38 protein-coding genes and 4 pseudogenes are annotated in these 44,616 nt (G+C 53.7%); 19 read left to right on the forward strand and 23 right to left on the reverse strand.

The genetic code is table 11. The features are described from left to right. From BLX41_RS36335 to BLX41_RS26395, 3 genes are all read right to left on the reverse strand, one after another. On the reverse strand, positions 1-896 hold an 896-nt coding region (locus BLX41_RS36335; RefSeq protein ID WP_259745222.1), incomplete at its 3' end, for an efflux RND transporter permease subunit. Positions 897-911: 15 nt separating this feature from the next. Beyond that, positions 912-2,159: a multidrug efflux RND transporter periplasmic adaptor subunit MexE gene (gene mexE / locus BLX41_RS26390; protein WP_123727264.1), complete on the reverse strand. Its 1,248-nt coding sequence runs from the start codon at positions 2,157-2,159 to the stop codon at positions 912-914. A 283-nt stretch (positions 2,160-2,442) separates the two neighbouring features. After that, the gene (locus tag BLX41_RS26395) at positions 2,443-2,832 is read right to left on the reverse strand and encodes a MerR family transcriptional regulator (protein ID WP_123727265.1); all 390 of its coding nucleotides are present in this window, start codon (positions 2,830-2,832) and stop codon (positions 2,443-2,445) included. Positions 2,833-2,905: 73 nt separating this feature from the next. Here BLX41_RS26395 and BLX41_RS26400 point away from each other — a divergent pair, with 73 nt between their 5' ends. Beyond that, positions 2,906-3,976, forward strand: coding sequence for an SDR family oxidoreductase (locus BLX41_RS26400; RefSeq protein ID WP_123727266.1), 1,071 nt, complete (start codon positions 2,906-2,908; stop codon positions 3,974-3,976). A gap of 655 nt (positions 3,977-4,631) precedes the next feature. Here the strand turns inward: BLX41_RS26400 and BLX41_RS26405 are convergent. The 7 genes from BLX41_RS26405 to BLX41_RS26435 form a co-directional block, all read right to left on the reverse strand. Then, on the reverse strand, positions 4,632-5,858 hold the full coding sequence (locus BLX41_RS26405) for an MFS transporter (RefSeq protein WP_123727267.1): 1,227 nt from the start codon (positions 5,856-5,858) through the stop codon (positions 4,632-4,634). Positions 5,859-6,215: 357 nt separating this feature from the next. Beyond that, positions 6,216-6,737 (reverse strand): acyloxyacyl hydrolase, encoded by a 522-nt coding sequence (locus tag BLX41_RS26410; RefSeq protein WP_123727268.1) that lies wholly within the window; start codon positions 6,735-6,737, stop codon positions 6,216-6,218. A gap of 761 nt (positions 6,738-7,498) precedes the next feature. Further along, on the reverse strand, positions 7,499-8,257 hold the full coding sequence (locus BLX41_RS26415; RefSeq protein WP_123727269.1) for an amino acid ABC transporter ATP-binding protein: 759 nt from the start codon (positions 8,255-8,257) through the stop codon (positions 7,499-7,501). Positions 8,258-8,278: 21 nt separating this feature from the next. Then, complete coding sequence (locus tag BLX41_RS26420) at positions 8,279-9,040, reverse strand: amino acid ABC transporter permease (protein WP_123727270.1); 762 nt, start codon at positions 9,038-9,040, stop codon at positions 8,279-8,281. A gap of 123 nt (positions 9,041-9,163) precedes the next feature. Further along, a complete protein-coding gene (locus BLX41_RS26425; protein WP_123727271.1) occupies positions 9,164-9,970 on the reverse strand; it encodes a transporter substrate-binding domain-containing protein in 807 nt (268 codons plus the stop codon). A gap of 18 nt (positions 9,971-9,988) precedes the next feature. Further along, a complete protein-coding gene (locus BLX41_RS26430; protein ID WP_123727272.1) occupies positions 9,989-10,288 on the reverse strand; it encodes a GYD domain-containing protein in 300 nt (99 codons plus the stop codon). 14 nt (positions 10,289-10,302) lie between these two features. Next, a complete protein-coding gene (locus BLX41_RS26435; protein WP_123727273.1) occupies positions 10,303-10,980 on the reverse strand; it encodes a cysteine hydrolase family protein in 678 nt (225 codons plus the stop codon). Positions 10,981-11,087: 107 nt separating this feature from the next. Here BLX41_RS26435 and BLX41_RS26440 point away from each other — a divergent pair, with 107 nt between their 5' ends. Next, on the forward strand, positions 11,088-11,996 hold the full coding sequence (locus BLX41_RS26440; RefSeq protein WP_123727274.1) for a LysR substrate-binding domain-containing protein: 909 nt from the start codon (positions 11,088-11,090) through the stop codon (positions 11,994-11,996). A gap of 18 nt (positions 11,997-12,014) precedes the next feature. On the opposite strand, the pseudogene BLX41_RS36340 reads toward BLX41_RS26440, so the two are convergent. From BLX41_RS36340 to BLX41_RS26470, 6 genes and pseudogenes are all read right to left on the reverse strand, one after another. Beyond that, positions 12,015-12,961, reverse strand: a pseudogene (locus tag BLX41_RS36340) (SDR family oxidoreductase); the annotation flags it as partial. Between the two features lie 385 nt (positions 12,962-13,346). Further along, entirely contained in the window at positions 13,347-14,216 is an 870-nt protein-coding gene (locus BLX41_RS26450) for a DMT family transporter (RefSeq protein WP_221179225.1), read from the reverse strand. Between the two features lie 148 nt (positions 14,217-14,364). Continuing rightward, positions 14,365-15,102, reverse strand: a complete 738-nt coding sequence (locus BLX41_RS26455; RefSeq protein WP_221179226.1) for a class I SAM-dependent methyltransferase — start codon at positions 15,100-15,102, stop codon at positions 14,365-14,367. Positions 15,103-15,310: 208 nt separating this feature from the next. Continuing rightward, entirely contained in the window at positions 15,311-17,353 is a 2,043-nt protein-coding gene (locus BLX41_RS26460; protein WP_123727276.1) for an LTA synthase family protein, read from the reverse strand. Positions 17,354-17,396: 43 nt separating this feature from the next. Continuing rightward, positions 17,397-17,999: a hypothetical protein gene (locus BLX41_RS26465; protein ID WP_123727277.1), complete on the reverse strand. Its 603-nt coding sequence runs from the start codon at positions 17,997-17,999 to the stop codon at positions 17,397-17,399. Next, on the reverse strand, positions 17,999-19,294 hold the full coding sequence (locus BLX41_RS26470) for a sialidase family protein (protein WP_123727278.1): 1,296 nt from the start codon (positions 19,292-19,294) through the stop codon (positions 17,999-18,001). The genes BLX41_RS26465 and BLX41_RS26470 overlap by 1 nt, the downstream gene beginning before the upstream one ends. Positions 19,295-20,435: 1,141 nt before the next feature. Between BLX41_RS26470 and BLX41_RS37465 the strand changes: the two genes are divergently transcribed. Continuing rightward, positions 20,436-20,720 carry an arginase family protein gene (locus BLX41_RS37465; RefSeq protein ID WP_123727279.1) on the forward strand — a complete coding sequence of 95 codons (285 nt, stop codon included), beginning with the start codon at positions 20,436-20,438 and terminating at the stop codon, positions 20,718-20,720. 63 nt (positions 20,721-20,783) lie between these two features. On the opposite strand, the gene BLX41_RS36345 is transcribed toward BLX41_RS37465, so the two are convergent. Further along, on the reverse strand, positions 20,784-20,957 hold the full coding sequence (locus BLX41_RS36345; RefSeq protein ID WP_311197595.1) for a conjugal transfer nickase/helicase domain-containing protein: 174 nt from the start codon (positions 20,955-20,957) through the stop codon (positions 20,784-20,786). A 405-nt stretch (positions 20,958-21,362) separates the two neighbouring features. On the opposite strand from BLX41_RS36345, the gene BLX41_RS26485 reads away from it, so the two are divergent. From BLX41_RS26485 to BLX41_RS26505, 5 genes and pseudogenes are all read left to right on the forward strand, one after another. Continuing rightward, positions 21,363-21,821: a GNAT family N-acetyltransferase gene (locus BLX41_RS26485; protein ID WP_123727280.1), complete on the forward strand. Its 459-nt coding sequence runs from the start codon at positions 21,363-21,365 to the stop codon at positions 21,819-21,821. 187 nt (positions 21,822-22,008) lie between these two features. Continuing rightward, positions 22,009-22,540 (forward strand): annotated as a pseudogene (locus BLX41_RS26490) (IS66 family transposase); the annotation flags it as partial. A gap of 247 nt (positions 22,541-22,787) precedes the next feature. Then, positions 22,788-22,931 (forward strand): annotated as a pseudogene (locus BLX41_RS36350) (GNAT family N-acetyltransferase); the annotation flags it as partial. Beyond that, positions 22,919-23,197, forward strand: a pseudogene (locus tag BLX41_RS26500) (IS3 family transposase); the annotation flags it as partial. The pseudogenes BLX41_RS36350 and BLX41_RS26500, both read left to right, overlap by 13 nt. A 518-nt stretch (positions 23,198-23,715) precedes the next feature. After that, positions 23,716-24,549, forward strand: coding sequence for an alpha/beta hydrolase family protein (locus BLX41_RS26505; RefSeq protein WP_123727359.1), 834 nt, complete (start codon positions 23,716-23,718; stop codon positions 24,547-24,549). 180 nt (positions 24,550-24,729) lie between these two features. Here BLX41_RS26505 and BLX41_RS26510 read toward each other — a convergent pair whose 3' ends face one another. The 3 genes from BLX41_RS26510 to BLX41_RS26520 form a co-directional block, all read right to left on the reverse strand. Further along, complete coding sequence (locus tag BLX41_RS26510) at positions 24,730-25,371, reverse strand: TetR/AcrR family transcriptional regulator C-terminal domain-containing protein (protein WP_123727281.1); 642 nt, start codon at positions 25,369-25,371, stop codon at positions 24,730-24,732. 706 nt (positions 25,372-26,077) lie between these two features. After that, positions 26,078-26,593 (reverse strand): GNAT family N-acetyltransferase, encoded by a 516-nt coding sequence (locus tag BLX41_RS26515; protein WP_123727282.1) that lies wholly within the window; start codon positions 26,591-26,593, stop codon positions 26,078-26,080. Between the two features lie 472 nt (positions 26,594-27,065). Continuing rightward, entirely contained in the window at positions 27,066-27,971 is a 906-nt protein-coding gene (locus BLX41_RS26520; protein ID WP_123727283.1) for a LysR family transcriptional regulator, read from the reverse strand. 113 nt (positions 27,972-28,084) lie between these two features. On the opposite strand from BLX41_RS26520, the gene speB reads away from it, so the two are divergent. The 6 genes from speB to BLX41_RS37475 all read left to right on the forward strand — a co-directional run bounded on the left by speB (position 28,085) and on the right by BLX41_RS37475 (position 34,334). Continuing rightward, positions 28,085-29,035 carry an agmatinase gene (gene speB, locus BLX41_RS26525; RefSeq protein WP_123727284.1) on the forward strand — a complete coding sequence of 317 codons (951 nt, stop codon included), beginning with the start codon at positions 28,085-28,087 and terminating at the stop codon, positions 29,033-29,035. A gap of 409 nt (positions 29,036-29,444) precedes the next feature. Then, positions 29,445-31,286, forward strand: coding sequence for a right-handed parallel beta-helix repeat-containing protein (locus tag BLX41_RS26530; protein ID WP_123727285.1), 1,842 nt, complete (start codon positions 29,445-29,447; stop codon positions 31,284-31,286). Between the two features lie 138 nt (positions 31,287-31,424). Then, the gene (locus BLX41_RS37470; protein ID WP_123727286.1) at positions 31,425-31,841 is read left to right on the forward strand and encodes a DUF2000 domain-containing protein; all 417 of its coding nucleotides are present in this window, start codon (positions 31,425-31,427) and stop codon (positions 31,839-31,841) included. Positions 31,842-31,952: 111 nt separating this feature from the next. After that, a complete protein-coding gene (locus tag BLX41_RS26540; protein ID WP_123727287.1) occupies positions 31,953-32,888 on the forward strand; it encodes an alpha/beta hydrolase family protein in 936 nt (311 codons plus the stop codon). A gap of 411 nt (positions 32,889-33,299) precedes the next feature. Then, entirely contained in the window at positions 33,300-33,812 is a 513-nt protein-coding gene (locus BLX41_RS33425; RefSeq protein WP_148059778.1) for a hypothetical protein, read from the forward strand. A gap of 288 nt (positions 33,813-34,100) precedes the next feature. Then, the gene (locus BLX41_RS37475; protein ID WP_185073796.1) at positions 34,101-34,334 is read left to right on the forward strand and encodes a GNAT family N-acetyltransferase; all 234 of its coding nucleotides are present in this window, start codon (positions 34,101-34,103) and stop codon (positions 34,332-34,334) included. A gap of 409 nt (positions 34,335-34,743) precedes the next feature. Here the strand turns inward: BLX41_RS37475 and BLX41_RS26555 are convergent, their stop codons facing one another. Continuing rightward, entirely contained in the window at positions 34,744-35,658 is a 915-nt protein-coding gene (locus BLX41_RS26555; protein WP_060839124.1) for a LysR family transcriptional regulator, read from the reverse strand. A gap of 269 nt (positions 35,659-35,927) precedes the next feature. On the opposite strand from BLX41_RS26555, the gene BLX41_RS26560 reads away from it, so the two are divergent. Further along, a complete protein-coding gene (locus BLX41_RS26560; RefSeq protein WP_123727290.1) occupies positions 35,928-36,950 on the forward strand; it encodes a zinc-dependent alcohol dehydrogenase family protein in 1,023 nt (340 codons plus the stop codon). Between the two features lie 242 nt (positions 36,951-37,192). Continuing rightward, complete coding sequence (gene pgm / locus BLX41_RS26565) at positions 37,193-38,839, forward strand: phosphoglucomutase (alpha-D-glucose-1,6-bisphosphate-dependent) (RefSeq protein ID WP_123727291.1); 1,647 nt, start codon at positions 37,193-37,195, stop codon at positions 38,837-38,839. 179 nt (positions 38,840-39,018) lie between these two features. Here the strand turns inward: pgm and BLX41_RS26570 are convergent, their stop codons facing one another. Continuing rightward, positions 39,019-39,714, reverse strand: coding sequence for a pirin family protein (locus BLX41_RS26570; protein WP_123727292.1), 696 nt, complete (start codon positions 39,712-39,714; stop codon positions 39,019-39,021). Between the two features lie 275 nt (positions 39,715-39,989). Between BLX41_RS26570 and BLX41_RS26575 the strand changes: the two genes are divergently transcribed. Continuing rightward, positions 39,990-42,449, forward strand: a complete 2,460-nt coding sequence (locus BLX41_RS26575) for a UvrD-helicase domain-containing protein (protein ID WP_123727293.1) — start codon at positions 39,990-39,992, stop codon at positions 42,447-42,449. Positions 42,450-42,500: 51 nt separating this feature from the next. Here BLX41_RS26575 and BLX41_RS26580 read toward each other — a convergent pair whose 3' ends face one another. After that, positions 42,501-42,770 (reverse strand): DUF1652 domain-containing protein, encoded by a 270-nt coding sequence (locus BLX41_RS26580; RefSeq protein ID WP_102865161.1) that lies wholly within the window; start codon positions 42,768-42,770, stop codon positions 42,501-42,503. A 279-nt stretch (positions 42,771-43,049) separates the two neighbouring features. Here BLX41_RS26580 and BLX41_RS26585 point away from each other — a divergent pair, with 279 nt between their 5' ends. Continuing rightward, complete coding sequence (locus BLX41_RS26585) at positions 43,050-43,865, forward strand: helix-turn-helix domain-containing protein (protein ID WP_123727294.1); 816 nt, start codon at positions 43,050-43,052, stop codon at positions 43,863-43,865. Between the two features lie 51 nt (positions 43,866-43,916). Next, the coding region (locus tag BLX41_RS36355; protein WP_259745210.1) for an NAD(P)/FAD-dependent oxidoreductase at positions 43,917-44,616 on the forward strand (700 nt) is incomplete at its 3' end.

The following is a 44,616-nucleotide window of genomic DNA, read 5'->3' on the forward strand; positions in this document are numbered from 1 at the left end:
CCCGGACGCTGGAAGATCGGGATCGCCACCGCCGGCTGGTTGTTGAGCAGGGAACGCAAGGCGTACTGGCTCGACCCCAGCTCGATGCGGGCGATGTCCTTCAGGCGAGTGATCTCACCGTCCTCGCCGGAACGGATGATGATGTTCTCGAACTCTTCCTCGGTGACCAGGCGGCCCTGGGTGTTGACCGACAGCTGGAAGCTGGTGGCCGTGGGCGCAGGCGGCGCGCCCAGGGCACCGGCGGCGACCTGGCGGTTCTGCTCACGGATCGCGGTGACCACGTCGGTGGCGGTCAGGTTGCGCGAGGCGGTCTTGTTCGGATCGAGCCAGACCCGCAGCGAGTAGTCGCCCATGCCGAACAGCTGCACATCCCCCACGCCACCCAGGCGCGCCAGCTCATCCTTGATGTTGAGCAGGGCGTAGTTGGACAGGTAGAGCATGTCGTAGCGTTTGTCCGGCGAGGTCAGGTGGACCACCATGGTCAGGTCCGGAGAGGCCTTGTCCACGGTGATACCGATGCGCGTCACTTCTTCGGGCAGCTTGGGCTGGGTGCGGGTCACGCGGTTCTGGACCTGCACCTGGGCGTTGTCCAGGTCGGTGCCCAGGGCGAAGGTGATGGTCAGGGTGATCTTGCCGTCAGCGGTGGATTGCGAGGACATGTAGAGCATGTTCTCGACCCCGGTGATCGCCTGTTCCAGGGGCGCGGCCACGGTTTCGCCGATGACTTTCGGGTTGGCCCCGGGGAAGTTGGCGCGTACCACCACGGTGGGCGGCACCACTTCCGGGTATTCACTGATGGGCAACTGGAACAGCGAGATGGCGCCGGCGATCAGGATCAGCAGCGACAGCACCGCGGCGAAGATCGGCCTTGAAATGAAGAACTGGGAAAAATTCATCTTGAGAGTCGTCCCTTAACCGCGCGGTGTCGCGGCGGCGAGTTTCACAGCCGGAGCCGCCTTGGCAGGGGTGACCTGCGGCAGGTTGCTGGCTTCCAGTGCTTGGCGTTGTTGGGCCAGGGCGGCGAGGGTTTCCTTGCTGGCCATCGGGATCACTTCAGGCGTGACCGGCGCGCCGGGACGCGCCCGTTGCAAGCCCTTGACGATGATGGTGTCGTCCTTGCTCAGCCCGTTGCGCACGATGCGCAGGCCTTCGATCTTCGGCCCCAGTTCCACGGCGCGATAGGCCGGCTTGTTGTCGGCGTCCATCACCAGCACGAACTTCTTGCCCAGATCGGTGCCCACGGCTTCATCGCTGATCAGCATGGCCGAGTAGGTACCGCTGCCCACCAGTTTCAGGCGTGCGTAGAGGCCCGGGGTGTAGCTGCCGTCGTTGTTGTCGAACACCGCGCGGCCACGGATGGTGCCGGTCTTGGGGTTGACCTGGTTGTCGACGAAGTTCATCTGGCCCAGGTGCGGGTGGCCTTCTTCATTGGACAGGCCCAGGTACACCGGGGTGGTCTGGCCGCGCTGGCCCTGGCGGGCGAGCTGGGTGTACTTGAGGTACACACGCTCGTCGGCGTCGAAGTAGGCGTAGACCTTGTCGGTGGAGACCAGGCTGGTGAGCGGGGTGACATCGGCGGTCACCAGGTTGCCGGCGGTGATCTGCGCGCGGCTGACCCGGCCGCTGATGGGCGCCACGACCCGAGTGAAGCTCAGGTTGAGCTTGGCCACGTCCAGCTGGGCCTGGATCGCATCGACCCCGGCCCGGGCTTCCTGGGCGGCGCTGGTGCGGGTGTCGGCCAGCTCGGCGGAAATCGCGTTGCTGGTCAGCAGCCGCTGGCCGCGCTGGGCTTCGTTGGCACTGCGGGTGGCGGTGGCGCGGGCCTGTTGCAGCTGGGCTTCGAGGCGGCGTACTTCAGCCTGGAAGGGGCGCGGGTCGATCTGGAACAGCAGGTCGCCTTTCTTCACCAGGGCGCCTTCGGTGAAGGCCACCTGATCGATCTGGCCCGAGACCCGTGGCCGGATCTCCACGGTTTCCGGGGCTTCCAGGCGCCCGGTGAACTCATCCCATTCGTTGACCGGCTGTTCCAGCACCTTGGCCACGCTGACTTTGGCGGCGGGCGGGGCGGAGGCGGTTTCCGGGGCCTTGCCGCAGGCACTCATGACCAGTACGGCGAGGGCGGCTAAGGGGTAACGCAAGAGTTTGACTGACTGGTCCATGGTTCATCCGCCAAGGTAATTTGAGATGGGCGGATGATGCTCGGCAGGGTGGTATCTCACGAATCGAATGAAGCGAAGGTAACTATCATTCGGAATGATATAAGCCCCGGGCAAGCCCTCTAGCCTGCACCTTTCGTTAGGCTGCTATCAATTCCCTGGCGTGCAATTAGTTATTGCGGCTGACGCAACATTGGCTGTTGTCGCAGGAGCCAGCTTGCCGGCCATCGTAGCCCCGTGCGTCGAGGTCCATGGTCTGCCAGCTCAGTTCGTAGTGCATTTCCAATCAGATGGAAGAGCTGTTGAGTTGCTGAAGCTCAAGTTGCCTGGCGGCACTGGCTTCGAGGTTTGCACGCTCTTGATCCAGATACCGATAAATACTTTGGAGGTTGGCGATTTTCTGTTTGATCTCCGCCATCTTCTTTTCAATCAGCTTGGCGCCGTCAGCACAATCGATCAGCTTGTTGCGCTGCGCATCCAGAATCTCGCCTATTTCTCCCAGGGAAAACCCCATGCTTTGTGCGCGTTGGATAAAGTCCAGATCCTGCAGCGTTTGTGGCGTGTAAACGCGATAGTTGTTACTTCGCCGCTGCGGTGAGATCAGGCCGATTTGCTCGTAGTAACGCAGCGTATGGCGGCTGGCGCCGCTGCGGGCCTCGAGTTCGCCGATTTTCATGAAAACACCCCTTGACTGTAGAGTTTGGTCGATAGTTTACGCTTGATTTCTTACCTTAACTAGGAGCGGGGAAATGAGCGTGGAGTGCTTTGTCACAGGGGGGACCGGCTTCATCGGTCAACATTTGCTGGCGCACCTGAGTGCAAAAGGTCACACCGTTCGGGTGTTGATGCGTCGCCCAGAGCGACTCGCTGCGCTGCGGGAGCAAGTTGATAATTTGGGAGGGAGCGCAGCCCGGGTATTTGCCGTAGCTGGCGATCTTGAACGGGACAACCTCGGGCTGAGTCCTGCTGACCGAGAAGTGCTAAGGCACGCCAGAGTCGTATTCCACTTGGGCGCCCACTTCGCCTGGGGGCTTTCCTTGGAGCAGTCTCGTGCGGTGAACGTAGAAGGAGCAAAGCGGGTGGCGCTGTTGGCGGCTGAGCAAAACAGCCGCTTGGTGATGATCGGCGGCTACATGCTGAAAAATCATGTACATCTGCAACGCATCGGAATTGACCCTCGTTATCCGCAGCGGACGAATTGGCCAGCCGTCTACCGGCGTGTCGGTGGTTACGAGGCGAGCAAGCTGGAGGCGCATTTTGCGACCCTGGAGCTCATGTCCGCCAAGGGCGGGGAGATCACCGTTGTCCACCCCTCGACAGTGTGTGGCCACAGCCGCACGGGGCATATCCTTGACGGTCAGCCGCTGGTGGAACTGATACGCAACCTGGTGCAGGGAAAGCTGACTGCAGTGCCCGGTACCGCCAAGCACTGGCTGCCACTGGTCACCGTGGATTACCTGGTTGAGTTGGTGGCGGCTTGTGCTTTTGATCCCGCCATGGCGGGTGAGGAACTGCTGGCGCTGGATGAGCAGACTCCCAACTTGCGAGAACTCCTGGTTCAGGTGGCACAGCCTTTGGGCTTAAAGCCTCCCAGGCATCACATTTCCCTCAGATTGCTGAAGTGGCTGCTGAGCATTCCTCTCGTCGCGCGGTTCATGAATACAAAACCCGAAGCCCTGGACTTTATCCAGACCACTCGATTTGATACCGCGGCAGTCGAGAAATTTGCCAACAGGCATGGGCTAGCCAAGCCGGATATCCTTCAGTCCTTGCGGCACACGGCAACGTTCGTCAACTCATATTGCATAGCCAAGGGCTAGGCCCGCTGACTTCTCCCGTGGGGGCATCCCTTTCAAGCAGCCAGAGTTTGCCCCCACTTATGCCCCCGAATACTCCGCAAGCCAGCGGAACCTGACGGAAAGCCACGGACCGAATTAGTCGCTAAAGGACTCATTTCAGAAGAATCTATGGATGCCTGTGGAACTTGATCAAAGACTGTCTGGATCGCCAAAGAACATTTAAACTTGGCTCTAGCGCAGTATTTTTCGGTCGGAAAAACTAAAATATGCCCCCAGTTTTGCCCCAGAAGCGCGGATATGCGGGCGATCGAGATTGGCGATCTCTGAGGTGGAGTAGGGTGGTTGTCGATGGCTTTCAGTGTTCGTCAGGTTCGGCTTGCACGGGGAATGCCTGGATGATTGGTTGCCCAGGGTAGGGCATCAAGCGCCTGGTAGGACACCAAATCACATTCGGTGTCCGCTGTGTCATAGCTCAACACAGATATTACGGCTAGCTGCTTACGCTGCTAGCCGTAATATCTGTGTTGGGAGAAGTCTATTGATAAAGGAGCGTGCCTGCACTCGCCCCTATAGTTGAAGTTAATGCTACTCCCAGCCGAGACCAGGCGTGCGCCGCAACGAATGCTAGCGTCCGCCTCGTAGATCTAGGCGGTCTAGCTCCTCTTACATGGATCAGTTAGCAGGGTTGGGTCGTCAGGCTATTACTGACGTCACGCCCCAGCACAAGCACTGTGACAAAACCGCAGCCCACCAGGGCGGTGGCTAAACTCAATAGCACCGAGCTGCCCAACTGGTCGACAATCTGTCCGCCGAAGAACGAGCCTAAGGCAATAATCACCTGGAACATGGCGACGAACAGTGGCATGCCGCGCTCGACATCTTTGGGCGCCACCACGAACATCCAAATATTGGCGCAAGCCGGGAACGCGCCGAAGGCGAAGCCCCACAGCGCGATCAGCATCGCCGCGCCGATCATGCCGGTGGCGAAGTGGGGAAACAGGGCAGTGCTGACAGCGATCATCACCGTCACCAGCAGCAAGGTGTGGCGCACGCTTCGGTTAGCGGCGAAGCCCGCGAAAATGTTGCCCATGAACCCGGCCGCACCATAGAGCAGCAGTAGCGAGCCAATCGTCGGTCCATCGAAGCCGGCACTTTGTTTGAAGAACGGTGCGACATAGGTGTACGCGGCAAAATGTGCCAGGCCAATCAGCAGCACTGCGATCAATCCAATCCGAGCTTGTGGGTTGATGTACAAGGCCGGCAGGTCGCTGATGCGAATGGCCTTTTCCGGGAGCAGCCGCGGCAGTAGGAAGATCTGCGCCAGCAGCACTGGCACGCCTACCAGTGCGGTCACCAGGAAGGTCATGCGCCACCCCATCAGGCCACTCACCCAGGTACCTATGGGCACGCCGAGTACGGTGGCCAGGGTTACACCGGCCATGATGATCGAGTTGGCCTTGGCTACCCCCATGCCATCAGGTGCCAGGCGGCCGCTGAGAGCGATGGCAGTGGCCCAGAAACCGCCGATGCTGACGCCCAGCAGCACGCGTCCGAGCAGCAGCAGGCTGAAGTCGCTGGCGTAGGCGACCACTAAGTTGGCGATGATCATGATCAGCGTCAGGCCGATAAGCAGATAGCGACGATCCAAAGCGCCAATGCCCACAGACAGCAAGGGTGCGGCGAGGGCAGCCATGATGCCGGGCAGGGTAACCATCAGGCCGGCCTGGCCTACAGTGATGCCGAGGTCGCTGGCTACATCGTTGAGTACGCCCACAGGGAGAAACTCGCTGGTAACCAAGGCGAAGGCACCCACGGCGACCGAGAGAATCGCCAGCCACTGCTGTGTGACGCTCTGTTGACTATGTTCGGGCAGGCTGTGAGGGCCCTGACTGATGCTTGGCATGGTGCGGGTTTCCAAGGAACATGTCGCCTGAATCAGGCGGGGGTACGCGAAAATTTGGCAGCCATTCTATGAAAAGGTTTTAGCAACCAAACAGGTAGGCCTTTCGATAGTAATCATCAGCGTGTTCGATGTGCGTTTGATGAGATTGTCGTTCAGGAAGGGCCCGATCTACCTGACACAGGTAACTCGACAGACCGACTTAAGCCTTCCAGTACCCGGGTTGCTTTGGATCATGGCTTCACTGATACCTGACTCATCCACCAATTCCATGTCCTCGAACATCCGTTGTGCACATGGATGCACGCTGAAGACACTGCAAAAAATCGGACAGAGTGTTCGGCGCCCCGCCTGATTGCATTAGAAGCCTTTGCTGTAAAACAGCGAGTACGACTCGATGCCATCGTTTGGCTGCTTGATGCTGGCATTCGAGTAATGGATTGCGCGGATACCGACCTTCTGCTCACCCGGTAACTTCAGGCCAAACCCGATGCGGTCTTCGAAGTTGAACGAAGAGCCCAGATTCTTATCGCCAACACGGGTTTTGGAGAAAGCCGACACTCCGACACCCGCCTCGATGTACGGTGTGTAGGTGAAGCCCTTGAACTCGTAGACGAATACCGGGCTAAAGGATAGCGAGTGAGCACCGCTGACTTTGCCGCCTTCCCAGTAGGTGTAGGCCGCATCCCAGTAGCCGGTCAGGTGTCCGGTGTTGCTTTCCAGCCATTTCTTTTCCCAATCCCAGGTTAGGCCGGTACGGTATGTCATTTCATCTTGACCTGTGATACCAACGGCACCGGAGATTTGTGCAGCCTGGGCGAGATTGGCACTGGCGAACGCCAGACCGGTGGCTGCCAACGCGATGGCGAGACGGTTTTTCATCAGTGACTTTTCCTGAAGGCTAAGCGGATTTCGGCCTTGGACCCCCTCATCGTTTCGCTTGTAGACCTGATCACAGGTGCGATGTCTGTCGGTAATAGACTAGGCAAAAAGAAGCTGAGAATTGAATGCGATTGTTAGCTAAGGGAATCCAGAGAAATGAAAGACTAGCATTGTTAGTTTTTGTTTGAAACCCCGTTTAGACACTTGATCCCAAGCTCTAGCATTCTCTGTCGTATGCATATTTTTGGTGTCCTGTGAGCAACCTACGTTTCGATGCGGCACGAAGTACGGTGAGGTCGAAATGCCAGGTCAGGTGCGGTAAGCGCCTCTGCGTCACCCTCCGCCGATCGTAGTGTTCCTCGAGCAATCGCGCTCGCGCCGGAACTGCTGTTGTCTGCGCCTTGGCCTAAGAGCCCACTGCGAAGCAGTACAGTGCATCCCCTCTGACGCTGCGCGGCCTAACACCGTGCTGAATCGCGTTGAAGGAAGCTGATGCAATGATCAAGCTGCAGCCTCTGGCCGGTGTGTTGGGCAACATTTCCGTTGATGCAGTGGGAACCCCACTGCCGGGATGGTCGCACCGATTCCCAGCTCCGCAGCAATCAGGTATCAGCGGTTGGGGGCGAGGCTGTTGGAGTGACTTGGAAAGGCTAACGCCAGGGCTAGATGTAACGTCTGGAAACTGCTTGACATGCACAGAGCTTGAGCAAAAGAGGCTGGACTTCGGCCCCTTCTGTATCATCCCAAGCTAAAAAGAATACCTAATGAATAATTTTCCTTAGAAAATCCTGGGTTCTTGGGCTTTGGGGTGAGCTAAAAAAAGCATGGGGTTCGTTTTCCTCTACCACTTCTCCTGCGTCCATAAAAATGACTCTGTCTGCAACCTTGCGAGCGAATCCCATTTCATGGGTGACGCAGACCATCGTCATTCCATCATCAGCTAGCGCGATCATCGTCTCTAATACCTCATTAACCATTTCCGGGTCCAATGCTGAAGTGGGCTCGTCGAACAGCATGATTTTGGGTTCCATGCATAATGCTCGTGCGATAGCCACTCGTTGTTGTTGTCCGCCGGATAGTTGAGAAGGGTATTTGCTGGCATAAGCGCCGATTCTGACTTTTGCCAAGTAGTGGATGGCCAGTTCTGCGGCGTGCTTTTTTGAATATAGACCGGTGACAACGGGAGCAAGTGTGCAGTTTTCAAGGACAGTCAAGTGAGGGAATAAGTTAAAGTGCTGGAATACCATGCCAACTCCCTTGAGCGATCTGGTGTGTCGGCTTATATCAAGCCCATCAATAAGTATCTTTCCTTTCTGAATATTCTCAAGTCGGTTCATGCACCTGATCATCGTAGATTTTCCTGAACCCGAGGGGCCACAAACAACGACGCGCTCCTTCTTTTTTATTCTTAGATTGATGTTGTTAAGGGCTTGTCGTTCGCCGTACCACTTGCTAATGCTGTTCAGCTCTATAATCGACGCGCTGTCGGCAGAGGTATCGCTCTTTCGATTTGTGATCATAATTACACGAACTCCCAGGAATCAAGTAATATTGGATTGGGGTGGCAGTTTTTTGAAGTGTGAAAACCAGGGCCTGTTTTTTTGAATAACAGGTGAGCTACCCTCTGGGTATGCTTTTGACATGCGCTTCTCAACTACCGATTGAAGAATGGTTAGAATAGTGACCAGCACAAGATAATAAATTAGAGCTGCTAAGTACCACTCAGTAAATTTGAAGCTTGCTGAAATTGATAGTGTGGTAGTGGTCATCAGTTCTTTTAGTGAAATAGTGTAAGCTAAGGATGTAGATTTGAGGAGCGTGATGAATTCATTCATTAAAGAAGGTAGAGAAACTCGCATGGCTTGCGGTAGTATTACATGAAAAAAAGAACTGTATTTTCCGATGCCCAGAGCCGTCGAGGCTTCATGTTGCCCTCTATTGACAGAAGATAACCCAGCTCGAATTATTTCGGAATTGTAAGCAATGCCAATCATTGTCATGGCTAGAAAGGCGGCGAGGAATGGATTGAACCAATCGAGCCTCAGGACTGGGAACAGTTGTGGCAAGCCATTCCAGAAAAACAATAGCACCAGCAGAGTTGGAGCGCCCCTGAATAGCCAAACGTATATCTTCAGGGGCAGCCTGAGCCACGTGCGGTGTGAAAGTAATCCGACGGAAAATGGGAGGGATAGCAGCGTAGAGGTGAGCTGGACAGTAACCGACAGTGCGATTGTGATCATCGCGCCCACTAATAAGTCTCTGCTAAATAGAGCCTGGATAAAGTAATCAAAGTCGAAAAACATAATAAACCTCGTTGTCCGCGCACCGGGGCGTAGAATACCTGTATAAAAGATTTGGGCGCTTTTTAGGCCCGATGCGAGATCTCGGGTAGAATTTTCTTAGGGGCTCGAAAGCTACGGTGCGCTTTAAGGCTTCATATCGAAATCGGACTCAGATATGTTGTATTTTTTTGCGATCTGCCCCAGAAGTCCATCAGCTTTTATTTTTATCAAACTATCTTGAACTATTCGCTTATCCTCTGGGTTTATCTGGAAAAATATCCCATAGTATGCTTCAGAAGGGAATACGAAAGCGAGTTTGAGACTGCCATTGGATTGTTTGATCCGAACACCGGCTTCTGCGGTTTCTGTGATCGTCGCATTCACTCGGCCAGCCAGAACCTGCTGAGTGGCCAAGACTTGTGTAGGATAGGTTTTGATGGCCACGGCGGGCACGTCAGCGGCAACAAGCTTCTCGTTAAGATTAGTAAGTAGCTTAAGGTTGGATGACCCTGCTTCTACAGAAACAGATTTACCGCTCAGGTTTTCGGGCGCTTGAATCAAACTATCGGTATTAGCAATGACAATGGCAGGTGAGGTAATTAAGTACGGTACGGCACTGTAGTTTTTTTGACGTTCGTCATTAATATACATGCCGCTAATGACGAGTGAGCATTTTCCTGCCTGTAAAGAGGGCAGAATGCCTTCAAAGCTGCTTGTAAGAAATCTCACGTCAGCCCCCCAGTTTTTTGCCATTGCCTCAATAATGTCGATGTCAATTCCCTTAGGGCGTTGGTCTCCAGCGTTTTCTATGTATGTTAATGGTGGGAAGTCTCCAGTCGTGCATACGTTGAGACGCCCATCATGCACGAAAGAGGGCAGAGCTGGACCGGCGAAAACCGATCCAGAAAGCACCATTGCAGCGCAAAATGTTTTTGTTTTTATTATGTTCATGCATTGCCTCCTTTTATACTAAATGTTGGTGGCGTTATGGACGATAGCGTTCCACTCCGCACTGTCAAAAGCTCTAAGCACCAAAGGTTCTACGTGTCCGTCCTGCCGTGCAGTTAGCAAATACTCCATCATGAGAGTCTCGCTGGGCATTTCAAAGACTTGTATGAAATCATAAAGCCCCATGGTTGCGAAAAGCGCGTGACTAGTTCCACCAAGGCGTTCTACACGCTCTCGACTTATTTTTCCCCGCTCCGGCGAACTTTTTAGTTCTGCGAGACCTTTATCGGTCATGCGCATCAATGAAATAAATAGGGGCATAGTGAGCTCGCGGATTAGTTTTGGTTAAGTTCGAATTTCGATAAAGCTTTCAGCACATCCTGGCTTTTTGCAACGACTCCGAATATGCCATTTTCAACAGTAACCATATAGATTGCGGCGTCGTGCGCATACTGGTCGCCACTGGCGCACGCATCTTCAATTAGTAAGTTTTGATAGTTTCGATCTTGGGCTTCTCGCAAAGTGGTGCTAACACATACATCGGTTGTACATCCGCTGAACAGCAGGTGCGTAATTCCCTTGGCGCGTAAAACATGATCGAGCTCGGTGTAGGTAAAAGCTCCATTAGCCGTTTTATCAATAATGACGTCGTCAGGACTGACGTCGATTTCCGGGTCAATATTAAATCCTGGAGATGACCTAAGCAGAACATCGGTCTTATCCAACCCTGACCGTTTACGCCGCCATTTTTCATAGTCAGTCATATCAGCCATATCGGCGCGATAGCCTTGGCGAGTGTGTATGATTAGGCAGCCGGCTTTTCGGGCAGAAGCAATGATCGTGTTTACGACAGGGATAATTTTGCGAATAGATGCGGGATCGTATCCCATCTTCGCGAAATACCCTTCCTGGGAAATAAAATCGATTTGTAAGTCGATCACCAGCAGCGCTGTTTTTTGGGGTTCGAAAATGCCATTGTAGGGATAGTCAAATGGGCGGGCGGCGATTGTCATAAGGGGTCTTCTGGTGGTTGTTGTTGACCTGATTCTGGTTTTGTTGTTTTGACACGTATAGCGAAAAATAATAAATTATTTTTGTTTAGCAGAGCTTAACAGTTGCCATGAATACTCATCTGGGACTCAATTATTTCAAGGTCTTTGAATCGGTCGCCAGGTTAGGATTGGTAAGGGCGGCAGCATCAGAGCTCTATATCACCCCTGGTGCCGTAAGCCAGCAGCTTCGGAGTTTGCAAGAGTCTCTTGGCGTCGAGCTTTTCGTCAAAGAGGGCAGGCGCCTCAAGCTCACAGAGGCCGGAAAGCTGCTGCAGCGGTCAGTCGCATCGGCGTTTTTTGAGATTAATGGTTGTCTTGACCTGATTGCCGGTAGCAAGGAGCAAGAGCTCATAGGTGATTCGTTTCATGTCTCTATGCCTTTGGCTCTGGCTGTTTCATGGCTAGCACCGAACATCTTTGAGTTTGCCGAAGGGATGGGGCTTTCGGTGCTGGACATTCAATCATGTAATGATCCAACTCAAATTGACTGGCGTACCACCGATGTGGCAATTGTCTACGGTAACCCGCCGTGGGCAGGGCTCGCTTGGCGCCTTTTGGAAAACATTGATATTGCCCCAGTTTGCAGCCCCCGGCTGTTAAATGGTCCTGTACCTCTTCGAACTGTTGAAGGGTTAGCAGATTTCTGGATTCTGCATGAGGATGATGGCAGTGAATGGCGGCGTTGGCTGATGAAAACAAAGGTGAAAAATATACCTATCAAAACTGCTCGGTTCAGCTCTGTAGCGATGGCGCTTTCAGCAGCGCTAGAGGGGAGAGGAGTTGCGCTCGCTAGTCGCTGGTTGGTAAGGGATTACCTGCGGGACGGGCGTTTAGTGTTCCCCTTCGATATGACCATTGAGGCTTCGAAAAACTACTATTGCCTGTATCCCGAAACGCGTGCTGATGAACCGTTGATCGCCAGATTTATCGAATGGATAGAGGCGCAGAGTACGGAAGCCCCCGCAGGCAGTAAGTAGCAGATGCCTACACTGCATTGCGTCAATGCTCACTCCACTGGACGACTTAACGCAAACATCCAGGTAATCGGTGAACCTCGGCGGCACCGAAATGCCTTCTTCCAACAAACGGATGTTGTCAAATAGGTAGTTCAGATCGGCAAATCCGCTGTACAGACGCAGTGCCCGCAGCACCAGACGCGGGTTGGCCGGGCCTATACGGGCGTCAAAGCTGGCGGCCAGGGATTTGAGGTCATCTACATCGACTTTGCAATAACGCTCACCCACAGGTTCGACACAAGCCCATGCGGAACACCCAGAAGATGCTGCCCGGCGCCTGGCGGCCCAGGTTGCGATGACCTACTACGAGGGAGGGGCGTGCCACCACCAACGGCAGGCCTGGTAGGTTTTCATGCATGCGCCGTTCGATCTCCGCCTTGGAAGCGGTGTAGTCCACCAGTTGCTGGGCGGCCTCTGGAAATTCCCACGACTCGCTGATCGGTGACTCCCGTTGGGGGCCGCAGGACATTGCCGTACCAACGTGCAGGAAGCGTTTAAGGCGCGAGGAATGGCTCAATACCTGGGCGAAGGCATAGGTGCCTTCGACGTTGACCGGCCAGATATTCGGATTCTTCGAAAACGATGCCCCGGCGGCGCAGTTGATGACCCTGTCGAATTGCATCAGCCGTGATGTTTCGCGAGCTAGTCAGGCAGAGTCGAGAGAATCGCCGCAGATAATCTGCGCGTCGTTCAGTGCCTGACTTTCAATGGCGCTGACACCGTGCTGGCCCAAATTGTCGCGCAGTCGCTCCCAGACCCTGGCGAGGATCTTCGGCCCGGACCAGAAAGGCGAGGGCGGGGCCATGACCACTAGCAAGCAACATGGCTGCGACAGAACCTCCGAGAAAACCTGTGGCGCCAGTTAGGAGAATGCGCTCACACGATGAATTGAGGGTGATTTTCGCATCGGGGGTTGGGCTGTTCATATATTCTCGAAAATAAGTTGCCCATAACCCACAGCAAAGTTAGGGATAAATACGTATGGATACATGAGCGAGCGGTTAAGAAATTAGTTTCCGCCTGTGAGTAGGGCCAAGCGCGGGGGAACTAATGTTGACGAAAAGATAAAAACGGTTCTTGGGCTTACTGTGCGCGAAAAAGGAAGGACTTGTGATTCAGTTCTCCGCGCGCATGTGTGTAATTTCAATCAATAGATATGAATGTTATGAGTGTCCTTAGTGGAAAAAGTGCTAATAAGTGCGAGCGGTTTGCTGGTTTTCTAAAAATCATAAGTCATATTACATTCACCTAGTTTCAGATTTTGTCATTAAGCTCAGAGCATTGGGAAGATTTGACATGCGCTCACCCGGCTCAACGATTGGATGCTACGGGTAGTTTGAAAACTAATATCAACCCGGCCAGGATGGATGTCATGCCGACAACGGCTAGTGCAGGCATGGCGTTATCCAAGATCAGGTAGTCGAGAACCACTGTAACTACCGGCACCAAATAGAAAAGGCTAGTGACGTTAACAAGATTGCTGCTGCGGATCAGCCAATACAACAGCAATTGCGCTCCCACAGAAATTACGAGTCCCAACCACAACAGTGGCACCAGGAAATCCAAGTTCGGTTCAAACTGGAATGGCTGGAACGGCACGAAACACAGACATAACAGCAACGTTACTAAGTATTGCAGCGGTAACACTGCGGTAGGTGCTTGATGAATACGCTTTTGCAGTATCGAACCGAAGGTCATGCACATAAGCGCACCAAAGGCAAAACTCATCCCGAGTCCAGATAACCTAGTCAACATCAAGCTTTGGTAGACCACCAATGAAAGGCCTGCCAAGGCCATGAGTAAACCTACTAGTCGCCATAGCGAGAAGCGCCGTTCGGTCAGCAACAGCGTCAGGATTGGTTGCACACCAAGCAACGTAGCTAACAGTCCCGGCGTGATGCCATGCGCCATGGCCTGGAAGTAGCAGACAGAATAGCAACCGATGAGTAACAGTCCCGTTCCTGCAACCTGCCAGCGTGTATCTCGCTTGGGCAGCCAACGTCGACCCGGCAAGCCGATCAGAAGCAAGACGCCTAAAGCCAGGGCAAAACGTAGTACCAGAAGCGCAAATACGGAGCCATGGTCGAGTCCCCAGCGAGTGAATATGGCTGCACTGCCCCATAGCAATACAAAGGTGGACATAGCAGCGAAAGCCGCCCATTGGAAAGGTCTGGAATTCATAAGTTTACTTGCCTGCCGAATAACGAAAACCGTTGGCGCAATTTCCTGTGGGGAACCGTAATGCATTAGGAACGTGGCCCCAAGGGAGATGTACTGAAGCGATGCATAGTGCATTAAATGCATCGAAGTTAAATTTCGTTATACGAAATTATTGTAAGGGCTTTTCTACTGCCAGCAAAAGTACGGCAGGTCGACGTAAATGCTCCTGCAGTTCAGGTTTGCTTGCTAAGTATTCTGCATTGGGGACAGGCTCACCCAAATGCAATATTTGAAAGCCGGTTTTCAGCAAGGCATTGACATACGTCTCCACCGTCCTGTGGTACTTTCGAACGTCGTCGACAAACCAGCGATTAGCACGTATTGATTCATCACTATAGGAATCGACCGGCCAATGGCCTAAGTCTCCAGTCTCATCCGCGACCCATCCGACTACGGTGGACGTGCAGATAGGGTGTTCAACTGAGAAGACAAAGCGAGCGCCTGGCTTAAGGGTTCGATAAACCCAATTGACAACCTGAGGGTAATCCGCGACGTAATGCAATGTCATTGAAGATACAACGAGGTCAAAAGAACACTCGCTCGAAGCAGAGTCTTCAAACGCAGTTTCATGGAATGTGATGCATGGATCATCCGCCAACTCTTGTGCCCCTTCGATCATGCGTTCAGAGATGTCAATGCCCGTTACGGCCGCCGTTCCACAACTGCGAGCCAAACGCGTGAAATCACCAAAACCACATCCCAAATCCAAGACGCGCAAGCCTTCAAGTGGCGGTAGTTGAGCTCGCAATGCGGGTATCTCCATTGCGTTCTTGAGACCAGCACCGTTTTGCCGGAGCAATTTGTATCGTCTGAAGAAAATTTCGTTATCGTAGATGTTCTGTTTCAAATTCTTCATCCTGTTTTCTTATAGTACTGGGTGCTAAATCTCTTTAGCCTAACCGACGCCAAGTAGTCTATGGCGATGTATTGGTTTTCTTGGCTCGGTTAGCTGAAGTCGTGCGTATATCTTTGTGCTCAACAGGAAGCGCGAAGATGTGCACCCTCACTTATCTGAACACACGCTATGCGCCAGACTCAGGAACTGGAGTTCTGATTCAGTCTTTTCTGACGTTCTGATAAAGCATAAATCTTGAGGTCTCATGTAGCCCACGGGTTAACTCACGCAAGCGCTGAAACTCCTCGGGGTGTTGTTCTGCAACATTTTCCAAAGGAGTGGGTGAAGCTAGGTCATGCAATGTTGGCTGGTTGCCGTCATGCTCCATCTGCAGCAGAAAGTCTTTGGTTACACCGCCAATCAGCGGGAAGGTTCCCTCTCTAAGTACAAGCGGCACTACGCGCTCACCTTCAACCGCTGGCTGTTGGATATCCCGGCCCATTGCGCTATTGCGAAACTCCATGCCTGCCATGCCCAATACGGTGGGCATTAAGTCAACCAATCCTACCGCCTCAGCAACAACGCGTGGTTTCAGGAGCTTAGGGGCATGGATCAGCAAGGGCACATTGTTACTTTCCAAACCGAGCTTTTCGAATGCAGGGGGCATATGAGGAATCTGACTGATTCGCGTGTTATGGTCGCCAAACATGACGAAAATAGTATTGTCGTACCATCCGCCCTCCTGCGCGATCTCCATCAAGCGCCCAATGTTGAAGTCCAGCAGGCGTACTGCATTGTATTGGGCCAACGTACGCGAGCCTGCGTTCTGGACGGTCTTGAGGGGAAGGTAAAGCGTCTTGAACCCATCATTTTCCTTTGGAATGGTAAAGGGCCGGTGGTTACCGGATGTCTGTATGAAGGCAAAGAAGGGCCTTCCTGGAGCTTGCTGTTGAAAAATTTTGTTGCTTTCCTTGAACAGATCGAGGTCCGAAATACCCCAGACATCGACCAAGGGGGACTTCCAATAGCTCTCTTCGAAAATCCGAACGTTGTCGATGCTCTGGTGAATCAGGGCATTCATGTTGGCCCAGCCCGAATTGCCATTGATCATGTAATACTTGTCATACCCATCTAGCGCATTGACCAAGCTGTTCTGTCGAGTGATTAGAGGATTACGCGTGGCTGTCTCTTGACGAGAGACGTCAGGTACCCCTGAAATACTTGCCCAGACGGTTTTTGCTGTTCCTGTCACCGGCACGTAGAAATTCTTGAAAAACCAGCTTTGGTTGGCTAACCGGTCAATATTTGGCGTTGGTTGCAGTGGGTTACCGTAGGCCCCGACTGCACTTGTTCCCAAAGATTCAAGCATTACGAAAACAATATTGGGGCGTTGACTGCCAGCAATTGCATAAGGTTGTGGCCCCTGAACTCGGCTGAAGTCAAGGTTTGCAGCATCCGGTTGGGAGACCCCTAGATACCGGCTGACAACTTCGTAGTGAGCCTTTACTTGCGTCTGGTCATAGGGGGTATGAGGAACCCTCAAGGTGTCGTAAAGGAAAATTACCGGGTTCAAGCCTAGCGCCGACACTTGAGTGTCGCCCGAAAAAAAGGCGTCACTCCAGCGAAGCGGCACAGGGTTTTCAAGATTGATGTTCTCGACACGACCGAGTATGCCAAGGAGCACAAGCACGATCATAAACGCGCTACCCCACGCTACTGAAAGGCTGCTAAGGGGTTTTGCAAAACGGTCCAGAGTCACCCGTTCGAGGCGCAGGAGCAACCAGCAGATCACCGCTGTCGTGGCCAACCATCCGAGTGTGATCCATACCACCGGATAGGACTGCCACACCATGCCGCTCGAGATTTGGGCGTCGTCGAGAAAGCGCAAAACAGTCGCGTTAATACGAACGCCGAGATAGGCATAGTGACCAAAGTCAATAATATAGACTAACAAGGTAGCACTGATAGCCAGCGCAAGGTACAAGCGCGCTAGCACACGCACAACAGGTGAGCGAACAAGATTCCAGCGAGGAAACCATGCCAGTACAGCAACAGGTATCATCAGAAATATTGCTAAGCGAAGATCAAACCTCAGCCCAACCCATAGCGTATCCGGTATTGCTTCGACGGTGCTTAGCGCACGAACTTCAAATCCTGAGAAGCCAATAAAAAATAATCCACGTAATGCGCAAAAGCATAGGAACAAAATCATGATCGCACCAGACCAGTAGTGCAATCGCCGCGAGTGAAGCCAATCGGTCATGTTAAATTTCCGTCTAGTGAGATACCAATCCGTTAAAGCTGAATCAAGATTGTATTTTTTGCCGTGCGGTTGCACGGCTCCAAAATTTTTTGGCGAAGTACCAGGCCAGTGTTCCTACGCAATACAAAGCGATGAAGGGATCAACTAGATAATCCCAGTAATTGTGAGAAGGCTTAACGTCTAAGCAATATGCCAGTGTCACAATGCCGAGTAGACCAGCACCCCAAAAATTCTGCAAAGCCAGGAATACCAAGGTAATCAATCCGATTATCAGGATCAGCAGTCGAGGCTGAAATCCCAGTCGGTAAGGGTCCGCTTGGGACAACCCCATGGTGGCGGGATAAAGGAAAAGCGCAAGTCCTGCCAGTACGATCAATACTTGCAAGCGAGCAGTACTATTCGGTTTTATGGGTACCCCCCCTTTTAAGAGGACGGCGAAGGTGAGCACTACCAGTGAGGTGACAGATAAGCTTCCGGTGAAGCTGCCAATGTAAGCTGCTAGTGAGAGGCCTTCAATCTGGATCAAACTGATCCCCACTAGACCGATTAGTCGAACTAGTTGTGCTCCGAGACTAAGGCCGGTTCCCGGGATCGCGACGTACGCGAGGAGTAAAAAAGCGAGATGCGCGTGCCAAAGTTCGGTCATCAGATTTGTTCCTTAAGCCACGCCTCATTGAAGCTGACATGTTTGATGAAGGTGTTATTCCATGAGTAGGTCAGGTGGTAAAGGCCGTCTGCGCTTTTGATAAAATACGGGTATTCATACTCGAAGTTACAGCCGTCACCCTTACAAACACGCTGATCCAGGCTTGCCAGGAATTCATCTACCAGCGGTTGTCTTCGTGGGCCGCTGGAAAGGCGGAACTCATCTCCAATGATCTCTCTATACACTTCTGGGTTGAATGGATTGCCCTCGGGATCGGGGGATTTATCAAGATCAATCACGGGTCTCCAAAAGTCGAAACGGTCATTAGTGCTCATTAGGCGTAGTCGGAAGCGTCCTTTCTCAAGATCATTCAGGGCTACCAGTAGGCCATGGTTAAAAGAGGCTACCGCGGCGAGCGAAGAGTTGGGGTTGGCGAGATCGATAGGAGCGGGTTCGCTCCAGGTCTGGCCGGCGTCCGCTGTGCGACTGGTGAGCACCCTTCGGTTACTACTCGCATCCCGCAACATCGCAACCGCATTGCGTTCATCGAGAGGCACCACCGTCGGTTGCAGGGAGTGTTTGCCGTTGCTGATTCGGCTTTTATCAAGCACTTCTCCGTCCGGGCTGATGAACAGATATTCGGCAAATTTGCCCAAGAATTCGTGGTATACCGGTAAACCTAAGGTTCCGTCACGATGAAACACCGGTGCTGTACGAACGAGGGTGCTGATGTTTAAGAAAGGAGTTGTGACGAGTCGTTTCGGTGTCGACCAACTTTCGCCAAAATCATCTGAGCACATGGCATTGATTGCGCTGCCTGCCCAACCACCGAAAGAAACAGAGACGTAAAACAACCAAAGCCTGTTATCTGGGGCAAGTGCGATGACCGGGTTTCCCAGTTTGCGGATATACTTTTTCGTAGCCTTTTGGGTTGATTGGCGAGTAGCCAGAATCTGCTCTTTTCCCCACTCGGCTTCATCCGCGTCGTAGCGAGCGGCCCGAATCTGCACATCTGCAGCGCCCTCGCGAGAGCCAGCAAACCAGACAGCAATAAGACCACCACCCGGCAGTGTAGTCACCGAGGAGGCATGCACAAAATTTCTTAGATCCGAAGAGGCGAAGCGGCTGCTGTAATAAGGGAGCTGAGTACTATCGACCTGAGTGTCGGGCGCCGTGGAGACGGCAAAACCAGAACCCGTACGGTCAGGATTAATCCGCCAAGCAAAAGCAAAGACCGTAGCTAGTGCGATGAAAGTTGTGAAAGTAAGTAAAAATCTACAGTGTTGAGCACGCATTGGATTAACCATAGTTAAACAAGCGCATGGCGCTTCATGAGATTGAATTGAATGCTAATGCACCAGACTTTTGTTGCTATGTCGTGGTGCCTAACCGATTTCTACAGGCGTCACTCGACAATAGTTAGGCGGTCAGTAGCCGAAAAATAACGTTCGGACTGTTGAAGGGTGTGGACTAAATTTAAGGCACTCAGATACTCGAGACGCTAGTCCCAAACCGTAGGAAACAATTCGTTGCCTGCCGTGCAACTCGAAATAATTAAGATGGGTGCCGAGCTGGTTTTTAGGGGTGGCCCCATCTTGACAATGCTTGTCGCGGAAATGGTTTGTATATTTCTATGCTTTTACGGTGAATATGCTTATACGGTTAGCTCGGTTCTCATGGTGCTTGATAAAAAATTATCTACACCTACAGGCCGCCGCAGTTGATACATTCGTAATTCCCATTTGCGTCATCTACTGCTGGGTAAATGGTTCTTAGTGGTGCTGGCACGAATTTCGGCCGGTTCATTTTGCCTGAAGTTTTGGCTGGGCGAATAGTGATGTCTCATACTCCCTTACCTTTCAGTTGGATGTAGTCAGAATGCGATAGGCGAGAAGATTAAAACTAACACTGTTAGTCTGTCAAGAGCCTTACGTCATGCAAAGGAGTGCTACGGGGCCATCGATGCTGAGGCGCTTTAGTCGGCACCTGAGCGGGGCATCTGATTGATCAGCTCAAGGAAGGGCCGGGCTGGATAGGCCGGAAAGATTACAAAAGCTCACAATTGTTCACGCATAAAAATATGTCGAGGCTCATCAACATTGACAATATCCAAGTACATTACACATCGCTTGAGGCTAGGAGTGGATGCAGGGACTGGAAATACCCATCTGGAGCTCTCCTAAAATGATGTGCGATACGTCTTGATCATTGCACACATCGCCTTTTGTTAATGTTGGTATAGATTGGTTTGTATTTTACGCTTGTGGAAGCGCTAGATAATGAAGCGTGCCTCAATTCTCGATACTGCAGGAGCACCAAAAATGAGTCGAATGATCTAGCGTTTAGCAGAGCAAGCCTGACGGGAACTAGGTAGAGTCCTCTTTTGCCAGACTGAAGAGCTTCATGTGTTGACGCTACAGTCGCGATCTTTTCGGCGTGGAGTTAGTAATAATTCGGCTGCCTTGCTATACCGCTACAACGCATCGTCCAGGCGCACGACTCGTACCGAGGGGGGCGAATCGCCTTTATCGGAATCGAGACATTGGCCCTAAGTTCGATCCGTTTGATGAGTTAGCAGTGGTTGACTATGGCGACTGCGAGTTCGATTTGGGAGTGCCGGAATCTGTACCAGCATCGATTGGGCGGCACGCCGATGAGATACTCAAGCAGGGGGGGGGCGGTTTGCTAACACTGGATGGTGATCACTTCATCAACTTTTAGGTGGACAGCGATGAGGTAAGCGACCTGATGACGTTCGAGTCAAGCTAGCGACGCCTCATGGTCTTACGAGCTCAACGTAAGGAAGGGGTTGTCCGCAGGAAGATGAGACGAAATTATCTTAGCTTCGCGTAAAAGATAGCCATTTAGGGAGCTTGTTCTGTGGGGCCCCTTCACCTTGCAGGTCCGGATGTTCTGGCCGTTGGGTCGTTTGAGATGGATATCGAGCCGCTCAAACAGGCGCTGATGTTATCGCCAGGCATCGAACGCAACATTGCTGGTAGTAGGGTGGGGGCATTCGGCTGCGTAGCGCTGGAAGATTCCGGGGGGGGCACTAAGTAGTACATTCCGCCGACCTTGTAAACCTTGGCCTTGCTATCGTTGATGAGCAGCTTGTGGCTTCGGACACCCTCTCGCGGCTATAGACTAACACTGTTAGCTTGTCTTTGAACAGACTATAAATTCCCTTCATTACCCGACAGAATGTGAGCCGACCGGCAGCCGATTCCAGTGGGTTATCGAGGCACGAACAGTTCCCGGTTAAGACCAGCTAGGCAGCTTCCAAGATTTCAGATTGCTTTGAATCACGGGCTTTCCATATATAGCTGGATTTTTTTAAAAAGCGGTTTTAAAGGAAATCGACTTATGGCCAACAAACTAACCTTCCGCCGAGCTGTGCCTGATGATGCTTCGCGCTGCATCGAAATTCGGGGATTAACAAGGGAGAATGCATTTTCAGAAGAGGACTTACGCGATGTAGGAGTAACCATCGGATCATGGAGCGCGGGCATTCTCGACGAGAGTGCGCCCGGTATCATTGCCTGCATTGACGACGAGATGATTGGTTACTGCTTTGGTGATCGGGATACCGGTGAGATCACTGTTCTCGCTCTTCTTCCTGCATATGAGGGAAGAGGAATCGGCAAATCATTGCTAGAAAAGATGATCCAAGAGTTCCGTCATGCGGGCTTCAAGCGCTTGTTCTTGGCCTGCTCCAGCGATCCGAATGTCCGCTCGTACGGCTTTTATCGAAACTTTGGCTGGACGTCGACAGGAGAATGGGATGATGCCGGTGACGAAATTCTTGAGTTCCGTGTTGATTAGCAATCGGACAGAGCCACAAATAGTTTCAATGAGGCTCAGGGAGAGAGTAGCAATCCAGTCCGGCCATAATGAGTGAGCATGGCCTTGCTCCACGGTGGAGCACAAAGATAAAGCAACTGTTGTCGCTTCAACAGTTGCAAGTCTGACCAAGACTGGACGAGTTGTTTGCTTGAAGAGAGTGCCCCGTGCTCGGCGCAAATTCTTCGAGCTGCACGCTACGAATAAAAGCATGTTTGCTGAGCGGGCCTTGCGCTATATCCAGTTGCTGTACGAAATCGAGAGCGAAGTCCGCGATCTGGAGTCTGATTTACGGCGCCGAATACGGCAAGAAAAAGCCGCACCTGTGATGAATAGGTTGCATGCCTGGATGGTCGCCCACCGCGACCTCGCACCCGAAGGTTCTGCGATCAGCAAAGCACTCGATTACAGCCTGAAACGCTGGGCAGCGCTGTCGCGCTACCTTGATGACGGCGCCGACCCATAGACAACAATTGGGCTGAAAACCCAATCACGCCATGGGCTTTTTGGTGCAAGAACCGCTTTTCGCTGGATCGTTACGCATCGGTAAACGGGCGGCAGCGATCATGAGCTTGATCCAGTTTGCGCGGCTAAATGGTCATGCTGCGTATGCGTAGAGGAAGGACGCGCTGACGCGCCTAACGACGCAGCGGGTGAGTGAGATTAGTCGATTTTTACCCGATCACTGGCGACCCGAATAGTGGTCAAAAGGTGTGTCAACACAGGGACGTATCAGTTGATTTTCTAGGCTTTATGCGGCAGATTCATGCCATGAACGGTTACCGTTTTCATTGCGCAAATTCAATTATTACCACCTTCACCTAGGTGATGGGACTGCGCACGATATGCCGAACCCCGCCTTAGAAGCGGGGTTTTTCATTACTGCCTCTGAGGCTCACCCAGGAGCTCAGAAATGGGCGCATTCGAGCAACAAGCGAGAACGACTGGATGTTACTCAAGCGCGTCAGGCTTGCCGCGCTTCTGGATACGCCAACAGCCTTTGGCGTCAGTTACAAGACTGCTGCTGACTATGACTGCGACCCGTGGAAACAAAGAGCCTCATCTACCCTGGCTGGAGAGCGTCCGATTGGCGCAGCTTTTTGAAGGCAAACAATTTGATTGCCAGCATGAGTCGCCGAGGCAACTGTCATGACAATGCCATGGCCGAGAGCTTTTTCCAGTTTCTGAAACGGGAACGGATCAGGCGGAAAATCTACACCTCGCGGCAGGATGCTCGTAGTGATGTGTTTGATTACATCGAGATGTTCTACAACGCGAAACGCCGCCATGGTTTCAATAATCAGCTGTCACCGGTAGAGTTTGAAAAGCGTTACGCAATGAGTTTGCAAGGTGTCTAGAGAATCCGGGGCGATTCAAACACCGCAACTGGTCCACGCTGATCGTTAACATGAACTGACGCTTGACAGTTTCTGGTGAATTGAAACTGGCTGCATTGCCATAAACGTGTACCCCGATAGCTCGGTGAAACTCGCTTAGCGTGTTTCAGCGTCATTCGATGGCGTTGCTTACTACCTACCTTACTTGAATATCTGGTCCCGACTCTCCCACGGTCGTGCATGTGTGTGGTGGAAGCCGTCATGCCGTTTGACTGTTTGGTGGCAATGGAGAGTTGGAAAAAACCCTGAGACTAACACTGCTAGTGTGACTTGAGAAGACTACTTTTTTAGTCAGCACCTCGTCAGAATGGGATGGACCTGACAGCTGACTCCAGCAGATTTGCGCTTATGCAATGAGGAGGGTGGCGAGATCCTCAAGTTTCGGTTTACTAAGTAGCTGAGCGCACTAATTAGCAGTTTTTTGGTGTTCTGCAGTCTAGCTAAGCTCACCCGAGAGCTCTCAAGAGAGGTAGAGAATGGTGACTACGAAGATCGAGTTTTTTTGCCCTGATGGAGTAATGCTAAGTGGGGAATACTTCGAGGCAGACACTTCTCCTATAGGAGTAATTGTCGTCTCTGGCGCACTAGGGGTGGGGCGTAATTTTTATAGTAAATTTGCTACTGTGGCCGCTGGCGCGGGGTATGACGTCATGGTCTATAGTTATCGTGGAATTGAAAGGCGGGGCAAAAAACGCGAAAGGTATAAACTTTCTGATTGGGGAGCGAAAGATATCGGATCGGCTATCCAATACTGTCAAAAATTCCGTCCGTCACTTCCAGTTTATTTTGTAGGACACAGCATTGGCGCTCAACTGCTTGGGCTTTCGGAGGAGGCTGTAAGCCTGAAGGCCGCTGCTTTTGTCGGTGGCTCATTCCCACATTGGAATCGGTGGTCAGGTAAAGATAGAGTAAAGATGTTTTTGTTATTCAAGGTTCTTATTCCGTTAATTTCAAGGCTGTCTTGCAGTTTCCCCGCTCGAATGTTCGGGTTGGGGAGTTCCAATATCCCAAGTTCTATTCTGCTCGAGTGGTCGCGTTGGGTGTGCGATGAAAAATATTTGCTTTCGGATAAATTTGGCCTGCTTGGAAAAGACATGTATGGCTCTTTGGAGATTCCGATCATCAGTTTTGTCTTTGAAGATGATACATATGTACCTTTGCGTGCTGCGCAGATAATGCATGAGGCTTACGAGGTTGCAAGTCTTGATGTTAGATATAAACGAGCTCATGAAGGGGCGGTAGGGCATTTCGGCTTCTTTAAGGATCGAACATTACAGTGCGAGTTACTTGATTACTTTAGTCGGCTGTCATGAAAACCGAAAACTGATTGTATAAGCATGCGTTGGGCGAGCAGGCCATGCAACAGTACCTTTCGTACCATTTATTGATGGTTCTATAACTGTCGTGTTAAGTATATTGGTGCCTCAGGAGCGCGTGAATTGAGATTATAGCGCAGAAGAGGCAAACCAAAGATTTGCATCTTCTGCTCATACTCATGGACGATTAGACGTCATTCCTTTTACCTGTTCCACATGGCGTTGCAAGCCCTCAAGGATCAATTCAACACCAAACTCAAAGCGCTCGTCAGGGCTTCCCTCAGCAATATCCATGAATAATGAACGACCCATCGGATAGTTCTCGAATAGATCCTTGAGTTCTGCCATTTTTAACTGATCGCTGCTCCTACCACTCAAGGCCTGCTCCTCAACGGTAAAACCGAGCACGTAATGCATGATGGTGAACGCCCCTCGTTGGGCGGTGCGATCATCCAGCCCAGCACCCGTGAGACATTCGATCATCGACGAGCTGACGCGAAGTACGTTGTCCGACACGGGGCAGGTTACTGACAGAAAGCGTGCTGCATCTCGCCTCGAGAGCAAGGCCTGGCGTATTTCCTTAGCAATACTTAGCAACTTTACGTTCCATAGGGCATCGTGGACCTGAAGGGCGACCTTACGCAGAAGCGCATCTGCAACGTCCTCAAAGAGGCTTTCCTTGTTCTTGTAATGCCAGTAAAGCGAAGGGACCTGAATCCCCAGCGCAGTCGCCAGCTTGCGTAGGGTGAGGCCTTCTATCCCCGTCGAATCGAGTAACGAAAGCGCGGTATCTACAACGTGTTCTTTTACAATACGCATGGCAAGTTGATCTTGAGCAAATAGGGCAGTCTAGCAGCCTTGCCTTGTGCTAGACACGGGTCCATTGACCGGTGCGCGACTCATCCTATGCAAAAGCCGTCGCTCTGCATCTTGATGAGCAGCTTTGGGCGGCCACGTTGAGGATGGGGTTGTCTGCTTTCTGAAAAGTCTTGCCTGCCTCAAAAATAGCCTAACCCCTCTCTGAGAGATGCGCCGCGCGCTTTTTGTAGGAGGGGTAACCCGGCCTGTCAAGATCCTTGCTGGCCTAACTCCATCAGGGTCTCGGTCCCCCAGTGGGGTCGATTCACCAGGCACGGATATCACTGTTCCTTACAAATACTCACAAACATTCACGAAAGCTCGCACGGAATTGGATCGAGCTAAACCACAGTTCAGTTACGCTTACCCTGAAATAGTGCCTTGCAGTGTGGCGACTAGATTAATGTTAAGTTCAACCGCTCTTAAAAACTGCTCAGGGTTAAGCTGGCTCGATACAACTATCTTGAGCGAGCGTGCTGCGTATTTTTCCCAATTGAAAACTAATGATATTGTTCTAATGCTGCAGCTACTTCCGTTGTTTGAGAAACGTTCAACAGTAGGCTGCTCTGCTGGCGATAAAGAATGCGGCATCGATGTTTAGTTTTCTTATGACGTTAGCGTGATGCATGATGAATGACTAGGCATGTCGAGCGCCTTCTTGGTTTTGTTATACTGGCCCCAGATTCAAGATATAGGAGTTCTCCTCTTCTCTAACAAAGCCCAATCTCTCAAAAAGTCGGATGGACCTAATATTGGGTTCGTCAATACTTGCTTCAAATTGGTGTATTCCTAAAGACGTGTAACAGTAATCGATCACGCAGCTCAGCGCCTCTTGCATTACAGTCTTTCCCCATTCGGACTTCGCCAAAAGACATCCCACTTGAACTGTTTGAGCGTGATGGTTCAACTTGTAAACACCGCAAACTCCAATAATCCCGGTATTGTTTTTTCTTTGAATTCCCCACTCAAGCGATGTGCCAGACCTCAAAAGAGCTCTGATGCTATCTAACATTTTCAGCACTATATCGCTTGTCGGAAACACATCATCTGATGCGTAACGCATTACCTCGAGGTCTCCATAAATAGAAAAAATGCAATCAATGTCATGTTCGTACAGCGAGCGAAGTATTAAATTTTTCGAGTTAAGGGTAGGTAGTGTCGTAGGTAGACTCACAAGTTTCATATGTTTAACGAACCTTGGTAGGGGATGTTTTTGGGAGCTGCGGCGTAAACGTATTGGTATTTATAGGTGGTAACAGACTGTATAATCTAAGACAAGCCCCGAATGTGCTGCTGTCTACAGTGTAGGCACGCTTTTTTGGTGATGGAGGCCTTACCCACTGACAACAGCTTGACAGAGAACCAGTTCTACACGTGAACTCTTGGAACGCAAGAATTGGATATTTGCAGACTCGCTGCGCTGCGCACTCTCATATTGCCTTGTACGCGCGCAGCCATGATTCGACTGGGCGAACAGTGGTACGGATACCTTCGTATCTTTTAAGTTCGGTGTAGTCAGTATACGGCAGGGGAGACTAAGGCTAACAATGTTAGCCTGTCAACAATTGAAGGTGGGGTGGGTGCAGGGATTTGAAGAAGCGGTTGGCTTCGAGAGGGGCGCTTAAGAGTTCCGGATGTTGCGTTTGAGGGCTGCGTTAGTTTTCCGCAGCATCAAACTGCTGGATCAGTTGTTGCTTGAAGACAGCAAGCGCCTCACTGGGCTCGCGACTTTTTGAAGTGGCGAGTTGAAAAATCACGTCATAGCTCAACGAGTCTTCGAAAAGCGCTCGCAGTTTTCCGGCAGTGACCCAAGGTTTTGCGATGTGCGTCGGAAGAAAACTGATATGTGCACCTGAAAGTACGAATATTAGGTCTGCGTCGACTTGATCGGATACTGCAGTGTGCCTGTGAGATTGTATTCTTGAGCTAAGAGAGGCGGTTTTATAAAGCTGGGTGACTTTGCTGGATGTATTCAGCTCTTCTATGTTTTGGGGTGCCTTATGGAAAAAGGGGTGGGCTTCACCACAAAATAATGTTTGCCGCTCTGTGAAAAGCGGTTCGTAGTTGAGAGCCTCTTGGTTTCCGGAAAAGTAGCTGATGGCAAGTTGAATGGTATTGTTCACAAGTAGGCGTTCTAACTCTGCCGGCGGGGCGGATATAATCTCAATTGTCACATCCTTTGCTCGGTTTCGAAAAGCACCAAGCGTAAGCCCAATTGACTCTGTAATTGTCGAAGCAAGCAGTTCAGAAATACCGATCTGGAGCTCTCCCAAAATGATGTGGGAGACGTCTTGAGTGTCACGGGTGAATTCATCCAGCGCTTCGAACAGGCGTCGAGCAGACTGCAGTATTTGGGCGCCTTTTGGTGTAAGTCGAAATCCCCCTTTGCCCCTCTCGCAAAGACGGACCCCAAGTCGAACCTCAAGCTTAGCCATTTTGGTGCTGATGGTCGACTGCGCGATCCCCAACTTACCTTGCGCGGCGCTAAAGCCGCCGCATTCGACAATAGTGACGAAAAGCCGCAACAACTGCAGATCCATATCCCTGAGCTGAGTGAGCATTGCACACATCGCCTTTTGTTAATGTTGGCATAGATTAGTTCATATTTTACGAATTATGGAAGCGCCAGAGAATCAAGCGGTCCTTCACTCTTGATCTTGCAGGAAAAGCAAAAATGAGTCGCAATGACCTAGCGTTTACGAGAGCAAGTCTCTATGGAACCCAGGCGGAATCCTCCTTTGCTGGAGTGACGAGCTTCATGCGCCGACGCTACAGCCGTGACCTTTCTGACGTCGATTTAGTGATAACTGGTGTGCCTTTCGATACCGCGACTACTCATCGTCCAGGCGCACGATTCGGACCCAGGGGGGTGCGGATCGCCTCTACTGGAATCGCTTGGGCGAGACATTGGCCTTGGGAGTTCGATCCGTTTGATGAGCTAGCAGTGGTTGACTATGGTGACTGCGAGTTCGATTTGGGAGTGCCGGAATCTGTACCAGCATCGATTGAGCGGCACGCCGATGAGATACTCAAGCAGGGGTGCGGTTTGCTAACACTGGGTGGCGATCACTTCATCAGCTACCCATTGCTTAAGGCGCACGCAAGAGTTCATGGCCCCCTTTCGCTGATACATTTTGATGCTCATAGCGACACTTGGCCTGATCCGGATTTCAAACGCATTGAGCATGGCACGATGTTCTTTCATGCAGCCAAGGAGGGATTGGTTAATCCACAAAGATCCATCCAGGTCGGACTCCGGACCACTAACGATGATCCGATGGGGTTCAAAATTATTGATGCCCGTCAGGTGCATGGATTGTCCGCAGAAGCCGTAGCCATTCAGATCCGCGAACGTGTTGGCGACCATCCGGTTTACATGACCTTCGACATTGACTGTCTTGATCCGGCGTTCGCGCCAGGGACCGGTACCCCAGTCTCTGGTGGGCTGGCGACTCATCAAGCGCTCGAAATTCTTAGAGCGCTAAAAGGTATTAACCTCATAGGGATGGATTTGGTAGAGGTTTCACCTCCGTACGATCACGCAGAGATTACGGCTTTGGCCGGGGCTACCTTGGCCATGGAAATGATCTGCCTCTATGCATGGAATCGAAAAACCTCACTGTAACGACAAGGCGCTGAGAGTTGCTGATTGGCCACGCTTGCAGCCTTGTGTTACGCCAGTGGTTGGATCTGCTCAATTGACGAATGCAGCCAAAGGATTGCTAGGTCGTTCAGCATGTGCTGATGAGGTACCAGGCGATGACTGCGTTTGTAGGGCAAGGGGTAAGAATAAAATTACCTGGACTTCAAGCGAATTGGAAAAAGGCAAAATTCTATCACGCGTGTCCAAGACCAGCGTTGATGTGACCTCAAATGCACCGGTTTGGCCTATGGCAATTTTGTTCAATACAGCGAATCGAGGTCGACGCATGCTCGGCTGCTTGATCGCGCCTACGGCTGCTACCTGTGAATCAACTCCAGCCGCTCGCAGCATCGGTATTTCAAGTCGCTGAGATAAAAACTGGAAGACAATAATGACCAACGCCGAAAATTTGAATGCTTACGCCGCCAAGCTTGCGAGCTTTGATGAAGATGGCGGCGACGCCTTGATAGGGGTGAGGGGCCGCTACCCGCATGCCGCCAACTTGACCCAACGGGACAAAAACCACGCACGAATTGATGCAGCGGAGTGGGGCATACGCCCTAATCAACCGGATGTGGACTGCACGGATCTATTCAATCAGGCAATGCAAGATGTTGGGTGCGGCACGATTTCCGTTACTCCGGGTGAGTACGCCATCAGCACGCTGAAACTATGTTCCTTCGTTCATCTGGAATGTAACGGGGCGAGGTTTATGAAGCTCGGCACGGCAGAGGACTCCCGCGCCGTCTCGGCGACCGGCGATGAGGGATTCTCATCCCGCCTGGTAGAAAGCGTAAACCGTGGCACACAAACGATTAAGGTCGTGGATGGCTCACTCTTCCGGCCGCGGACCTGGGTTCTTGTTCGCGACGGCGATTACATCCATAAACTCAATGGCCGCAATCAGGAAATCGCCTACATCAAAACGGTGTCCGCGAACGAGCTAACGCTGAATGTTCGCCTGCACCGCGGATACACGACCAGCGCTGCCGCTGAGGTGGTCAATATTACGCCCCTCATCGGTGCGTCCATGTCCGGTGCCGAGATTGTTCTGCAGCGGAAGGATCTTCCTATCCTCAATGGCGGCGGCTTCCACATCGACCTGGCTATGGGGTGCGAGTTCTACAGAAATACCGTTCGCAATGCCAATTCCAAGGCGGCATTTCATCTTTCCCGGTCAACGCTCGTTACCGTGAGCGGCAACGAAGTGCGCGACGGACAGAATGCTAAGAGAGGCGGTTGGTACGGCCATGGCATCCTCGTAGATGAGGGGAGCAGCGAGATCATGGTGCTGCATAACCGGTTCATCAACATCAATCAGAACGCTTTCCAGAATAACGCCGGCTATTCGACATTCGCCTACAACATCGTACAGGGCGCGGCCGATACCGGTGTGAATACGCACGGTTCGGGAAGTAGTCATGTGGACATCATTGGCAATCGAATCGAGGCTTGCAATCAAGGAATTGCAATCTCCTTTTCAGGCAACACCGCCGCGGACGATAACGTGACTATCGTTGGGAATCGTGTGCTTAATTCCGGAGTGAACGGTATTTCCGTGATGAACAGTGATGCCAGGAAAAGTCATGGAATTTCAATTCAGGGAAATCGCGTGGCCGGCTTCGGGTTTACAACGTCCGGAATAGGTATTTCTGTGGCACGGGTCGTAGGTGCAGTTGTGGACAACAATCATGTAACTAACGATTGTATCGACGTAACGACAGACTCGCTTATCCGATTCGAAGGCGTCAACGATGGGGCGATACGCAACAACACCGTCAGGGATGCAGTCAAAGGAGTCGGCATACGCTGGCGCGGGTGTAAGGACCTCCACATCGCCGGAAACAGCATTGCTCGTGCCACGGTGCCGGTTGACTCGAAGGGAAACAGCGGATGCCGTCTGGAGAACAACATGATTGACGTCCGCGTTCCGGGAGAAGCCGACGCAGGCACCCTGGTGGTGCGCAATAGCTGGCAAGCGGAGTCCATTGCGGGTTCCGTCAAATTGGACTTTGTTTCGTCCAATTTTGCTTCAGTGCACGTCACATTCCCGCCAGGCTCCTTTCCGATCACGCCGATAGTGATAGTGACAGCCGAAGACACCGGGCAACCGCTCAGTGCCCAATACAGCAAGGCGACCAAAGATGGGTTTACCGTATCCGTCCGCGTGGCCAATGGTTCCGCCGTTACCCAATCCTTGATTGTGAATTGGAGTGCGGTTCCCGCAGGGTAGTGGCATTCGGAAATGATCGAAGTGACCGAGGCAATGGATTCGTCTTGCTAGACGGTACGGCCCCCTGAGTAGCGCCAAGCTCCTAGCGCACTCACGCATCATATTAGGCAATCAAACGTTTAAAATTTGGAACAATCAATGAACCAGGACCTTCGTCTTGCTGTAATTGTGAACCCTAACCTTCCGTTGGGTGTGCTTGCCAATACGGTCGGTGCGCTCTCGATCGGAATTGGCGCAAAATTCCCAATCCTCGCTGCGAGGCAGCTCACCGATCGCCAGGGCCTCACGATCGATATTAGTGCTGATAGGCCGGTGCCGGTCCTCCAAGCCGACGAGGTAACAATTCGATTTCTCATGCTCAAAGCAATGTCAGAGGCTGAAGGGCGAGCAGTCGTCCCGTTTCCAACTTTTGCACGCTCGCTACATGTATTTGCCGACTATGAGACAGCCTTTCCAAATTGTGATCTGACTTCAGAGTCGATTGATGGGCTAGGGCTAGCTGGTCCTTCGAAATGGGTAAAGTCGCTAACCGGATCGCTTAAGCTCCTGCGATGATTCTCCTTCTGTGAAAGGTCAAACTGGCCGAGCATGAGTATTCCCAAACGCAGACTAACGGTGTTAGGCTTCTGGGTAACCCATAGTTCGGCAGTTTAATGAGACTACCTTATGCACAGATTGCTTCTTGGTGCTCTCGCACTCTCGATGGCGCCGTCAACGTGGGCGCTACAGCCGGTCACTGCGTACCAGGTGGCCCGTGCAGATGGCTCAGTCATTGACTACTACCTACAGCAACGCGACCCGAGTAAGACGGCGCGCCAACTGCTGGTGGTTATTCAAGGCTCGGATTGCAATAGTGTGAGGAACATACCCTCCATTTCCAAGGGTTTGAGCAATGCCCTCCCGGTTGCTGACTTGCTGATGGTTGAAAAGTACGGCATTGATGCCACGTTACAGTATAACGTCGATGCCGATCGCCGTGATTGTCCTAGCATCTATCTACTCAAGGACAACCCGGAGCAGCGGCTGCATGATTACCGCTCGGTTATTGCGCACCTGCGCCAGCAAAACGCTTACCAACGAGTAGTTGCGCTAGGTGGTAGTGAAGGTGCGGTGGTGGTCGGTTTGCTTGCTAGCGACAGCAAGTACATAGACGTTGCCATTGCTATAAACGGTGGCGGGCAGTGGTTTATCGACGATGTGCTGCACAGTATTAAAATTTCTAATGCACCTGCAGCAGAAAAGGCCGCATCAGCTCAAAGCATGCATGAGTTCGCCGAGCATATAAAGACCGCGCCATCATCTGAGGTGGTATCTAGCAATCATGGTTATGCGTGGTGGAGGCAAATGTTGGAGCTTGACCAACTAGCGGTTCTTAAGCGCACCACCATTCCTATGCTGATTGTCCAAAGCGGCGCAGACCAATCGGTATCACCAGCCAAAGCTCGGCAGATGATCGAAAAAATTCTCCAATCGGGTAAGGAGAATATCGATTTTCGTTTCTATTCAGACCTGGATCACAGGCTCAGCGGGCCTGATAGGAGTAGTCGAATGGATGACGTAGTAACTGACATTGCAGAGTGGTTGAAAAATCAGCATGAGTAGTCTCTCCGTTAATTTCTATTATTGATCATCGGGGAAGCACAATGTGAATGACTCAACTTTACGTTGTGGATATTTTCAATAGTAAAAATTGTCTTCGAGGTGGTTTGGTATCTCCGTTGGCTCTATAAAAATCCATTTATTGAATTTTAAGGGCTATGTAGATATTTGGTGCGGTCGTCATATTAAGTATCGTAACAGGCCCAGTCATCGGTAAAGCAACATCAGAGTGTTTTACGTTAGCACGCGCTGATGGTAGTTCTATGAATTAGCGCCTGGGTAAGTCTGTGGGCTGTACCGTACCTAAACAACAGAAGTCGTTCCTGTAGAGCAAATATCTAGCCAGTAACCTTTTTGGTAACGTGGGCGGTAAATGATTTTACTATTAACAGTTTTAATGTAGGGGTGCGGGATATGAAAATAGAAACAAATGGATTCCAAGGTGTGCTATCACATTCAAAACTGAAGTCTCCCGAGGGGGCAGAGGGAGATAATAGTTTTATGGGGGCCGTTAGAAAGGTAATTTCATCGACTCCAGTGCGTTCAACTAATGTTGATTTAAGTCAGGGCGTAGAAGGCTCGAAAGTAAGTTACAGAGAATATCTCCTTGATAGGGCGCGGGGAAACAATGTGGTTGCTGAGGAACTGCTTGGTTATAATATTGATGAAGGGGTTGGGATGACGTCAGGGCTTATTGATATAACCTTTGCTCCGATCATCACCTATTCTATCTCGGGAGAGCTGGTTACAGATGAGTCGAAGCGCTACTTTGCCGAAGTTAGTGACTATGCTGTAAAAAATCGTCTGGACATACTTTGGGCGGGAAGAAATGCAGGTAGCTCAGCTGCAGAGATTCTTGAGAAAGTAATAGACTTTAATGCTACATTGCCTGGCAGGTATAAGGATATGGCTAATATTCAGTTCTGACATCATTGCTGTCTGAGGGCCCCCAAGCGACTGCTCAATTTATTAGCAATGCCGTTGTTGTAGACGGTGAATTTGATAAATAGCGCTGCTGCGTTCATGGGTTGTGCGAAGGTGCGAACGTTTTTTTCAAGGCAAGTCTGGCCGTCAATTCTCACGATCTTGTCCACGCTTTGAAGGAGTTTTTATGAGGCTGGTTTTAGGAATGTAACAAAAAAGAATTGGATAGATATCATTGGCCTTGAAATAACTGAGGCTCAGGGAAATTATATCGCCCTCAATTCAGAATCCTTGGCCGCTTCCAAATTCTTTGAGCACTATGTAAGTAGAGCTGTCTATTTCGCGGATAAGCCCATTGGGTTCACTCAGTACTATCCAAATTTTGGAAATGGAAGGCCCGACGAAATGTTCATTGACCAGCTTATGATTGATGTCAATCACCAGCTTAAAGGATGTGGCACTAAAACAGTTGCGCTTGCCCTTGATGAGATTAGGCAGATGAAAAGCTCCGACGGTACATCATAACCATCTAGCCGGTTTGACTGGGCCTGACGCTCACTCAGTAAAGCCTCTAAGTCACTGGAAAGGGTGATGAGCTCTTGCCGAAGTTTCTCGAGCTCACGTTGCTGGGCCTGTAACTCAGCGCTCTGGGCGAGGTAGGCGCCGAGGCTAATGCAGTGGGAGTGGGCGTTGGCTGACCCAAAAAGGAAGCTCGGCTTGTCATCGGAGTAGTATCTGGCAATCCACATGCGTAGATCAGAATGGCGGATTGTGAGAAAGGCCCATTCATCGATTGGGGGGCATCGCTTTTAGTAATTTGCCCCCCAATCCCCCAATAGTAGCGGAATCCAGTGGAACAAGACGGACGGAAATGGATTGATATTGGCTTTAACTCGATGATTTAAGGTTTTTTTTGGATTTCTCTGGAATTTGCTTAAAGGCTATCCGGATCCCCAAAGAACATCTGAATTCTTGAACGCAACCAGCGTTCCCCCGGGTCGTTATCCTGTGAACCACGCCAGGCCATGTGCAGTTCGAAGCTGCGCACCGGCAGCGGCGGGTCTTCGGCACGTACGCCACCGGCGGCGGTGAGGGCCTCGGCGGTGTAGTCGGGCACGGTGGCGAGAATGTCGGTGCCGGCCAGCAGGGTGCTCAGGCCGTTGAACTGCGGTACGGCGAGCACTACGTGGCGTTTGCGTCCGAGTTTCTCCAATTCCTCATCGATAAAACCGCTCAGGTCCCCGGCGAACGACACCAGGGCGTGGGGGCGGGCGCAGAAGTCGTCCAGGCTGAGGGCTCCGGGCACGGTGTCGGCACGCAGCAGTTTGGGCAGGCTGCGGCGCAGTACCTTGCGCTTGGCGTTGGCCGGCAGGTCGGCGGTGTAGCTGACGCCGATGGAGATTTCACCGGAGGCCAGCAGCGACGGCATCAGCAGGTAGTTGGCCCGACGCACCACCAGCACGATGCCCGGGGCTTCGGCGCGCAGGCGCTTGAGCAACATCGGCAGCAGGGCAAACTCCACGTCGTCGGACAGGCCAATGCGGAACACCGTGGTGCTGGTGGCGGGGTCGAACTCGGCGGCGCGGCTGACGGCGGTGGAGATCGAGTCCAGGGCCGGTGAGAGCAGGGCGAAGATTTCCACTGCCCGGGCCGACGGTTCCATGCTGCGGCCGGTGCGGACGAAGAGCGGGTCGTCGAACAGATTGCGCAGCCGCGACAGGGCGGCACTGATGGCCGGCTGGCCGAGAAACAGCTTCTCGGCGGCGCGAGTCACACTGCGTTCGTGCATCAGTGTTTCGAACACGATCAACAGATTCAGGTCGACACGACGCAGGTCATTACGATTCATCTGGAGTCCTGGCAGAGTCAGCGAACTTGACGGGAGCGGCCATATCGGAACAATGGCCGGCGTGAATCTTACGGGTAAAGGCTGGTACTCTGCATCGGCTAAATGTGGTTTGTTTGTAGTCAGGTTGCGGCCCGGCACGCTGCCCACCCCGATTTTCAAGGGCACGGAATCAATGACAGGCATGTCGACTATTAATAGGCACTGATAGTCTTGCTTTCAAAGCCCGGATAAAGTTCGTGGCATTAGAGGTTAATTTGACGAGGTTTGCGATGTCCCGCACGATTCGTTTTCACAAGTTTGGACCGGCCGAGGTGCTCAAATGCGAAGAACATGCGGCCTCGTTGCCTGCGCCAGGCGAAGTGCAGGTACGAGTCGAAGCCATCGGTATCAGTTGGTACGACGTGCTCTGGCGCCAGAACCTGGCGTCGTCCCATGCGCGTCTGCCGTCCGGCCTCGGGCATGAAATGGCCGGCGTGGTCACGGCGGTAGGCGAGGGCGTCGACGACCTCGCGGTCGGTGACAAGGTCGCCAGCTTTCCCGCGCAAAGCCCCAATGATTACCCGGTGTATGGCGAGCAGATCGTCCTGCCGCGCTCGGCCCTGACCCGTTATCCGGATGTGCTGAGCCCTATCGAAGCCGCTGTGCATTACACGCCGCTGCTGATTGCCTATTTCGCCTACGCCGACCTGGCACGGGTCAAGCCCGGGCAATTCGCCTTGGTCACTGATGCCAGCCACTGTGCCGGCCCGTCCTTTGTGCAGTTGGGCAAGGCCCTGGGTGTGCGGGTGATTGCCGCTACCAAGACCGCTGAAGAGCGTGAGTATCTGCTGTCCCTCGGTGCCGAGAAGGTGATTGTCACCGAAGAGCAGGACCTGCTGATGCAGATCAACAAGCTCACCGACAATCGCGGAGTCGATGTGGTGTTCGACGGCCTGGGCGGTCCACAGATGTCGATGCTCGGTGATGTCCTGGCGCCTCGCGGCAGCCTGGTGCTGTACGGCCTGCAAGGCGGCAACCAGACTCCGTTCCCGGCCTGCGCGGCGTTCCAGAAGAACATCCAGTTCTTTGTTCACTGCATCGGCAACTTCACCGGCAAGCCGGAGTTGGGGATCATTCAGGATCAGGCGGCGTTGCAGCGTGCGCTGCGCGACATCAACCAACTGACTGCGGATCGAGTGCTGGTGCCCTTGAAGACCCGAGTCTTCCCCTTCAGCGAGTTTGTCGAGGCGCACCGTTACATGGATGAATGTCCATGTCGCGAACGGGTTGCGCTGCAGGTCGAACCGGCCTGATTCCCCAACGCCAGGCCAAGCCTGGCGTTTTTGTATCTGGCCCCCTGTGCAGGAGCCGGCTTGCCGGCGAAGGGGCTGCCAAGCCATGTGCTGCCCATGCAGACGCCTTCGCTGGCAAGCCAGCTCCTACACCAGCCAGCTCGAAAAGGCGCTGTTGTGCCGGGATAGATTTCATCGCACCGTGGTCAAACTGCCAGTAAACTGCGCTCCATTCCTGAACCATCCTTTTTCAGAGGTTTTGCATGACTCTCAGTCCTTTTGCGGGCAAACCGGCACCCGTTGAGTTGCTGGTCGATATCCCGCGACTGGTTACGGCGTATTACACCGGTCAACCCGATGCGTCGGTGCCTACCCAGCGAGTGGCTTTTGGCACCTCCGGGCACCGCGGCAGTTCGTTCGATCTGAGTTTCAATGAATGGCATGTCCTGGCCATCAGCCAAGCCATTTGCCTGTACCGCGAAGCCCAGGGCATCACCGGGCCGTTGTTTGTCGGCATCGATACCCACGCCCTCTCGACCCCGGCCGGGGCCAGTGCCCTGGAAGTCCTGGCGGCCAACGGCGTGACCGTGATGATTGCCGCCGGCGACGAGTACACCCCGACCCCGGCGGTGTCCCATGCCATCCTCTGCTACAACCGCGGCCGTACCTCGGGCCTGGCGGACGGGATCGTCATCACCCCGTCCCACAACCCGCCGCAAAGCGGCGGCTACAAGTACAACCCCACCAATGGCGGCCCGGCCGACACCCACATCACCAAGTGGATCGAAGCCAAGGCCAACGAATTGCTGGCGGCCAAGCTCGCCGGGGTCAAGCGCATCAGCTACGAGCGAGCGCTGAAGGCCGACACCACCCATCACCACGACTACCTCAACACCTATGTCGCCGACCTGATCAACGTCATCGACCTGGATGCGATCCGCAACGCCAAGCTGCGCCTGGGCGTGGACCCACTGGGTGGAGCAGGGGTGCGCTACTGGTCGGCGATCGCCGAGCACTACCGCCTCGATCTGGAAGTGGTGAACAAGCAGGTGGACGCCACCTTCCGTTTCATGTCGGTGGACTGGGACGGGCAGATTCGCATGGACCCATCCTCCAGCTACGCCATGCAAGGGCTGATCGGCCTGAAAGAGCGCTTTGATGTGGCCTTTGCCTGCGACCCCGATCACGATCGTCACGGCATCGTGACCCCAAGCGGCGGCCTGCTGGCACCGAACAACTACCTGGCGGTGTCCATCGACTATCTGTTCCAGAACCGTCCGCAATGGCGGGCCGATGCCGCTGTGGGCAAGACCGTGGTCAGCAGTGGCTTGATCGATCGGGTGGCGGCGCGCCTGGGCCGACGCCTGTACGAAGTGCCGGTGGGTTTCAAATGGTTTGCCGATGGTCTGTTCGACGGTTCCCTGGGCTTTGGCGGCGAAGAAAGTGCCGGTGCCTCCTTCCTGCGCAAGGACGGTGGCGTCTGGTGCACCGACAAGGACGGCCTGATCCCGTCGCTGCTGGCCGCTGAAATGACTGCCCGCACCGGGCGTGATCCGAGCCAGGCTTATCGCGCCCTGTGCGATGAGCTGGGCGAACCTTTCTCGGTACGGGTCGATGCCAAGGCCAATCCGCAACAGAAGGCCTTGCTCAGCAAGCTTTCGCCGCAACAAGTGACCTCGACCCAATTGGCCGGCGAGCCGATCCAGCAGATCCTCAGCCAGGCCCCGGGTAACGATCAGGCCATCGGCGGCCTGAAAGTCATGACCGAGAACGGCTGGTTCGCCGCACGACCATCCGGCACCGAGGACATCTACAAGATCTACGCTGAAAGCTTTATCGGCGACGACCACCTCAAGCAACTGGTGCAGGAAGCCCAGACTCTGGTGGACACCGCCATCAGCGGCAACTGATTCCCGTAGGAGCCGGCTCGCCGGCGAAAAGGTCCTTGAGACGGACACAGGTCTTGGGGACGCTTTCGCTGGCAAGCCAGCTCCTACGGTCGTTGGTCATTGCACGATCTGTGTAGCCGGCTAGCGGGCAAAAAAAGGGGCGACCATCACGGTCGCCCCTTTTTATTTGCCGCTGCGGTTCAAGCCAGATCCACCAGCACGATTTCGCTGTCTTGCACGGCGCTCACCCGCAGTACCCGCTCATCCTGAACTGCAACACCGTCTCGAGCTTCGGCGCGCAAGCCGTTGATCTCGATCAGCCCGGTCGCCGGCACCAGATAGGCTCGACGCCCTGCGTCCAGGTGGTACTCGGCGGTTTCCCCGGCCTTCAGGTTGGCCGCCACCAGTCGTGCATCGGCGCGAATACGCAAGCTTTCCTCATCGCCTTCCTTGCCGCTGGCCAGGGTCACGAACCCCTCGCGCAGCCCCTTGGGAAAAGGCTTGGCACCCCAGGACGGCGCGGAGCCGGCCTGGTTGGGAATGATCCAGATCTGGAAGATCTTGGTCGGCGTGGCTTCCAGGTTGTATTCGCTGTGGGCGATCCCGGTCCCCGCACTCATCACCTGCACGTCACCGGCTTCGGTGCGTCCCTTGTTACCCAGGTTGTCCTGGTGGCTGATGGCGCCTTCGCGAACGTAGGTGATGATTTCCATGTCCCGGTGCGGATGCTGAGGGAAGCCGGTGCCGGGGGCGATCACGTCATCGTTCCACACCCGCAGGTTGCCCCAGTGCATGCGCTTGGGGTCGTGGTACTCGGCGAAGGAAAAGTGGTGATGGGCATCCAGCCAGCCGTGGTGAGCGCCGCCCAGGGAGCTGAAAGGTCTGAGTTCAAGCATGATCGTCTCCTCATAAAGGGCTCGTAATGGCTCGTTGGACCCGGGCCAAAAAACGATAACCGTTGGTTGATGGCGTGCATCATCCATCAGCTATTGATCGATAAAAAGCGCAAAAAATGCCGTAATCCAATCGTAAAATTAGATAATTATTTTGTCGAAAAGCTGGTGTTAAACCTTCGGTTCATCGCTTAAGTTAATGACCCGCAAGCAATTCGCTGGATACCGTGAAAAAATCCGGCGACCATTACCGCTCAGTCTCATCCCCTGGAGTCCGCGTGTCGCAACACAGCCCCGATCTGCCCCCCGACCTTTTGCCCCTGGCCCAGATGCCCCTGTTGAAGCGCCTGGCGGCGCGGTTCTTCGGCCATGGCCTGAACCGCCTGCGGGCCCAGCACCGTGCGTCCTGGCTGCATGGGCAGGCCGACGGCTTTCGCAGCGGGCACACGGCAGGCGTGGAGTACGGCTACCAGGAGGGACGGCTCGAAGGGCTGGAGGAAGGTCGGCAGGTGCTGCTGATTCGCGACAGTCGCAACACCGAGCACCGGCCGCCGGGGGTGGATGACCGGCTGTTCGACGACTGGCGTCTGCCGCTGAGCGCCGAGTTGAAAAAACGCTTCAAGGCCGATGTCGCTCGTTTGCTGGCGCCGCAGGCCCAGCCCAGCGCCGCCCAATGGAAGATGATTTTCAGCGACACGCCTGCCACTGCAGTGATTGCCGGGGCCGGGGCCGGCAAGTCGACTTCTTTGGTATTGCGTCTGCTTTTGCTCAATCACTACCTGGGATTCGAACTGGATTCCATGACCGTAGTGACGTTCACCCGGGAGTCGCGCAAGGATTTCATCAACAAGCTGGTGCAGGTCTTTGCCCTGTGGGGCCGGGCGCTCAGCCCTCGGGAAGCCCGGGATCTGGTGCGCACCTTCCATTCGCGGATCCTGCCCATGGTGCGCAGTCTGCCGGGGTTCGAACGCCTTCAGGCCTTCGAGAACCTCAGTGAGCGGGTGCAGGGAGCCGAAGACGAGGTGGACAGCAATCCCTTCGACCTGCGAATCAACGACGCCCAGCGCAAGCACCTCAATGCCTGCTACCAGGCGCTGTACCGCAGCGACGAACGCTTCCGCCTGGCGCTCAAGCCCTTACTGCGCCACGCCTTGCAGCTCAAGGAGCTGGAGCGCGATCACCCCGATGTACAGAAGCGCGTGGCGGTCACCGAGCTGGCGGCCAAGCGTGACGAGGAACTCTGCGACACCGTGGAAGACCTGTGGTTTCGTGCCGGGGCCTGGCCGATCAAGGGCATCGAGCCTCAGCGCCAGAGCTTTGAAATCAACGGATCGACCTTCCATTGCCATGGCTATGCCGCTGAGCTGGATGCCTGGGTGGTACTGGGCTTCGACCCTCGGGAGAACCCGCAGATCAGCCGGCCCGGTGCCAAGCTGACGGTGCGCGCGGAGTGGGCGGTAAAGCGCACCCTGTTTCAAGCTTTCTGTCGTAAGCCATTGATTTGGCTAGATAGTTACGAATCGTCCAAGCGCGCTTTGGGCGCCTTTTCTGCCGAGGTGAGTGCCGGCCCGGGATTCGACTACAAGGTCAAGGGCGAGCTGGCTTCGGCGCCGTTGCTGGATTGCTTTGTTGCGGCTGCCGGTTTTATCGAGAACCTGGGGCTGGATGTGGGCGACGCGGTCGGCAACATGAGCTTTGCCCAGGATGATCCGGACCGATTCTTCTTCGAGGCCTTGAGCCTGTTCTGGCGAGCCCTTGAAGACCACTTGCTCGACCAGTCGCCGCCGATCATGAGCTACAACCGGATGTTCGCCCTGTTCAGCGAGCGTTCCCCGGAAAACTTCAAGCTGCTCAGCGACAGTTGCCTGAGGCCGATGTCGCACTTGATGATCGACGAATTTCAAGACGTTTCGCCGCAGATCGTTTCCTGGATCAAGGCCAGTCTCCGGGAGATTCGCAGCCGCGGCGCAGCCCTGCATGTGGGGCGTGGAGCTCAGCATTCTTCCTTGCTCTGTGTGGGCGATGACTGGCAATCGATCTATGGCTGGCGCGGCAGTTCGCCGAAATACTTTATCGAGTTCAACAAGGAGTTCCCGTCCCCGGGCACCACTCGAGTCATGCTCAGCGAGAACTACCGCAGTCACCAGCATGTGATCGATGCGGCGGAGCATATTGTTCGCGCAGCCCCGGCGATTGCCGGGAAGAAGGCCAAGGCCAGTGGCGAGGTCAAGGACCTATGGCCGGTGCAGGTACTGGATCGTGACGATCAGGGCTTGGCCCTGCGCCTGGCAGAGCACTATCGACAGGGCGACTCAATCTTGATGTTGTTTCGAAAAACTAGCGATAAGTTATTGATAGAAGAGTATATTTCACAAATAGTTAATCTTGATTCTAGCTTGCCGTCAGCGTCTCGTCGGCTCAAGCAACTCACCTATCACAGTGCCAAGGGCCTGCAAGCGGACGCGGTGTTCCTGCTGGGGGATTGCCAGCACCTGAGCAGCTCGCCCTACAAGAACCAGGTGTATCGCATGGCCGGCCTGGGCAAGGATGGCGACGCCGAACCCTACGACAGTGCACAAAAGGACGAGATCCTGCGCCTGGCTTATGTAGGGATCACTCGGGCGGCCAAGCACTGCTACTGGTACGTCGATCGCCAGGACGCGGCGGCAGGCAATGCGCCCAAGGCTTCGGATCGGGTGCCCAGTGACAAGCCTTATTTCCGCGACCTGCGGCAGTGAGGACGAAAAAAGCCCGCCGGTCAGGCGGGCTTCGGTTGATGGGGCCTGGCGTCAGGCCTTGAGTGTCAGGGACGGAGCAAAGGCCTCCAGTTCATCTTCCACCGCCTCGATTATTCGTTCGACATCCGCGGCGCTCATCACTGTGGCACAGGGAATGCCGGCGATGGCGATCATGGTTTCGCCGCTGGCACGGTCGAAGAGCCGGGCGATCATGCTGCCTGGCGCGTCCATGCTGGCCTCGAAGCCCAAGGGATGAAAATGCCAGCGCATCAGCTGGCAGGCATTGGGAAAGGTGACTTTACTGGCCCAGACTCTGTTCATCGATGGCCCACCTTGATTCATTGAGCGCTTCCTTGTGCTCGCGGTAGGAACAATCGGGTCGTCAATGACCCGATCAGTCAAGGGTTTAAAAATAGCACCGGGTTGTGACCGATCGCAGTTTTTTTGCCCACCGTCCGGCAGTTCACTCGCAGATTTTTGATGTACGTCATGTATTCGGCCCGGCGGGTCCAGAGAACCCGGGCCCTTGGCGGAGGGACGGTCATTGATGCCTCTGCTGAAGTTCGGCAAGCTGCGCCTTTTTGGCTGTTCGAGACCCTTATGACTGCCCCTGACGACGGGCCTCTGCAAACCCAGGCCACCGGTGAAACCGTGATGCGTTATCACCTGTGCTGGAAGCACCGCGACCTTGATGGCGTGATGGCGCTTTACCATCCGCAAATCCAGTACAACGACTTTTTCCAGAATCGCACACTGGGTCTGGTCGAACTGCGGGAATACGTGCGGGTGAGCATGCCCCGCGCGCCTGATGAGGCCCTGGAGCACAGCGATCGCATTCGCCTGGATGGCAATACGGCCTTTATCCAGTATCAGGTAACCCTGCGGGGCGGTCAGGGCCTGGTGTCGTTCCGCGCCAGTGAAGCGATTACCGTGCGCGACGGCCTGATCTGGCGGGTCAATGAATATGCGTCCCTGGTGCGTGAATCGGCGTCGGCCCCGTCCTCCGGCGGTCTGCGTCCGGCGGCCAGCCGCCTGGGGCTGTCGCCGCGCCAGTTGAGTTTCATGGCCGAGGACTTGCAACAGTACTTCCAGCACCAGCAGCCTTATCTTGATCCGCAGCTGGACCTGCAGCGGGTAGCCCGAGAGTGCGGCTACAGCCGCAATCAGATTTCCTACCTGCTCAATCAGGTGCTGGGGCAAAGCTTCTACCGCTATGTGAACCAGGCGCGCCTGCAGCATGTGCTGACCGCCCTGGACAATGCCGCGCCACCGCTGCGGGTCGACGAACTGGCCTTTGCGGCCGGGTTCAATTCCCTGTCGGCGTTCTACAGCTGTTTTCGCCAGCATACCGGACAGTCGCCCAAGGCTTATGCCAAGCAAATTTCTTTGCGTGCACGCGCGCAAGACAGCGCCTGAGGACAGGGACTAGGATCGCCGCATTCGAAGTCCGGGTTGCGGAGTGCTTGCATGCCAGCGTGGCGCAGTATCAGTTTGTGGATGGACCAGTTGGACGAGCCGCTATTGCCGCGGCCGTCCCTTGAACAAGACCTGGACCTGGACGTGGCGATCATCGGCGCCGGTTACACCGGGCTGTGGACGGCCTATTACCTCAAGCGCCAAGCGCCGCAGCTCAAGGTGGCGGTGATCGAGGCCCAGACCGCAGGTTTCGGTGCTTCGGGACGCAATGGCGGCTGGCTGATGGGCAATCTGCTGGGGGAGGACCGCCTGCTGGCAGGGCTGTCGCCGGAGCAGCGTCGAGCCTCTTTCGATCTGCTGCATGGCATTCCCGATGAAGTGGCCAAGGTCATTGAACGTGAAGGCATCGACTGCGATTACCGCAAAGGCGGGGTGCTGTATTGCGCGGCCCGCTATCCCGAGCAGGAAACCAGCCTGCGCCAGTACCTGGACAAGCTCTACGCCCAGGGCCTGAACCAGGACGATTACCGCTGGCTGAACCCCGAGCAACTGGCCCGGCAGATCCGCGTGGCCAAACCCTATGGCGCTATCTATGCCCCCCATTGCGCCACTATCCAGCCGGCCAAGCTGGTACGCGGCCTGGCTCGTGCGGTGGAGCGACTGGGGGTGAGCATTTACGAGAACAGCCCCGTGACCCATTGGCAGGCCGGCAGCCTGCAGACTCGCCACGCCGCGGTGCGCAGCCGTTGGA

It is taken from the genome of Pseudomonas protegens, from assembly GCF_003732485.1.
GTDB classification, from domain to species: Bacteria; Pseudomonadota; Gammaproteobacteria; order Pseudomonadales; family Pseudomonadaceae; genus Aquipseudomonas; species Aquipseudomonas protegens_B.

Coding starts and splice junctions, on each gene's coding strand:
- mexE (WP_123727264.1), bottom strand. CDS start 2,159: ATGGACCAGTCAGTCAAACTCTTGCGTTACCCCTTAGCCGCCCTCGCC.
- BLX41_RS26395 (WP_123727265.1), bottom strand. CDS start 2,832: ATGAAAATCGGCGAACTCGAGGCCCGCAGCGGCGCCAGCCGCCATACG.
- BLX41_RS26400 (WP_123727266.1), top strand. CDS start 2,906: ATGAGCGTGGAGTGCTTTGTCACAGGGGGGACCGGCTTCATCGGTCAA.
- BLX41_RS26405 (WP_123727267.1), bottom strand. CDS start 5,858: ATGCCAAGCATCAGTCAGGGCCCTCACAGCCTGCCCGAACATAGTCAA.
- BLX41_RS26410 (WP_123727268.1), bottom strand. CDS start 6,737: ATGAAAAACCGTCTCGCCATCGCGTTGGCAGCCACCGGTCTGGCGTTC.
- BLX41_RS26415 (WP_123727269.1), bottom strand. CDS start 8,257: ATGATCACAAATCGAAAGAGCGATACCTCTGCCGACAGCGCGTCGATT.
- BLX41_RS26420 (WP_123727270.1), bottom strand. CDS start 9,040: ATGTTTTTCGACTTTGATTACTTTATCCAGGCTCTATTTAGCAGAGAC.
- BLX41_RS26425 (WP_123727271.1), bottom strand. CDS start 9,970: ATGAACATAATAAAAACAAAAACATTTTGCGCTGCAATGGTGCTTTCT.
- BLX41_RS26430 (WP_123727272.1), bottom strand. CDS start 10,288: ATGCCCCTATTTATTTCATTGATGCGCATGACCGATAAAGGTCTCGCA.
- BLX41_RS26435 (WP_123727273.1), bottom strand. CDS start 10,980: ATGACAATCGCCGCCCGCCCATTTGACTATCCCTACAATGGCATTTTC.
- BLX41_RS26440 (WP_123727274.1), top strand. CDS start 11,088: ATGAATACTCATCTGGGACTCAATTATTTCAAGGTCTTTGAATCGGTC.
- BLX41_RS26450 (WP_221179225.1), bottom strand. CDS start 14,216: ATGAATTCCAGACCTTTCCAATGGGCGGCTTTCGCTGCTATGTCCACC.
- BLX41_RS26460 (WP_123727276.1), bottom strand. CDS start 17,353: ATGACCGATTGGCTTCACTCGCGGCGATTGCACTACTGGTCTGGTGCG.
- BLX41_RS26465 (WP_123727277.1), bottom strand. CDS start 17,999: ATGACCGAACTTTGGCACGCGCATCTCGCTTTTTTACTCCTCGCGTAC.
- BLX41_RS26470 (WP_123727278.1), bottom strand. CDS start 19,294: ATGCGTGCTCAACACTGTAGATTTTTACTTACTTTCACAACTTTCATC.
- BLX41_RS26485 (WP_123727280.1), top strand. CDS start 21,363: ATGGCCAACAAACTAACCTTCCGCCGAGCTGTGCCTGATGATGCTTCG.
- BLX41_RS26510 (WP_123727281.1), bottom strand. CDS start 25,371: ATGCGTATTGTAAAAGAACACGTTGTAGATACCGCGCTTTCGTTACTC.
- BLX41_RS26515 (WP_123727282.1), bottom strand. CDS start 26,593: ATGAAACTTGTGAGTCTACCTACGACACTACCTACCCTTAACTCGAAA.
- BLX41_RS26520 (WP_123727283.1), bottom strand. CDS start 27,971: ATGCTCACTCAGCTCAGGGATATGGATCTGCAGTTGTTGCGGCTTTTC.
- speB (WP_123727284.1), top strand. CDS start 28,085: ATGAGTCGCAATGACCTAGCGTTTACGAGAGCAAGTCTCTATGGAACC.
- BLX41_RS26530 (WP_123727285.1), top strand. CDS start 29,445: ATGACCAACGCCGAAAATTTGAATGCTTACGCCGCCAAGCTTGCGAGC.
- BLX41_RS37470 (WP_123727286.1), top strand. CDS start 31,425: ATGAACCAGGACCTTCGTCTTGCTGTAATTGTGAACCCTAACCTTCCG.
- BLX41_RS26540 (WP_123727287.1), top strand. CDS start 31,953: ATGCACAGATTGCTTCTTGGTGCTCTCGCACTCTCGATGGCGCCGTCA.
- BLX41_RS33425 (WP_148059778.1), top strand. CDS start 33,300: ATGAAAATAGAAACAAATGGATTCCAAGGTGTGCTATCACATTCAAAA.
- BLX41_RS26555 (WP_060839124.1), bottom strand. CDS start 35,658: ATGAATCGTAATGACCTGCGTCGTGTCGACCTGAATCTGTTGATCGTG.
- BLX41_RS26560 (WP_123727290.1), top strand. CDS start 35,928: ATGTCCCGCACGATTCGTTTTCACAAGTTTGGACCGGCCGAGGTGCTC.
- pgm (WP_123727291.1), top strand. CDS start 37,193: ATGACTCTCAGTCCTTTTGCGGGCAAACCGGCACCCGTTGAGTTGCTG.
- BLX41_RS26570 (WP_123727292.1), bottom strand. CDS start 39,714: ATGCTTGAACTCAGACCTTTCAGCTCCCTGGGCGGCGCTCACCACGGC.
- BLX41_RS26580 (WP_102865161.1), bottom strand. CDS start 42,770: ATGAACAGAGTCTGGGCCAGTAAAGTCACCTTTCCCAATGCCTGCCAG.
- BLX41_RS26585 (WP_123727294.1), top strand. CDS start 43,050: ATGACTGCCCCTGACGACGGGCCTCTGCAAACCCAGGCCACCGGTGAA.